At 69.5% G+C, this 40,721-nt stretch carries 50 protein-coding genes and 1 pseudogene (1 of these 51 only partly in view); 18 read left to right on the top strand and 33 right to left on the bottom strand.

The annotated features are described in order from the left end of the window. Positions 1 to 296 precede the first annotated feature (296 nt). Together ACFE7F_RS02460 and ACFE7F_RS02455 are read left to right on the top strand one after the other, a co-directional pair. A complete protein-coding gene (locus tag ACFE7F_RS02460; RefSeq protein ID WP_375402249.1) occupies positions 297 to 602 on the top strand; it encodes a hypothetical protein in 306 nt (101 codons plus the stop codon). Positions 603 to 726: 124 nt separating this feature from the next. Further along, entirely contained in the window at positions 727 to 1,086 is a 360-nt protein-coding gene (locus ACFE7F_RS02455) for a response regulator (protein ID WP_375402248.1), read from the top strand. 182 nt (positions 1,087 to 1,268) lie between these two features. On the opposite strand, the pseudogene ACFE7F_RS02450 reads toward ACFE7F_RS02455, so the two are convergent. Then, positions 1,269 to 1,460, bottom strand: a pseudogene (locus ACFE7F_RS02450) (type II toxin-antitoxin system RelE/ParE family toxin); the annotation flags it as partial. A gap of 91 nt (positions 1,461 to 1,551) precedes the next feature. Next, the gene (locus ACFE7F_RS02445; protein WP_375402247.1) at positions 1,552 to 1,797 is read right to left on the bottom strand and encodes a type II toxin-antitoxin system ParD family antitoxin; all 246 of its coding nucleotides are present in this window, start codon (positions 1,795 to 1,797) and stop codon (positions 1,552 to 1,554) included. Positions 1,798 to 2,281: 484 nt separating this feature from the next. On the opposite strand from ACFE7F_RS02445, the gene ACFE7F_RS02440 reads away from it, so the two are divergent. Continuing rightward, positions 2,282 to 2,971, top strand: coding sequence for a type 1 glutamine amidotransferase domain-containing protein (locus tag ACFE7F_RS02440; RefSeq protein ID WP_375402246.1), 690 nt, complete (start codon positions 2,282 to 2,284; stop codon positions 2,969 to 2,971). A 75-nt stretch (positions 2,972 to 3,046) separates the two neighbouring features. On the opposite strand, the gene ACFE7F_RS02435 is transcribed toward ACFE7F_RS02440, so the two are convergent. Beyond that, complete coding sequence (locus ACFE7F_RS02435; RefSeq protein WP_375402245.1) at positions 3,047 to 3,664, bottom strand: TlpA family protein disulfide reductase; 618 nt, start codon at positions 3,662 to 3,664, stop codon at positions 3,047 to 3,049. 16 nt (positions 3,665 to 3,680) lie between these two features. On the opposite strand from ACFE7F_RS02435, the gene argH reads away from it, so the two are divergent. The 5 genes from argH to ACFE7F_RS02410 are packed head-to-tail and all read left to right on the top strand — an operon-like array spanning position 3,681 to position 8,238. Then, positions 3,681 to 5,048, top strand: coding sequence for an argininosuccinate lyase (gene argH, locus ACFE7F_RS02430; RefSeq protein ID WP_375402254.1), 1,368 nt, complete (start codon positions 3,681 to 3,683; stop codon positions 5,046 to 5,048). After that, the gene (locus ACFE7F_RS02425) at positions 5,045 to 5,278 is read left to right on the top strand and encodes a hypothetical protein (RefSeq protein ID WP_375402244.1); all 234 of its coding nucleotides are present in this window, start codon (positions 5,045 to 5,047) and stop codon (positions 5,276 to 5,278) included. The genes argH and ACFE7F_RS02425 overlap by 4 nt, the downstream gene beginning before the upstream one ends. Position 5,279: 1 nt before the next feature. After that, positions 5,280 to 6,539: a diaminopimelate decarboxylase gene (gene lysA, locus ACFE7F_RS02420; RefSeq protein WP_375402243.1), complete on the top strand. Its 1,260-nt coding sequence runs from the start codon at positions 5,280 to 5,282 to the stop codon at positions 6,537 to 6,539. Further along, complete coding sequence (locus ACFE7F_RS02415) at positions 6,527 to 7,285, top strand: NAD(P)-dependent oxidoreductase (RefSeq protein WP_375402242.1); 759 nt, start codon at positions 6,527 to 6,529, stop codon at positions 7,283 to 7,285. The genes lysA and ACFE7F_RS02415 overlap by 13 nt, the downstream gene beginning before the upstream one ends. After that, positions 7,282 to 8,238, top strand: coding sequence for a CorA family divalent cation transporter (locus ACFE7F_RS02410; RefSeq protein ID WP_375402241.1), 957 nt, complete (start codon positions 7,282 to 7,284; stop codon positions 8,236 to 8,238). The genes ACFE7F_RS02415 and ACFE7F_RS02410 overlap by 4 nt, the downstream gene beginning before the upstream one ends. Positions 8,239 to 8,379: 141 nt before the next feature. Here the strand turns inward: ACFE7F_RS02410 and ACFE7F_RS02405 are convergent, their stop codons facing one another. The 22 genes from ACFE7F_RS02405 to ACFE7F_RS02300 form a co-directional block, all read right to left on the bottom strand. After that, a complete protein-coding gene (locus tag ACFE7F_RS02405) occupies positions 8,380 to 9,051 on the bottom strand; it encodes a spermidine synthase (RefSeq protein WP_375402240.1) in 672 nt (223 codons plus the stop codon). A 16-nt stretch (positions 9,052 to 9,067) separates the two neighbouring features. After that, positions 9,068 to 9,196, bottom strand: a complete 129-nt coding sequence (locus ACFE7F_RS02400; protein WP_375402239.1) for a hypothetical protein — start codon at positions 9,194 to 9,196, stop codon at positions 9,068 to 9,070. A 12-nt stretch (positions 9,197 to 9,208) separates the two neighbouring features. Further along, a complete protein-coding gene (locus ACFE7F_RS02395; protein ID WP_375402238.1) occupies positions 9,209 to 9,574 on the bottom strand; it encodes a DUF6481 family protein in 366 nt (121 codons plus the stop codon). A 26-nt stretch (positions 9,575 to 9,600) separates the two neighbouring features. Beyond that, positions 9,601 to 9,819 carry a hypothetical protein gene (locus ACFE7F_RS02390; protein ID WP_375402237.1) on the bottom strand — a complete coding sequence of 73 codons (219 nt, stop codon included), beginning with the start codon at positions 9,817 to 9,819 and terminating at the stop codon, positions 9,601 to 9,603. Positions 9,820 to 10,022: 203 nt separating this feature from the next. After that, positions 10,023 to 10,421 carry a flagellar export chaperone FliS gene (gene fliS / locus ACFE7F_RS02385; RefSeq protein WP_375402236.1) on the bottom strand — a complete coding sequence of 133 codons (399 nt, stop codon included), beginning with the start codon at positions 10,419 to 10,421 and terminating at the stop codon, positions 10,023 to 10,025. Further along, positions 10,421 to 11,860: a flagellar filament capping protein FliD gene (gene fliD / locus ACFE7F_RS02380; protein WP_375402235.1), complete on the bottom strand. Its 1,440-nt coding sequence runs from the start codon at positions 11,858 to 11,860 to the stop codon at positions 10,421 to 10,423. The genes fliS and fliD overlap by 1 nt, the downstream gene beginning before the upstream one ends. Before the next feature lie 53 nt (positions 11,861 to 11,913). After that, complete coding sequence (gene flhB, locus ACFE7F_RS02375) at positions 11,914 to 13,047, bottom strand: flagellar type III secretion system protein FlhB (RefSeq protein WP_375402234.1); 1,134 nt, start codon at positions 13,045 to 13,047, stop codon at positions 11,914 to 11,916. Continuing rightward, complete coding sequence (gene fliR, locus ACFE7F_RS02370) at positions 13,047 to 13,820, bottom strand: flagellar biosynthetic protein FliR (protein ID WP_375402253.1); 774 nt, start codon at positions 13,818 to 13,820, stop codon at positions 13,047 to 13,049. Before fliR ends, flhB begins: the two co-directional genes overlap by 1 nt. A gap of 164 nt (positions 13,821 to 13,984) precedes the next feature. After that, positions 13,985 to 14,257 carry a flagellar biosynthesis protein FliQ gene (gene fliQ, locus ACFE7F_RS02365; protein WP_375402233.1) on the bottom strand — a complete coding sequence of 91 codons (273 nt, stop codon included), beginning with the start codon at positions 14,255 to 14,257 and terminating at the stop codon, positions 13,985 to 13,987. Between the two features lie 8 nt (positions 14,258 to 14,265). Beyond that, entirely contained in the window at positions 14,266 to 15,090 is an 825-nt protein-coding gene (gene fliP / locus ACFE7F_RS02360; RefSeq protein WP_375402252.1) for a flagellar type III secretion system pore protein FliP, read from the bottom strand. Between the two features lie 56 nt (positions 15,091 to 15,146). Continuing rightward, a complete protein-coding gene (locus ACFE7F_RS02355; RefSeq protein ID WP_375402232.1) occupies positions 15,147 to 15,398 on the bottom strand; it encodes a flagellar biosynthetic protein FliO in 252 nt (83 codons plus the stop codon). A 9-nt stretch (positions 15,399 to 15,407) separates the two neighbouring features. Beyond that, a complete protein-coding gene (gene fliN / locus ACFE7F_RS02350) occupies positions 15,408 to 15,698 on the bottom strand; it encodes a flagellar motor switch protein FliN (RefSeq protein WP_375402231.1) in 291 nt (96 codons plus the stop codon). After that, positions 15,695 to 16,693, bottom strand: coding sequence for a flagellar motor switch protein FliM (locus tag ACFE7F_RS02345; RefSeq protein ID WP_375402230.1), 999 nt, complete (start codon positions 16,691 to 16,693; stop codon positions 15,695 to 15,697). The genes fliN and ACFE7F_RS02345 overlap by 4 nt, the downstream gene beginning before the upstream one ends. Positions 16,694 to 16,696: 3 nt before the next feature. After that, positions 16,697 to 17,302, bottom strand: a complete 606-nt coding sequence (fliL, locus tag ACFE7F_RS02340; RefSeq protein ID WP_375402229.1) for a flagellar basal body-associated protein FliL — start codon at positions 17,300 to 17,302, stop codon at positions 16,697 to 16,699. An 18-nt stretch (positions 17,303 to 17,320) separates the two neighbouring features. Beyond that, positions 17,321 to 19,153, bottom strand: coding sequence for a flagellar hook-length control protein FliK (locus tag ACFE7F_RS02335; RefSeq protein ID WP_375402228.1), 1,833 nt, complete (start codon positions 19,151 to 19,153; stop codon positions 17,321 to 17,323). Positions 19,154 to 19,190: 37 nt separating this feature from the next. After that, positions 19,191 to 19,604 carry a hypothetical protein gene (locus ACFE7F_RS02330; protein ID WP_375402227.1) on the bottom strand — a complete coding sequence of 138 codons (414 nt, stop codon included), beginning with the start codon at positions 19,602 to 19,604 and terminating at the stop codon, positions 19,191 to 19,193. A 1-nt stretch (position 19,605) separates the two neighbouring features. Further along, positions 19,606 to 20,940, bottom strand: a complete 1,335-nt coding sequence (locus tag ACFE7F_RS02325) for a FliI/YscN family ATPase (RefSeq protein ID WP_375402226.1) — start codon at positions 20,938 to 20,940, stop codon at positions 19,606 to 19,608. Then, positions 20,934 to 21,653 (bottom strand): FliH/SctL family protein, encoded by a 720-nt coding sequence (locus ACFE7F_RS02320; protein ID WP_375402225.1) that lies wholly within the window; start codon positions 21,651 to 21,653, stop codon positions 20,934 to 20,936. Before ACFE7F_RS02320 ends, ACFE7F_RS02325 begins: the two co-directional genes overlap by 7 nt. Continuing rightward, positions 21,646 to 22,662 carry a flagellar motor switch protein FliG gene (fliG, locus tag ACFE7F_RS02315; RefSeq protein ID WP_375402224.1) on the bottom strand — a complete coding sequence of 339 codons (1,017 nt, stop codon included), beginning with the start codon at positions 22,660 to 22,662 and terminating at the stop codon, positions 21,646 to 21,648. Before fliG ends, ACFE7F_RS02320 begins: the two co-directional genes overlap by 8 nt. After that, complete coding sequence (gene fliF / locus ACFE7F_RS02310) at positions 22,659 to 24,326, bottom strand: flagellar basal-body MS-ring/collar protein FliF (protein WP_375402223.1); 1,668 nt, start codon at positions 24,324 to 24,326, stop codon at positions 22,659 to 22,661. Before fliF ends, fliG begins: the two co-directional genes overlap by 4 nt. Position 24,327: 1 nt before the next feature. After that, positions 24,328 to 24,675 (bottom strand): flagellar hook-basal body complex protein FliE, encoded by a 348-nt coding sequence (gene fliE, locus ACFE7F_RS02305; protein ID WP_375402222.1) that lies wholly within the window; start codon positions 24,673 to 24,675, stop codon positions 24,328 to 24,330. Beyond that, positions 24,672 to 25,937, bottom strand: a complete 1,266-nt coding sequence (locus ACFE7F_RS02300) for a sigma-54 interaction domain-containing protein (RefSeq protein WP_375402221.1) — start codon at positions 25,935 to 25,937, stop codon at positions 24,672 to 24,674. The genes fliE and ACFE7F_RS02300 overlap by 4 nt, the downstream gene beginning before the upstream one ends. Positions 25,938 to 26,182: 245 nt before the next feature. On the opposite strand from ACFE7F_RS02300, the gene ACFE7F_RS02295 reads away from it, so the two are divergent. Together ACFE7F_RS02295 and ACFE7F_RS02290 are read left to right on the top strand one after the other, a co-directional pair. Then, a complete protein-coding gene (locus ACFE7F_RS02295) occupies positions 26,183 to 27,025 on the top strand; it encodes a flagellin (protein WP_375402220.1) in 843 nt (280 codons plus the stop codon). A 281-nt stretch (positions 27,026 to 27,306) separates the two neighbouring features. Next, positions 27,307 to 27,798: a ferritin-like domain-containing protein gene (locus ACFE7F_RS02290; RefSeq protein ID WP_375402219.1), complete on the top strand. Its 492-nt coding sequence runs from the start codon at positions 27,307 to 27,309 to the stop codon at positions 27,796 to 27,798. Between the two features lie 176 nt (positions 27,799 to 27,974). On the opposite strand, the gene ACFE7F_RS02285 is transcribed toward ACFE7F_RS02290, so the two are convergent. The 8 genes from ACFE7F_RS02285 to ACFE7F_RS02250 all read right to left on the bottom strand — a co-directional run bounded on the left by ACFE7F_RS02285 (position 27,975) and on the right by ACFE7F_RS02250 (position 34,170). Beyond that, positions 27,975 to 28,706 (bottom strand): sigma-70 family RNA polymerase sigma factor, encoded by a 732-nt coding sequence (locus tag ACFE7F_RS02285; RefSeq protein ID WP_375402218.1) that lies wholly within the window; start codon positions 28,704 to 28,706, stop codon positions 27,975 to 27,977. Continuing rightward, on the bottom strand, positions 28,703 to 30,802 hold the full coding sequence (flhA, locus tag ACFE7F_RS02280) for a flagellar biosynthesis protein FlhA (protein WP_375402217.1): 2,100 nt from the start codon (positions 30,800 to 30,802) through the stop codon (positions 28,703 to 28,705). The genes ACFE7F_RS02285 and flhA overlap by 4 nt, the downstream gene beginning before the upstream one ends. 3 nt (positions 30,803 to 30,805) lie before the next feature. Then, positions 30,806 to 31,657, bottom strand: coding sequence for a lytic transglycosylase domain-containing protein (locus ACFE7F_RS02275; RefSeq protein WP_375402216.1), 852 nt, complete (start codon positions 31,655 to 31,657; stop codon positions 30,806 to 30,808). A 180-nt stretch (positions 31,658 to 31,837) separates the two neighbouring features. Next, positions 31,838 to 32,149: a flagellar protein FlgN gene (locus ACFE7F_RS02270; RefSeq protein ID WP_375402215.1), complete on the bottom strand. Its 312-nt coding sequence runs from the start codon at positions 32,147 to 32,149 to the stop codon at positions 31,838 to 31,840. Next, positions 32,136 to 32,429, bottom strand: a complete 294-nt coding sequence (locus tag ACFE7F_RS02265; protein ID WP_375402214.1) for a flagellar biosynthesis anti-sigma factor FlgM — start codon at positions 32,427 to 32,429, stop codon at positions 32,136 to 32,138. Before ACFE7F_RS02265 ends, ACFE7F_RS02270 begins: the two co-directional genes overlap by 14 nt. Positions 32,430 to 32,495: 66 nt before the next feature. After that, positions 32,496 to 33,023 carry a flagella basal body P-ring formation protein FlgA gene (locus ACFE7F_RS02260; protein ID WP_375402213.1) on the bottom strand — a complete coding sequence of 176 codons (528 nt, stop codon included), beginning with the start codon at positions 33,021 to 33,023 and terminating at the stop codon, positions 32,496 to 32,498. Between the two features lie 11 nt (positions 33,024 to 33,034). Beyond that, the gene (locus ACFE7F_RS02255) at positions 33,035 to 33,529 is read right to left on the bottom strand and encodes a hypothetical protein (protein WP_375402212.1); all 495 of its coding nucleotides are present in this window, start codon (positions 33,527 to 33,529) and stop codon (positions 33,035 to 33,037) included. Further along, the gene (locus tag ACFE7F_RS02250; protein WP_375402211.1) at positions 33,526 to 34,170 is read right to left on the bottom strand and encodes a motility protein A; all 645 of its coding nucleotides are present in this window, start codon (positions 34,168 to 34,170) and stop codon (positions 33,526 to 33,528) included. Before ACFE7F_RS02250 ends, ACFE7F_RS02255 begins: the two co-directional genes overlap by 4 nt. 393 nt (positions 34,171 to 34,563) lie before the next feature. Here ACFE7F_RS02250 and flgB point away from each other — a divergent pair, with 393 nt between their 5' ends. From flgB to ACFE7F_RS02210, 8 genes are all read left to right on the top strand, one after another. Next, complete coding sequence (gene flgB / locus ACFE7F_RS02245) at positions 34,564 to 34,902, top strand: flagellar basal body rod protein FlgB (protein ID WP_375402210.1); 339 nt, start codon at positions 34,564 to 34,566, stop codon at positions 34,900 to 34,902. Positions 34,903 to 34,904: 2 nt separating this feature from the next. After that, on the top strand, positions 34,905 to 35,324 hold the full coding sequence (gene flgC, locus ACFE7F_RS02240) for a flagellar basal body rod protein FlgC (RefSeq protein ID WP_375402209.1): 420 nt from the start codon (positions 34,905 to 34,907) through the stop codon (positions 35,322 to 35,324). A gap of 2 nt (positions 35,325 to 35,326) precedes the next feature. Beyond that, positions 35,327 to 36,004, top strand: a complete 678-nt coding sequence (locus ACFE7F_RS02235; RefSeq protein ID WP_375402208.1) for a flagellar hook assembly protein FlgD — start codon at positions 35,327 to 35,329, stop codon at positions 36,002 to 36,004. Between the two features lie 26 nt (positions 36,005 to 36,030). Next, positions 36,031 to 37,296 (top strand): flagellar hook protein FlgE, encoded by a 1,266-nt coding sequence (locus ACFE7F_RS02230; RefSeq protein WP_375402207.1) that lies wholly within the window; start codon positions 36,031 to 36,033, stop codon positions 37,294 to 37,296. Positions 37,297 to 37,319: 23 nt separating this feature from the next. Further along, entirely contained in the window at positions 37,320 to 38,069 is a 750-nt protein-coding gene (gene flgF, locus ACFE7F_RS02225) for a flagellar basal-body rod protein FlgF (protein ID WP_375402206.1), read from the top strand. Between the two features lie 124 nt (positions 38,070 to 38,193). Then, the gene (gene flgG / locus ACFE7F_RS02220) at positions 38,194 to 38,982 is read left to right on the top strand and encodes a flagellar basal-body rod protein FlgG (RefSeq protein ID WP_375402205.1); all 789 of its coding nucleotides are present in this window, start codon (positions 38,194 to 38,196) and stop codon (positions 38,980 to 38,982) included. Positions 38,983 to 39,044: 62 nt separating this feature from the next. After that, a complete protein-coding gene (locus tag ACFE7F_RS02215; RefSeq protein ID WP_375402251.1) occupies positions 39,045 to 39,704 on the top strand; it encodes a flagellar basal body L-ring protein FlgH in 660 nt (219 codons plus the stop codon). Positions 39,705 to 39,712: 8 nt separating this feature from the next. After that, positions 39,713 to 40,721: the 5' portion of a flagellar basal body P-ring protein FlgI gene (locus ACFE7F_RS02210; RefSeq protein WP_375402204.1), read on the top strand. It continues 86 nt past the right edge of the window; 1,009 of the gene's 1,095 nt are visible here — the first part of the coding sequence; the start codon lies at positions 39,713 to 39,715; its stop codon lies beyond the right edge, outside the window.

Genomic DNA, 40,721 nt, shown 5'->3' with positions numbered 1-40,721 from the left:
AATCAGGTCCTGGCGGGCCGAATAACTGCGACCCCAGCCTGTCGCGGTCTCGAGCGCCGCGACATCGCCGGTCGTGAAATCGACCAAGCCGCTCAATTTTTGGATGAATCTGTTGGTCATGGCATTACGCTACACGGGGACACCCATAAATAATATTGCGCATTCTTGTTATACGAAGTTTAGTTGATGGGTGGTTCGCGTCGATGAAGAAGCTACTTAGTCTTCATCGGCAGCGCCAAGCGGTCCTGGCCGACAGCGACGGGCGACCCGTCCTCGCGAGCACAAGGCTTATACCCATGACGATCGATCTCTATGAGGGCGGCCTCGCCGTGCACCCGGCCCTGTCGCATGTTCCCGGCGTGGTGGAGCCATGCGGTCAAGCCGCGCTGCTGCTGATCGAAAGCCTGATCCACGGGCTTAAGGAGCGCGGCATCCTGACGATCGGCGAGGCGGTCGACGTCATCGAGACCGCCGCCGACGTGCAATACGAACTGGCGGACGCCGCCGACGGCGCGGGATCGGGGCTGCGCCACGTCGCGTCGCTGCTGACGGCGATGGCGTCGAGCTTGCAGGGCGATCTGAAGCCTGGCGAGGATCGCTGAGATTACCGATTGGCAATCGGCACTTGGAAAGAACCTATTGATCTGCCGCAATATGTTAGCGGTTAACAATAAATTAAGTTAAGCTGACGCGGTGAGCGTCGACCTGCTCAGGTGGAGATGACCTTTGTGTCACGTTCTGATTATCGAAGATGAAGCGATGATCGCCGTCGATCTGGAAAGCCTGCTCGAATGCGAGGGCGCATCGTCCTTCTCGTTCGCGGCGACCCAGGCCGAGGCGGTGATCGCCGCCCAGGCTCATCGGCCCGACATCATCACTTCGGACGTCACTCTTCTCGAGGGAACCGGCCCCGCCGCGGTGGCGCTGATCCGGGCGGTGCTGGGCAATATCCCGGTCGTCTATATCAGCGCGACGGCCAAGGGCTGCTGCGTGGAGGACCGCGTGACGCGGACCCTGACCAAGCCCCTGGATCGGCCCGCCGTCGCCACCGTATTCCGGGAACTCTGCGATATCAGCCGCGCTTAGCGGCACTTCGGGTCGAGCTTGCAGCTTTTTGGCATGCATCGCTTCGTGGCAATGCCACGACCGATCGTTTTCGACACCGGACAAGCGCGGAGAGGATCAAGCCGCTTCGAGTGTCGGGATAGGAGCTGGTTCATCAGCTATCTCCTGTACGCACTTCCGTACCGGTTCCATGTCGTGACCGATTATAGATAGCGGGCAGCATTCATGCGCTGATGCAGGATCCTGATAACGGCAATGCCGTAACTGGTCGGCCGGAAATAGATGACGTGATGCTCGGTCCCGCGCCGCCGATAGCCTGGCCGGATGTTGGCGCAACCCTGCCCCTGCTGTGGAGCATCCGCCAGTTTGGCACACATGGTTTTCAAGCCGAGCGTGTACCGGTTCGCTTACTCCTTCCCCGATTGTTTATTGGTGTAACGCCAGATGTCAGCCAGATCGCGCTCGGACGCAGGACTGAGACGGTATTCAGGCATTCTCTGCGTTCATGCGTCGAAGGAAGACATCGAAATCGAAGGCCTGTGGCTCGCCGCTCTGCTCGCCCTCGATCAGGGCCTGACGGATCGTCTCGATTTCAAAAGTCCTGTCCTGCTCGCGCCGGATGAGATTGCGGATCGCCTCGCTGTCATTGGTGTAGCTGCCAGCGTCGATCTGGGCGGCGATCCATGCGTCCTTCTGCTCGGTAAGGGTAATGGTTTTGCGCACGGTCGCCATGTCCAGCCTCCATCCTACTGCATCGTACTATCGGTGCGATTTAGCGCACTTGGCATAGCCAGCAAGGTGGGCTGACTACCGCCCGCGCCTACCGCAATCGCGGCCGTTTCGCTCCCGGTCACTTCTGTCTGACCTCTGCGCTCATCACCCCGCGCCTTAACGACGCCTCGGTGATAGCCCGCATCGCCTCGGGCGTGTTCCATTCGAACCCGCCGAGCCGACGCCACACCTCGCGTCCGCGCGCGTCGTACAGGATCGTCGCGGGTAGGTCGGCACCATAGGCGGTGCCGCTCTACCTTGAACTTTATAATGGCATTCGCGTTGGTTCAGGAATTCCTTCCCGAATATTGGTTGCGTTGCATGCGGGCGACTCCTCGCCATCGTGCGATGACGAAATTAGTTCCGGCGGCCGGCCGACAGTCTGATAATCATAATCAAGCAATAAAGTTTCTTACAAATCCCTTGTCTTTAAAGGACGCCGACCATGAAGATCCTGATGGTTCTTACATCTCACGACCAGCTGGGAGACACCGGAAAGAAGACCGGCTTCTGGCTCGAAGAACTCGCCGCGCCGTATTACGTGTTCAAGGAGGCCGGTGCCGAAATCACGCTCGCGTCGCCTGCTGGCGGGCGACCGCCGCTCGATCCGGCGAGCAACCAGCCCGACTTCCAGACGGACGACACCCATCGCTTCGAAGCCGACGCCGCGGCCGGGGAGCAGCTCGCCAATACGGTGCGGCTCGACTCCGTTCGGCAAGAGGATTTCGACACGGTCTTCTATCCCGGCGGTCATGGTCCGCTGTGGGATCTCACCAACGACCCGAACTCTATCGACCTGATCGAGTCCTTCCTGGCCGCGGGCAAGCCGGTGGCTCTGGTCTGTCATGCTCCAGGCGTGCTACGGAACGTCAGGACGCCCGAAGGCCGCCCGCTGGTCGAAGGCAAGCGCGTCACCGGGTTCACCAATACCGAAGAGGCGGCGGTCGGTCTGACCGAAATCGTACCGTATCTGGTCGAGGACGTGCTCAGCGCGCAGGGCGGCAGGTTCGAGAAGACGGAGGACTGGGGTGTCCTCGTCGTCACCGACGGCTTGCTGACGACCGGGCAGAATCCGCAATCCTCCTCGGCCGCCGCCAAGAAGCTCCTGGAGGGACTCGCCATTCCGGCACGGTAGGACGGGTGGCTGTACCGGAAGCGCTGACACCGAACGGCTTCGACCCTAATCAAGGATGCCTGCCGTTTCGGTCTATCAGCCCGCGACCTGCGATGCCTCGGCGATAGCCCGCATCGCCTCGGGCGTGTTCCATTCGAATCCGCCGAGCCGCCGCCACACCTCGCGTCCGCGCGCGTCGTACAGGATCGTCGCGGGCAGGTTGGCGGCGTAGGCGGTGCTGAGCGCGACGGCGGGGTCGCGGTAGGGCGCCAGCCGTTTGAAGCCGCGCGCCGCCAGGAACTTCGTCACCTTGTCCGGCTTCTCGTCCAGATCCTGCGCAATCGTCAGCACCCGCACCCGGTCGCCGAGCCTGCCGGCCGCGTCGTCGAGCGTCGGCAGCTCCGCGATGCACGGCGCGCACCAGGTCGCCCACAGATTGACGAGCAGCGGCTTGCCGCGGAAATCGGCGAACGTAACCTGCTTGCCGTCCGGCGCAACGAAGGCGGCGGTCGGCGCGGCCTCGCCGACATGGCTGCGATCGAACCCGGTCGCGGCGGCTTTGGCTGCACCGGCGGGCGGGGCGGAGCCGGCGACCACCTCGTCGGACGCGGGAGCCGATGCGGTCGCTTGCTCCGGGGCCGTCGCTTGCCTATCGCACGCCGCGGCGAACAGCGCCGATCCCAGGAGAAGAACGACGCCCGGGCGTGACGACATGGACGGCTCCAACACGATGTGGGGCGGGCGCTTTTCCGAAGGCCCGGCGGCGGTGATGCGCGAGATAAACGCGTCGCTGCCCTTCGACAAGCGGCTGTGGCGCCACGACGTCGCGGGCAGCCGCGCGCACGCCGCGATGCTCGGCGCGCGCGGGATCATTGCGCCCGCCGACGCCGCGGAGATCGACCGCGGGCTGGCCGACGTCGCCGCCGACTACGACGCGAACGGCGTGCCGGACGACCTCGCGCTCGAGGACATCCACATGCTGACCGAGGCGCGGCTCGCCGACCGCATCGGCGCGGTCGCGGGCCGTCTTCACACCGCCCGCTCGCGCAACGACCAGGTCGCGACCGACTTCCGGCTGTGGGTCCGGGATGCGGTCGACGAGGTACTGGGGGCGCTCGGGCAATTCCAGGCGGCGCTGCTCGCCCGCGCGGAGGAGCATGCCGACAGCGTCATGCCCGGCTTCACCCACCTGCAATCCGCGCAGCCCGTCACGCTCGGCCACCATCTGATGGCCTATCACGAGATGGCCGCGCGCGACGCGAGCCGCTTTTCCGATGCTCGCGCCCGCATGAACCGCTGCCCGCTTGGGAGCGCCGCGCTGGCGGGGACGGGCTTTCCGATCGACCGCGACGCCACCGCCGCCGCGCTCGGTTTTGACGGGCCGACGCTCAACTCGCTCGACTCGGTCAGCGACCGCGACTTCGCGCTCGACTACCTGGGCGCGGCCACGCAATGCGCGCTCCATCTGTCGCGGCTGGCGGAGGAGTTCGTGCTGTGGGCGTCGCAGCCTTTCGGCTTCATCTCGCTGTCGGACCGGTGGTCGACCGGCAGCTCGATCATGCCGCAGAAGCGCAATCCCGACGCGGCCGAACTGGTGCGCGGGCATAGCGGGCGGATCGCCGGCTGCCTCGTCGCGCTCACGGTGACGATGAAGGGCCTGCCGCTCGCCTATTCCAAGGACATGCAAGACGACAAGCCCCCCGTCTTCGAGGCGCACGACCTGCTCGGCCTGTCGCTCGCCGCTATGACCGGCATGGTGGAAAGCGCGACTTTCCGCACCGACCGGATGCGCGCGGTGGCGGAAAGCGGCTACGCGACCGCCACCGACCTCGCCGACTGGCTGGTACGCGAAGCGGGCGTGCCCTTCCGCGAGGCGCACCACACGACCGGCCGCGCCGTCGCGCGCGCCGAGGCGCTCGGCGTCATGCTCCACGAGCTGCCGCTCCTCGAGCTCCAGGCGATCGACGCGCGGATCACCGCCCGAGTGTACGACGTGCTATCCGTCGACGCGTCGGTCGCCAGCCGCACCAGCTTCGGCGGCACCGCGCCCGCCCGCGTCCGTGCCGCCATCGCCGCCGCCCGAGGGACTTGCCGATGAAACGCCTCCTGCCGCTCGCCGCGCTGCTGCTCACCGCCTGCGGATCGGCCGCGAACCTCGTACCCGCGCCCGGCAAGTCGCTCCCCGTCGCCCCCCGCGGCGCGCGCGCGACCCCGACGCCCGCCGAGCTCCTGACCGCGACGTCCCAGCAGCGCCCGGAACGCTCCACCGAACTGCTGCGCCGATCGGAGGAGCGGCGGTCGGACGAGTTCGACCTTCCCCCGCAATAGCATGGATCATTTCCACCACCGGGACGGCGTCCTTCACTGCGAGGACGTGCCCCTCACCCGCATCGCGGACGAGGTCGGGACCCCCGTCTACGTCTATTCCGCTGCGACCTTCCGCCGGCACGCGCGCGTATTCGCCCAAGCCTTCGCCGCGCTGCCCGACGTCCACCTCGCCTATGCGATCAAGGCCAACCCCAACCTCGCCGTTCTCCGCCTGCTCGCCGCCGAGGGCTACGGCGCGGACGTCGTGTCGGGCGGCGAGATGGCGCGCGCGCTCGCGGCCGGGGTGCCGCGCGCCGGCATCGTCTTCTCGGGCGTCGGCAAGACCCGCGCCGAACTCGCCCGCGGCCTCGATGAGGGCATCGGTCAGTTCAACCTTGAGGGGGAGGAGGAAGGCGAGGTCCTCGCCGACCTCGCCCATGCGCGCGGAACCGTCGCCCCCGCCGTGCTCCGCGTCAATCCCGACGTCGATGCGGGCACCCACGCCAAGATCTCCACCGGCCGCGCCGGAAACAAGTTCGGCATACCCATTGACCAGGCTCCCGGGATGTTCGCGCGCCTTAGCTGCCGCCCCGGCCTCGCGCTCCACGGCGTCGCGGTCCATATCGGCAGCCAGCTCGCCGACCTCGCCCCGCTCGAGGCCGCGTACGCCCGCGTCGGCGAGCTGGTCGCCGAACTCCGCCGCGCCGGCCACCCGGTCACCCGCGTCGATCTCGGCGGCGGGCTGGGCGTCCCCTACCGCCCCGGCGACACCCTGCCCGAGCCCGCCGATCTCGGCGCAATGGTCGCGTGCGTCACGGAGGGCTGGGGGGTACAGCTGCAGTTCGAACCCGGCCGCGTCATCGCCGGCAATGCGGGCGTGCTCCTCACCCGCGTCATCTGGGTGAAGCCGGGCGCGCAAAACCCCTACGTCATCGTCGACGCTGCGATGAACGACCTCGCCCGCCCCGCGCTCTATGACGCGTATCACGAGTTCGTCGCGGTGGAGCCGACCGGCGACCGCATGACCGCCAACATCGCCGGCCCCGTCTGCGAGACGGGCGACACCTTCGCCGTCGACCGCGAGATCGACCGCGTCGCATCGGGCGACCTCGCCGTGTTCCGCACCGCGGGCGCGTACGGCGCGACGATGGCGTCGACCTACAACAGCCGCGCGCTCGTCCCCGAAGTGCTCGTCGACGGCGACCGGTACGCCGTCGTCGCCGACCGCATCTCCCCCGAGACGATCCTGGCCGCCGAGCGCGTGCCGGAATGGCTCGCTTGACCTGGCACTCGCTCCCGCTGCTGATGCGCGTGAACGGCCGCCCGGTCATCCTGCTCGGCGAGGGCGAGGCCGCCGACGCCAAGCGCCGTCTGCTCCTCCGCGCGGGCGCGACGATCGTGAGCGAGGACGCGGACGCGCCCCTCGCGGTGGTCGCGATCGAGGACGAGGCGGACGCCCACGCGGCCGTGGCGCGGCTCAAGGGCAGGGGGGTCCTCGTCAACGCCGTCGACCGCCCCGCTCTGTGCGACTGGACACTCCCCGCGATCGTCGACCGCGATCCGCTGCTGGTCGCGATCGGCACCGGCGGCGTCTCCGCCGGCCTTGCCGCCGCGCTCCGCCAGCGGCTGGAGGGGCTGATCCCCGCCGATCTGGGGACCCGCGCGCGCGCGCTGTTCGCGGCCCGCGACCAGCTCCGTGCCCGCTTCCCCGACGGAGCCGACCGCCGCCGCGCGTTGGCGGACGCGATGGCCCCCGGCGGCCCGCTCGATCCGCTGGGGGAGGGCGATGCCGAGGCCTGGCTCGCCGACCCGCGCGCCGCGCCCGCGCCCAGCCTCCACATCCGCCTGACCGGCCCCGATCCCGACGACCTGACGCTACGTCAGGCGCGCGCGCTCGCGAGCGCCGACACGGTCCACCACGCGCCGGACGTGCCCCCGGCAATCCTCGCCCGCGCGCGCGCCGACGCCGACCGCGTCGCATGCGACCGCCCGCCCGCATCCGGGCTCTATCTGGAGATGGCCGAGTGAAGGGCTTCGCCTACCGCATCAACCCGGAGCGGTCCGAGCGTGTCGACATCGCCGCCGCGCTCGATCCGATACCCGAACTCGTCTGGGTCCATCTGTTCACCATCGACGACGACGCGCGCTCCTGGCTCGCCGATCACGCCAAGCTCAGCCCGCAGACGGTCGAGGCGCTCACCGCGCCCGAAACACGTCCGCGCTGCGACCAGTGGGAGGGCGGCGCGCTCGTCAACCTGCGCGGCCGCACCGATCAGGAGGAGGTGGTGGGCACCGACCTGCTCGCCTCGCTCCGCATCTGGGCGACGCACGGCCGCATCTTCTCCGTCACCCGGACGCAGCTTCACGCGCTGGACGCGATCGAGGCGTGCGTCGCCGCCGACAAGATCCATGATCCCGGCGATCTGATCGCCGAGTTCGCCGCCGCGATCACCAGCGACCTCGACCCACACGTCGCCGAACTCGGCGATCGGCTGGATATGTGCGAGGAAAGCCTGGAAGGCACCAGGATCTTCGAACTCCGCCGCCAGGTGACGCGCGTCCGCTCGACCGCGATCGGCTATCGCCGCTTCCTGGGACCGCAACGCGACGCGCTGGAGAAGCTGGCGGGCCTGCCCGGCGACTGGCTGGCCGCCGACGACCGCGTCCATCTCAGCGCCGCCGCCGACCGCGCCGCGCGCATGGCCGAGGAGCTGGAGGCGATCCGCGAACGATCGGCGGTGGTCCATGACGCGCTCACCGACATGCGCGCCGAACAGCTCGACCAGCGCGGGCTGATCCTCTCGGTCGCGGCGCTCATCTTCCTGCCGCTGACCTTCCTCACCGGACTGTACGGCATGAACGTCGAGGGGCTGCGCGGGGCCAAGAACCCCCACGCCTTCGACATCATCACGGGCGTCTGCCTGCTGATCGCGGTGGCGATCACCGTCTTCTTTGTAGTTCGACGGTGGACGTCGCGTTAGATTGCATCGACGGCAACCGCCCCTATTCCGTCATGCTGAACTTGTTTCAGCATCCATCGTCGTGCGCGAGACGACCCGTCCTCGTGTGGACCACGCTGGACCCTGAAACGAGTTCAGGGTGACGGAGCAGGAGAAGGTGATCTACCGCTTCTCCCCGAACCAGATCACGTGCCGCGGCCCCTTGCCGTTCGACCGCGCCCGGACCACGACCTCCTCCACCGCGAACCCCGCCTCGCCCATCCGCCGGGCGAAGCGAGGGTCGGGCCCCGCCGACCAGACCGCCAGCACCCCGCCGGGCGTCAACGCTCCCCACGCCGCCGCCAGCCCCGCCGCCGAGTACAGCCGGTCGTTCCCCGCCCGCGTCAGCCCGTCCGGGCCGTTATCCACATCGAGCAGAATCGCGTCGTAGCCGCCGCGCGCCGCCCGGATCGACGCCGCCACATCCTCCTCGACCAACACGACGCGGGGATCGTCCAGGCACCCGGCGGTCAGCGCCGCCATCGGCCCGCGCGCCCATTCGACGATCCCGGGCACCAGCTCGGCCACCACCACCTGCGCGCCCCGACCCAGCACCGCCAGCCCCGCGCGCAGCGTGAAGCCCATCCCGTATCCGCCGATCAGCAGCCGCGGAGCCGCGCGCCCGGCCAGCCGCTCGCACGTCATCACCGCGAGCGCCTCCTCCGACCCGCTCATCCGGCTGTTCATCAATTCGTTGCGGTCGAGCACGATGGTATGGTCGGCCCCGCGCCGGAACAGCCGAAGCTCGCCGCCGCCGGGCACCGCCGCCGTCCCGATCAGCTCGCGGGGCGTCACGCCCGCGCTTCCCGCCTCAAGACTTGATGGTGGTCATCTCGACCGGCTTGCCCTTGCTCGACGGGTTGGACTGGTCGAGCTTGGGCGGCTTGGTCGCCTTGGGCTTGCGCACTTCCTTGTTCGACTTCTTCTGACTCTTGGCCACGATGTCGCTCCTTTATTTCTTGCGGTTCTTGCGCGCGGCATAGCGCGCGTCGCGCGCCGCCTTGCGCTCCTCGTCGGTCATCTTCGGCGTCGCGGCGGCCACCTTGGCGAGTTCCGCGGCTTCCGCCGCCGCCGCGGCTTCGGCGGCCGCCTGCGCGGCGCGCTCGCGCTTGGCGGTCGCCTCCTCCTCGCGCGCCAGGCGCGTCGCCTCGCGCTTCTGCGCGGCGGCCGCGTCGCGAGCGGCGGCGGCGGCGACGCGCTGCGCGACGACGGCCTCGTCCACGGGCGGCTTGGCGCGCAGCTTGGCCAGCGCCGCCTCCTTGGCGCGCGCGGCGGCGGCCTGCCGGTCGGTGAAGCTCGGGTCCTTGAATGCAGCCATAAAGTCCGTCTGGGTCCTATCGGTGGTTAGAAGCGGGAAAGCCGGGTCGGCGTACGCGTCACCGGCCCCGCGATGACCTTGGTCTTGTACAGCTTGACGATCTCGGCGGCGTCGACCGCGTTGTTCATCACCACGCGCGTGCCGCCCGAATGCAGCGTCTCGATCGCCGAGATGCCCAGCTTCTTCTTGGCGCAGGTCGCGACGACATGGTCCTGGGGGGCGTTGACGTTGATCGCACGGGACATGGCGGCTCCTGGTGGTTGCGCGGCGAACGCCGGCCGACCGCCACTATTCCACAAATCATGAGCCCGCGCCATCGGTGGCCGGGCTCGGTGCGGGAGCGATGGGGAACCAGGGCGACCCGACACGGTCGCACGCCGCTATGTCCAATCTATATAGAGCGGCGCGCGCGAAAAGCCAAATGGGCCGGGTATTGCGCCCCGCGCCTCTACCGCGCTCGAACGGTCGCCCAGGCCTGCGCGATGCCGTCCAGCTCCGCCGCGACCGTGCGGAACGGGGCGGGGTCGTCGCCCAGGCTGGCCTGCACCACTTCGCGGCGCGCCCCCGCATAAAGCGTCGCCAGCGTGCGCGAGACTTCGCCGCCCGCTTCGTGGTCCAGCCCAGCCTCCAGCGCGAACAGGACAGCGGTCGCGCGCGTCACCCGCTCGCTCTTCCTTGCGTAATTGCGCTGCTCGGCGGCGTGGGCGGCCGCGCGGAGCGCCGCCGTCACCTCGCCGTACAGCATCTGCACCAGACCCGCGCCGTCGCCCGCCGCGGCGGCGCGCCCGGCCACGTCGATCCGGCGGTAGGTGTTCTCCGGACCGCGGAGCGCGCTCGCATAGGCCATCACGCGTCGCTCCGGTTCCACGCCTTGATCTGGTTGTCGAGGAAGGTCTGCGTCGATTTGTATGCCGCCGTGCGCGCGTCCATCGTCGTGAACTGCCGCGACAGTCGATCGCGCGCCTGCGCCGTCTGCTCGACGACCTTCAGCTTGGCGGTCGCGACCTCGCCGCGGGCCTTGGTGTAGGTGCTGGTCGACGCGTCCAGCCCGACCACCCGGTCGGTGCCACCCTTGACCACCGCCGCCAGCGCCGCCGACAACCCGTCGCCGGTCGCCGCTTTCCCGGCCGCGAACATGCGCTCGACCGCGGCGGGGAAGTCGGCGACCGCCTTGGTCAGCCGCGCCGCGTCGACCGACAGCGTGCCGTCGCGCGCGGTCGCCACGCCGAGATCGGCCAGCGTCCGGGGAGCGCCCGCGACGCCGGCCGGGGCCAGCACCGTGGTCGTCAGCCGGCTCAGGCCGCGCGCCAGCGACCTGACCGCGTTGTCGCTCGCCAGCACGCCCGATTTCGGATCGTTCTGTTCCTTGATGACGGCCAGCATCTCGTTGTACGCGCCCACGAAGTCGCTCACCGCCGTGGTGATCGCCGCGCCCGGCTTGGCCGTCGCGATCTGGACCGGGGTCGTTGACAGGCCGACCAGGTCGAGCGTCGCCCCCGGGATCAGGTCGGTGATCGTGTTGCTCGTCCGGTTGAAGGTGACGCCGTCCACCGCGACCACCGCGTCGCGCGCGCGGGTCGCGGTGGTCGCCGTGGTGGAGGTGCGACTGACCGCCAGCCCCGTCAGCGACTGGCCCGCCCCGCCGGCATCGCTGCCCGTGATCTCGAACGCCCGGTCCGCGCCGGACGCGCCGCTGATCGACAGTCGTTCGTTGCCGCCGTCCAGGACGATCTTGGCCGTGACGCCGGCGTTCGCCGCGTTGATCTTGGCGGCGATCTTGGTCAGCGTCGTGTCGGCATCGGTGATCTGGATGTCGATCGCGTCGCCCGCTGCTGCGAAGCCGGTCGTCCCCCCCGTCGCCGGGTCGACCATGTCGCGCCCGAACTGCAACCGGAGCGCGCCCTCGCGGAATTGGGTATCCACGGGTTGGCCGGTGTTGGTCGTCGACACCTGCCTGCCGGCGAGCGACGTCACCGCGATCTTGGCCGTTATGTCGGTGACGGGCGCGCCCGCCGTCCGCACGACCCTGATCGCGGCCTCGTTCGACGAAGTAAGCTTGCTGGCGAGCGTGCCGCCCGCCGTCAGCGACTTGAGCGCGCCGTCCAGGCCCGTGACCGTGCTCTTGAGCTTGGACACGCCGGAGATCTGCGCCTCGATCCTGGTCTCGCGCCGCGCGAACTCGGCGTTCTTGGCCGCGAACTGCGCCTCGAGCAGCGAGGTGACGAGCGCGCCGACATCAATGCCGGAACCCGACCCCAGCGTCTTCGCGATCGATTCGATGGCCATTCGTACTTACTCCCCGCGCGTCGGAGACCTAAACGGCTGCAGGCGCGCGTTCTTTAGGTCGGCTCGCCGTTCTCGTCGAACCGCGCACCGGGGGGCACGTCGACGGGCGGCAGGGGCGGGGCCGACCCGCCGGCGTCGGCATTCAGCTGGAACACGAAGGCGAGCACGGTCGCGACCGCGAGATACAGGTCGTCGCGCACCTCCTGCCCCTCGCGGCTGGTGTAATAGACCGCGCGCGCCAGCTGCGGATATTCGAGCACCGGCAGCGCCCGCTCGCCCGCGAACTCCCGGATCGCCAGCGCGGTCGCGCCGCGTCCCTTGGCGACCACCACCGGCACCTGGTCGCGCCCGCGCTCGTACCGCAGCGCCACCGCGAAATGCGTCGGGTTGGTCAGGATCACATGCGCCTCCGCCACCGCCTTGCGCGCGCCGCCTTGCAGCACCTCGCGCCGGCGCTGACGTTGCTGCGCCTTGGCCTCGGGCGACCCCTCGCTCTGCTTGTGCTCGTCCTTCACCTCCTGCTTGGTCATGCGCATCTTCATCATACGCCGGATCGCCTGTACGGGTATGTCGATACCCGCAATCACGACCAGCCCGCCCGCCATCGCGATCAGCGTATTCGCGAACAAGTCACCAAGGATCGCAATGGCTTGCCCCAGATCCGCCGCGGACATCGATGGCGCGATCCGCGCCACCTTCGCCAACATCCACCAGCCGATCGCGCCCAGCAGCACGACCTTGAGGAGCGACTTGCCCAGCTCGATCCACCCCTGCGCGCCGAGCATCCGCTTCAGCCCCGCCGCCGGATCGATCCGGCTTCCCTTGGGAGCCATCAGCTTGGCGTTCCATCCCAGCGATCCGAGCCCCGCCTGGCTGGCGATGGCCGCGACGACGCTGACCGCGAACAGGCTGCCGAGCGACGGCCCCAGCCGCCACCCCGCCTCCAGGATCGGCCGAAAGGGCGCGAAATCCTCCACGTCCGCCCGCCCAAACCGGAGCGACGCGGTCATCACGCCCTTGCACGCCGCGACCAGTTCCGGCCCGAACCATACGACCCACGCCACGCCCGCCAGCATGGCGAGCGCGGTTCCGAACTCCCGGGACTTGAGGACATCGCCCTTCTCGACCGCGTCGCGCACCCGTTTGGGGGTCGCCGCCTCCGTGCGTTCGCCGCCGGCCTCAGACATCAGCTAAGCACCAACCGATCGGCGGCCTGGAGGCTCTCGCGCACGATCACGAGCATGTAATCGCCCATCGCCGGGAACGACACGGCCAGCGCCACGATGCCGACCGCCAGGCTCATCGGCAGCCCGACCGCGAACAGGTTCAAGGACGGCGCGGACCGCGAGATCATGCCGACCACCAGATTCAGGCAGAGCAGCAGGAACCCGACCGGCAACGCCAGCAGCAGCCCCGCAGCGAAGGCGTACCCCCCAAAGATCGCGATCGCCTTGAGCCGTTCCGCGCCCATCCACGCCTGCCCCGGCGGCAGCGCGTCGTAGGAGCGCACGATCATCTCGACGAGCACGAGGTGGCCGTCGAGCGACAAGAACAACAGCGTCAGCATGATCGAGAAGAACTGCCCGAGCGCGGGCGAGGAGCGCCCGTTCTGCGGGTCGACCGACGACGAGAAGCCAAGCCCCATCGACCCGCCGATCAATTCGCTCGCGATAAGTGGGGCGGCGAACGCGATCTGGATCACGAAGCCGATGGCGAGCCCGACCAGCGCCTCGGCGGTGACGGCCATGACCGTCGCCACCCCGAACAGGCTTGCGGGCGGGGTCACGGGATGGGCGTGGAGCACCAGCACGCCGACCGCGCCCGACAGCGCGACCCGCACGGTGAGCGGCACGCCGACGGCCCCGAACACGGGCGCGGCCACGAACGCCGCGCCGACGCGGATCATCACGAATACCAGCGCCCAGAGCTGCGGCTCGATGGAGAGGCCGAAGCCAAGAATGAGGTCAGGCCCCGCGCGCGTCGCGCGACCGCAACCACACCCCTTCGTCACCCCGGACTTGTTCCGGGGTCCATGGTTCCGCGCGCACCACAGACGGTGTACGTACAACGATGGACCCCGGAACAAGTCCGGGGTGACGGGGAGGTAAGCAGGCGGCGCGGCTACTAGCGAACAAGATCGGGAATCCGTTCGAATATCCCCACCGTGAAATCCGACAGCAGCCCCAAAATCAGGCTACCGAAGATCATGATCGACACCGCCACGACCAGCAGCTTCGGCACGAAGGACAAGGTTTGCTCGTTGATCGACGTCGCGGCCTGGATCATGCCCAGGATCAGGCCCGCGAGCAGCGCCGGGATCAGGATCGGCGCGGCGGCCAGCGCCAGCACCCACATGGTCTGGTTGGCGACCGTCAGGAAATAGTCGGCGTCGGCCATCTAGGTCCTCACGCGAAGCTGTTGGCGAGGCTGCCCATCGTCAGCGCCCACCCGTCGACGAGCACGAACAGCAGGAGCTTGAACGGCAGCGAGATGATCTGCGGGGACAGCATCATCATACCCAGCGACATGAGCACGGTCGCGACCACCAGGTCGATGACGATGAAGGGCAGGAAGATCAGGAACCCGATCTGGAACGCGGTCTTCAGCTCGCTGGTGACGAAGGCGGGAAGTAGCACCGCATAAGGGATGTCGTTCGCCGATCGGTACGGCCCCGACTTGGCCATCTCGGCGAACATGGTCAGGTCCTTGATCCGCGTCTGCTTGGACATGAACGCGTGGAGCGGAGCGCCGGCGGCCTGGATCATCTGCGTGCCCGCGAGCTGTCCGGCCGCATAGGGCTGGATGGCGGCCGTGTTGATCTGGTTGATGGTGGGGGCCATGATGAACAGGCTCAGGAACATCGATAGCCCGATCAGCACCTGGTTGGGCGGCGTCTGTTGAAGCCCCAGCGCCTGGCGCAGCACGGCGAGCACGATGATGATCCGCGTGAAGCTGGTCATCATCAGCAGGATGCCCGGCAGGATCGTCAGCAGGCCCATGATGATGAGAACCTGGAGCGACAGGCTCAGCGATCCCGACTGTCCGGGTGCGCCGCCGCCAAGCTGCCCGAGCGCGCGGTCGACCGCGTCGCCGACGCCCGGCGGGGCGGGGACAGCGGGCACCCCTTGCGCAAAGGCGGGGATCGCGACGCACATGGCTAGGACGATCGCGACGATCGCGACGATCGCGAACACCGCGCCGAAGCCGCCTCGACTCTTGCGCCGGGTCATTCGCGCACAAACGCTGCGGATCAGCGCAGGGCCGGAGCCGAGGCGCTTGACGGTGATCACGCGTCCACCTTGTCGACCAGCGTCACGCCGCCGCGCCCGACCGAGACCAGCAGCCGCTTGCCCTCGAAATCGAGCACCGCAAGCTTCAGGCCCGGCGAGATCATCATCGTTTCGCGGATGGCGATCGTGCGCGTCGTCGGCTTGCCCGGCATGCGTTGCTCGAGGCGGCGCCACAGGTACAGCGAGCCGATCATCAGCCCGCATACCAGCGGCAGCAGCACGACGAGCTTCAGGATGTAGGACCACATCACGGCGCGTCAGTTCCGCTTGTCGGGAGAAACGAGCTCGGTCATTCGTACGCCGAACCGCTCGCCCACCGTCACCACCTCGCCGCGGCCAATCAGCGTGCCGTTGACGAAGACGTCGAGCAGCTCGTTCGCCTGCCGGTCGAGCTCGATCACGCTCGACTCTCCCAGCGCCAGCAGCTCGCGCAGGGTCAGGTTGGTGGAGCCTATCTCCACGGTCAGCTTGACGTCGACGTCCTGAAGCAGCCGGAAATTGGCCGCCAGGCTGGCGTCGACCGGGAAACCGCCGGTCATGTCGTTCATTGCGCGGGTCCTTGAAACGGATGGGCATCGGAGCAGGCTTGATGGGAGAGCGAGGTGAGGCGCACGGCGGCCTGGCCGTTCGACACCCCGACGGTGCCTGCGCCCAGGCAGCCGCCGCCGACCATCACGGGCACGTTGGCGCCGAACGAGACCGGGATCACGTCGCCCGCCTTCAAATTCATGAGCAGCGACAAGGGCACGACCGGCTCGGCCAGGACGGAGCGGACGGGGAAGGTCACGTTCATCGCCGCGCGGGTCAGGGCGGTGCGCCAGGCCGGATCGGGCTCGACCTTGTCGAGGACGCGGCCGGTCAGGGTCGCGCCGTGGGGCTTCATCGCCGCGACCGGATAGAGCAGGTCGAGGTGGACCGGCGCGCCGTCCTCGGCGGCAAGGCCGAATCGCGTCACGATCAGCGCGTCCTCGGCGGCGACGCCCAGCATCGCCGCGTTCGCCTCCGCGCGCCCGACCGCGAAGTCGATCCGCGCCAGCGGCTCCCACGCGGCGGTCAGCGGCGCGGCGATCATGTCGCCCAGCCGCGCGATCATCGCCTCGGCCGCGGGCGAGAACTCGGTCGGCAACACGGGCGGAGTTGAGCCCGACCCGCCGAAGAACAGGTCCAGCAGCTCCAGCACGAACCGGCCGTCGACCACGCACAGCGCCTGACCCCCGAAGCCCTGACCGACCGGCGACGTCATCGGCAGCGGCAGCCAAGCCGTCAGCTCGGGGCCGCGCTCGGCTCGGTAGTCGCTGAAATGCTGCACGGCGAGCGGTTCGGCCCAGCAGCGCAGCTCACGTTGCAACAGCGGCTCGAACACGCCGCGCAACGACCGCGCGAGCCGGGCCGACAGGTGCTGAACCGTATGGAGGTCGCCGAACGGGTTGAGCTTGGTCTGGCCGAACAGCGCGGCCGCGCCGCCGAGCGCGCCGTGGCCGTCGCCGGCGCGCGCGCTCTCCCGGCGGTTCGTCGGGTCGGGGTCGGATCGGCCGTTAACCATGCCTCACTGAACAACGAAATTGGTGAAGTAAACGTTACTGACCCCGCCGAATCCCTCCTTCTGCTCCAACGTTTCGTTGATCGCCCGCGCCAGCCTGCGCTGGAGCTGCTTCTTGCCCTCCGTGTTGAACACCTGCTCCTCGCTGGTGTCGCTCAGCGTCATCAGGATCGCCGATCGGACCGCGATGTCGTTGGTCTTCAACCGCTCGACGACCGTGTCGTCGTACGGCGTCGACACGGCCACGCCGACCTGGATGAAATGCACCGAGTTCTGGAGGTTGGAGGTGAACTCCTTCTCCATCGCATAATAGTTGGACGCGTACTTCTCGCCGCCCGCGACCTCGGGAGTTGGCTTGCCCTCATGCGTCGGCTCGGGCGCGTCGCCGCCCTTGGCCTCGTCCCCGCCGCGCTTCTGCTCGCTTTTCATCACCAGCTTGGGCTTGGGCTTCCCTTCGGCCTCGCCGTGACCGTCGCCGACCAGCCCGGCGCTGGCGGCGTACAACCCCGCGCCGACGCCGCCGCCGATCAGCACGACCAGCCCCACGCCCAGCACCAGCAGCTTCCCCAACTTGCCCTTCTTCTTGGGCGCGTCCTCGGTCTTGTCGCTCATTCAGGCAGTCCTTCTCATTCAGGCGATGCGGGTGTCGGTGGAATCGTCGTCGACCGTCGCCGCATGGCGCGGTCGGGCGGGGACAGGAGTGCCGTCGGATCGGGGCTGGCGACCGTTCGGCTGCGAGCCGTCGCCGCCGACCGCCGTCTGCCCCAGTTTGAGCCCGCGCGCCTCGGCCGCCTCCGCCAGGCGCGTCGAGGCATCCTGGAGCAGTGCGCGCGTCGCGGCCTGTTCGGCGTTGAAATGGACATGGACGGTGTCGCCCTCGCGCTTCACCGCGACGTCGATGACGCCGAGCGCATCGGGGAGCAGGCGTATCCGTGTATCCACGGCGTCGACCGCGTCGCGCAGTCGCTCGATCCGGTCGATCATCGCGGTCGGCCAGCGATCCTGGCGCAGGTCGAGCGGCGCGCCGGCGGCCATCGCCGTGACGACAGGCGCATCGGGTCGGGCGACCTCCAGCGGCGCGGCCAGCGCTTCACCCGCGACCATCCGCGGATCACGCGCGGGACGGCGGAGATCGGCGGCGAACACCTGACGCGCCGAACCACTCATCACCGCGCGCGCGACCAGCGGGGCGGGGACGTCGGTCGTAGACAGCGCACGATCGATGATAGCGGGCTTGGACGCATTCGGCCGCAGGTCGGCTGGGGAGGGCGAAGGAGAAGCGGTCGGGGGGATGATCGTCTGAGCGATCGGCTCGGCCGAGGCGGACGGCAACGGCTGTCGGCCGGTGGGAACGGGCGGCTGAACGACGATAGCCGGTACGCCCTGGGCCGCCGGAGCAGGCGAAGGATCGATCATGTCGGTCGGCGCTGCCGAGGCCGCTGGGGCGGTCGGCCCGCTCGCCGCTACGACCGGCTGAACCGCCGGCCCGCGTGAGGGCGTCGCCTCGGCTCGCGTCCACCGAGGGGTGAGGCCGATCGTCCGCTCGAGTGTCGGCGCGACCGTGACGGCCTCGCTTGTCGGCGACGCCGGGCGGTCCGGAGCGGGCGACGGCGCGACAGCGGCCTGGCCGATGACGACGATGTCATAGGGATATGGCGTTATCGGTGGCCCAGTCAGCACGGGCGCTGGATCCTGCCGTGTCGGAAGAGCGATCGTCGCAGGCGGTTCGGGAGAAAGTTCCGGCTCAGGACGGCGTTCATCCGCTGCAACAACAAGGTCGGCCGCCTCGTCGCTCTCCGGCGAAACGAAACGGTGCCAGGCCGCCGGTGCGGGTGCCGTCACGGGGGGCTTGAGCGGCGGCGCGGCGACCGGAAAAGGCGCGCCGTCCGGCTGGAGCGACCGCTTCTGCATGATCGTCGATCCGGGCGTCGGCGCATCGACCTCTTCGCCGGTCTCCAGCGGGACGAAACGGCACCAAGCGGCATGCGTCGGCGTCGTCTCGGAAGGCTCGAGCGGCGGCGCGGCGGCCCGTACGGGCGCGCCGCCCGGCTGGACCGAGCGCGTCTCCGTGATCATCGACTCGGGCGTCGACGTATCGGCCTCTGCGACGGTTTCCAGCGGAACGTGACGGCGCCACGCGGTAAGAGCGGGTGCTCTGGTCAGAGGGTCGGGCGACGACGTGGTCGCCAGGACGGGCTGCCCATCCTGCGAAGGAGACTGGGCCTTCACGATCGGCAATTCGGGCACCGACGGGGTCGGGGTCGGGGTCGGGGTCGGAGTCGGGGGCGCGGGCGCTTCGAGCGACGGCATCGCCTTGCCGGTCGGGGCGGCGATCTGCCGGACGACCACCGGTGCTTCGCCGATTCCGGCCAGCACCATCCCGAAGATGGCGGGATCGCCCGCCACCGGGGCGGGCGGCTTGGGCGCGAGGAGATCGAGCAGAGGCGAAAGGGCGGGGATCATGCAGGCTGATGTCCGGTCGGTCGGGTTCACCGAATACCTAGCAAGGGTCGTGCCGTTTACGGCCGGGCCCGGCCTCCTCCTGCGCGCGGCGCTCGCGGGCGACCGCGTCCCTGCCTCCGCGCTCGATCAGTTTCTCGACCGCCGACTGGTCCTGCTTGGCCGCGCGCGCATGAGCGGCCGCGCGGTACACGTCCGCCTCGGCGGCGCCGACCCGCGCGATGGCGGCGAGCGCCGAAACGCCCAGCCGTTCGCGGTAATGCGCGGCCGCGACGAGCGTCACCGCATCTCCCGACACCGGCGCGACCGCCTCAGCGAGCTGGGCGACGCGCGCCGACAGCGCGGTCTCGGTGGCGACGGTGTTCCTGGCGCGCGCTTCCTCGGCGCGGGCGAGCGTGAGCTGGAGCGTACGGACGCGGTGGATGCGCGCCAGCGTCCGCGCGTCGGTCGCCACGTCAGCCGTCCTGCCCGAACACGCCCGTCAGCTCGGTCACGGCGTCGACCAGCGTTACGATCTCGTCCTCGTCCTGGCGAATGAACTCGGTGATCGCGGGATGGCAGGCGATTGCGGCGTCGATCGCGGGATCGGTCCCCGCCCGGTACGCGCCCATCAGCACTAGGTCACGATTCTCTTCGTAGGTCGACAGATGCCGCCGGAGCGTCCGCGCCGCCATCGCATGCGGCTTGTCCACGATGTCGGTCATGACACGGCTGACCGACGGGCCGATGTCGATCGCGGGATAGACGCCGCGCTCCGCCATCGCGCGGCTGAGCACGATATGCCCGTCCAGGATCGACCGCGCGGCGTCGACCACCGGATCGTTGCCGTCGTCGCCGTCCGCCAGCACGGTATAGATCGCGGTGATCGATCCCCCGCTCCGGACGCACCCGCCCGCGCGCTCGATCAGGTTGGGGAGCATCGCGATCGCCGACGGCGGATAGCCGCGCGCCGACGCGGGCTCGCCGAGCGCCAGCCCGATCTCGCGGCCCGCATGCGCTACTCGGGTAAGCGAATCCATGATGAGCAGCACGCGCTTGCCCTCGGCGCGGAAGCCTTCCGCGATCGCGGTGGCGCGCAGCGCGCCGCGGATGCGGAGCACGGGCGAATGGTTGGCGGGCACCGCGACCACGACCGACCGCGCGCGCGCCGCGCCCGCCACCTTGGTCTCCAGGAAATCGGCGACCTCGCGGGAGCGCTCGCCGATCAAGCCGACCACGACCACGTCGGCCTGCGCCGCGCGCACCATCATGCCCAGCAGCACCGACTTGCCGACCCCGGAGCCGGCCATGATGCCGACGCGCTGCCCTTGCCCCAGCGTCAGCAGCCCGTTGATCGCGCGGACGCCCACATCCATCGGCTCGAGCACGCGGCCCCGGTCGAGGGGCGACTGTAGCTTGCCGGCCAGCGGCCAGCGGCCCGCGCCGCGGATGGGGCCGAGCCCGTCGATTGGCTGGCCCGCGCCGTCGACCACGCGGCCGAGCAGGGCCGCGCCGATCTCCGCCTCGCCCGGCGGGCCGATCGGCTTGACGGGCGCACGGGGCAGGAGGGCGGCGGGACCGCCCAGGTTCATCATCAGGGTGCGGCCGTTCCGAAAGCCGATGACCTCGGCATCGACGCCGGTCGCGCCGGGGGCCCCGACGCGGCAGACGGTGCCGACCGGTAGCGTCAGGCCGACCGCCTCCATCAGCAGGCCGTCGAACGAGGACAGCCGCCCGGAGACGGTGGCGGCGGGCGTGAAGTCGTGAGCGCCGAGCGCCCCGAGATAATCGTCGGCGAAGCGGGTCAGCATGCAGGTGGGACGGGCACGCGGTCGATCGCCCGGGCAAGCTGCTCCAGCCAAATTTCCGGTCCGTCCTCGATCACGGTCGAGGCCGATTCGAGGATGAAACCGCCTCGCGCGAGGCTCGCGTCGCCCGCCGCGAAGATCGTTCCCGGCAGTCGTCCGTTCAAAAGCGCGACATCGTCGGGGTGGACGCGCAGCAGCGCCGACTCGCCCGACTCCGCGAGCATCTCGGCGGCCGCGCCGATGCGCGCCGCGAGCAGTTCTGGCGATACGCCGACCTCGCCGACCAGCCGCGACAGCAGCAGCATCACCGTCTGGCGCAGGCGGTTCGCCATCGCCGCGCGGTCGACCCGGCCCGCGCCGCCCAGCGTCGCGGCGATGTCGGCGAGCAGCGCGTGATCGCGCGCGAACACGTCGGACGCGGTCGCGGCGGCGGCGGCCAGCCCTTCGGCGTACCCTTCGGCGCGCGCCGCCTCGATCGGATCGAACGCTGGCGGCTCCTCGATCGTGGGACTCAGCGGGTCCCAACCCTCGGTCGGATTGACGGCCCGGTCGGCCGGGGAGAAGTGCTTGGGACCGGGCGACGGCCGGAAATGGATCGGCTCGGACGCGCTTCCGACCGCCCTGGGCGCGAAGCCAGGCAGGGGCGACATGGCGCGCGCCAACAGTTCCGCCGGGGCGGCGTGACGTGCGGCGAACCCCGCGACGAAGTCAGACATAGTCGTCTTCGCCCGCGCCCATCTGGATGGTGCCGTCCTTGGCCAACGCGCGCGCGATCTGGATCATCGCCTTTTGCGCGTCGAGCACCTCGGCCAGCTTCATGGGCCCGCGCGCCTCCATCTCGTCGCGGATGCCGTCGGCGGCGCGCGCCGACATGCATCCCAGGAACCGCGCCCGCGCCGCCTCGTCCACGCCCTTGAGCGCGCGGGTGAGGATCTCGCCGTCAACGCCCCGGATCAGCGTTCCCAGATTCTTGTCGTCGAGCTCCAGAAGGTTCTCGAAGACGAACATCGCTTCCTCGATCTGGCGGGCGACCTCCTTGTCGAGCTTGAACAGCTTGGGCATCACCCGTTGTTCGGTCGCCTTGCGCGCGCCCGACAGGATCTTGGCCGCTTCGCGCGCGCCGCCCAGCACGACCCCCGACCGGCCCGCCGAGCTGGTGCGGTTGGCGAGCATCGTCCGGAGCGTGTCGACCGCCTCGGGCGTGATCGGGCCCAGCCGCGCGATGCGGTGGAGGATGTCGGGCTGCATCGCGTCGGGCAGGCGCTCGAGCACCTGACCGCCGACCGCGGGGTCGAGATTGGCGATCAGCACCGCGGCGATCTGCGGATGCTCCTTCTCGACCATCGCGGCGATCTCGGGTGCGTCGAGCCAGTCGAGCAGTTCGAGTTCGCAGGCGGCTTCGGGCGGGGTGATCCGGGCGAGCACGCTGCTGGCCTTTTCGGGGCCGAGCGCGATGTTCATCACCGCCTCGATCCGGGGACGCGGGTCGAAGCTGATCGAATTGCGGTCGCGCGCGCGACCGACGAAATCGTCGAGCACGTCCTCGACCTCCTGCTCCGACACGTCGGCGACCGCGAACATCGCGCTGCCGAGCAGGCGGACCTCGTCGGGGTCGAGCTTCTGCAGCATGGCGGCAGCCTCCTGCTCGCCGACGAGCATCATCAGGACGGCGGCGCGCTCGACGCCGGTATAGCTGCGCGCGCCGGGCAGGGTGGGGACGCTCACGGCTTGGCGTCCGCCTTGATCATGTCGCGCACCGCCAGCGCCGCGCGCGCGGGGTTGTCGCGGGTGAAGCCGCGCACCGCGCCGATGCGGTCGTCGAAATTGCGGCTGGCGTCGATCTCGTCGAGCCCGACCGCCGGCTGGACGACCAGGCCGGGGGTGCCGTCCTCGTCCGCGACATCGGACGAGATCGCGCCGGCCGCCAGGGCCGGCGTCGCGTCGGCGCGCGTCTTCATCAGCGCCTTGGCGAGCGGCCGGATTCCGAGCAGCAGTACCAGCAGCGCGATGACGATCGCGGTCAGGTTGCGCGCGACCATCGGCAGCCAGGCTGCGTCGTACCAGGGCGCGGCCTCGCCGGCGGTGTTCGCGCCGGCGAACTTGCGGCTGATCACGGTGACGTTGTCGCTGCGCGCGGCGTCGAAGCCGACCGCGCTCTTCACCAGGTCGCTGATCTGCGCGATCTCCGCGCCGCTGCGGCGGCCCTTCTCCGGCTCGCGGAGCAGAACGGCAACCGACAGCCGCTTGACCCCGCCGGGCGCGGCGCGCGTGACGGAGACCTGGCGGTCGAGGTCGTAGGCGCGCTGATACGCGTCCGACTGCTTCATCGGGTCCGGGGCGGGGCCGCCCGCGACCGGCTGGGGCGTGCCGGTCGCGGCTTGCGGGGCCTGGAGCGTACTGGCGGGGGGCGGGGTGTTAGACAGCGCGCCGGGAATGCCGCCGGGGGCGGTCGGGGTCTGCTGGTTGCCGGTCCAGTTGCCCGTCTCGGCGCGCAACGCGCCCTGTTTCTCGTACGACTCGCGCGTGGCCTGCGTCTCGTCGAGATCGACGACCGCCTGCACCTCGGCGGTGAAGTTGCCCGCGCCGACCAGCGGCGTCAGCAGCTGCTGGAGCTGCTGGCGATATTTGTCCTCGACGCGGCGCTGGAACTCGATCCGCTGATCGCCGCCGGCGTTCGCGTTCGGGCCGCCCGACTTGGACAACAATCCGCCGAGCTGATCCACGACCGTCACGTCGTCGGGCTTCATGCCCGGCACCGACGAGGCGACGAGATTGATGATCGAATTGATCTGCGCGTCCGACAACGCCCGCCCGGCCTGGAGCTTGACGATCACCGACGCCGACGGCTTGGCCGTGTCGCGTACGAACACGCTCGCCTCGGGCATCGCCAAGTGGACCCGCGCCTCGGCGACGGCGTCGATCTCCTGGATCGAACGGGCGAGCTCGGTCTCGCGCGCCTGGCGCAACCGTTCGCCCTCGACCGCGCGCGACACGCCCATCGGCAGCTGGTCGAGAATCGCGTAGCCGCCGGGCGCGGTCTTGGGCAGCCCCTGCCCCGCGAGCAGGATGCGCGCGCGGCCGTAATCGTCCTCGGGCACGGTCAGCGCGCCCGTCGCGTCGTCGATCACGGCCGGGATGTTCGCCTGGTCGAGCGCGGCGGTGACCGCAGCCTTGTCGGCGTCGGGGAGCGAAGGGAACAGCGTCTTCTGCGTGGGGGCCGACAGGGTCGCCCAGGCGAGCGCGGCGGCACCGACCAGGCCGACGATCAGCGCGGCGGGCCCCGCGCGGCGGACGGCGGGTTGCGCCATCAGTCCGCGAACCTGCTGCAGGGGATTGGCGAACCGTTCGGGCAGTGCGCCGACGGTCGTGGGGGCTAGGGCGTTCGCCATGTCAGACCGGCATGCTCATGATGTCCTTGTAGGCGGTCAGCAGCTTGTTCCTGACTTGCAGCGTCGCCTCGAACCCGACCGAGGCCTCCTGCCGGGCAAGCATGACCTTGGCGATGTCGACCGTCTCGCCGCGTTCGTAGGACTCGGACAGCGCGGTGGCCCGGTTCTGGCCCTCGTTGACGCCCTTAATGGCCTGATCGAACGTCGCCGCGAAGCTCGTCGGGGTGGCCGCGACCGGGGTGGGCGACGCCGACGCGCCCGCGCGCGACAGGGCGCTATTGCGCTCGAGGATCTGCGCGCGGAGCGCCATCACCCGGTCGACGCTCATGGCGCCTCCGACCGCGCTCATGCCGCACCCGCCCGCGCCCAGCCCGCGCCGACGTCCTCACCCTGCTCGCGCGCCTTGGCGAGCCGGTAGCGGAGCGTGCGCTCCGAGATGCCGAGCCGCCGCGCGGTCTCGATCCGGCTGCCGCCGCAAGCGGCCAGCGTGTCGCGGATCGCCGCGAACTCGCTCATCTGGACGACCTGGCCCAAGGTGGACGCCTCGTCGAACCGCGCCGGGGTCGATGCGCTCGGCCGATCGAACAGGATATGCGAAACCTCGATCCGGTCGCCGCCCGCAAACAACAGCGCGCGCTGGATCACATTCTCCAGCTCGCGGACATTCCCCGGCCAATCGTGGTCGCGCAGCAGGTCGATCGCCTCCGTCGTCGGCCAGGGCACCACCGCGCGGGCACCCGCATGGCGCAGGATCATCGTCGCGGCGAGCGCGGGAATGTCGGCCGGGCGCTCGCACAGCGGCTTGGTCGATAGCGGAAAAACGGACAGCCGGTAGTATAGGTCGGCGCGGAAACGGCCGGCAGCGACCTCCGCCTGCAGGTCGCGGTTGGCGCAGGCGACGATGCGCACGTCGATCGGCACGGGCGTCACCGCGCCGAGCGGCACCACCTCGCGCTCCTGGAGTGCGCGCAGCAGCTTGGCCTGCAACCCGACCGGCATTTCGGCGATCTCGTCCAGCAGCAGCGTGCCCCCGTTCGCTGCGCGGAAGAAGCCTTCGCCCCCCGACGACGCGCCGGTGAAGGCTCCTTTTTGGTGCCCGAAAAGCATGGCCTCCAGCATGGCCTCGGGCAGCGCGGCGCAGTTGATCGCGATGAACGGGCCGTTCCGGCGCGGCGATCCGTTGTGGATCGCGCGCGCCAGAACCTCCTTGCCGGTGCCGGTCGGGCCGTTGATCAGGACGGTGATGTCGGCCGCGGCCACCCGCTCGGCCAGCGCGAACAGCGCCAGGCTCTCCGGGTCGGCGGCGGTCGGGGTGTCGGGTCCGGCGACGAGCGCGCGGACGAAGGCGTTGCCGACCTCCGCGTCGGCGCCGGAATAAGTCACGCGCGACGGCGATCCGTCGCGGCCGGGTCGAATGGCGGGGGAGCCTTCGCCGACGATCACGGTGCGGGCGGGAACGGGCGGCACCTCGCCCTCGGCGACGAGGAACAGGTCGCCGGGGCCCGGCTGCGCTTGTTCGAACGTGCCGAGCGCGAAGCCCGCCGTCCGGAGCGCCGACAGGAGCGGGTAGCGGCGGGCGGTGATGGCGGCGGACGGAAACAGCGAACGCATGAACAAGAACCCTCGTGTGTGGGCCCCGATTGCACCGCCGCTGGTAAACGGGCGGTAAAGCCCGGCCGTCCCCGACAGATATTTTCCGGGCGCGCGGCCCCCGTGCGTGCAGCCGCGCGCGCGCGAGGACATTGGCTTATTTTTCGGCCTAAAGTTCCGCGCGGTCCGGCCGTTTTCCCACTTGGCGGCTCGGTCCTCGGATGATTCGGGGGCGACCGGAGCGGCGTTCAAATCGGAGAAGATCGATGACTGTTATCGGCACCAACACCGCCGCGACCCGCGCCGCCAATGCGTCGCGTTCGTCCAACATGCAGCTCCAGACCGCGATGGAGCGCCTGTCGACCGGCAAGCGCATCAATTCCGCCAAGGACGATGCCGCCGGCCTCGCTATCGCGTCCTCGATGACCGCGCAGATCCGCGGCATGGGTCAGGCGATGCGCAACGCCAATGACGGCATCAGCCTGGCGCAGACCGCCGAAGGCGCGCTGGGCGAGGTGTCCAACATGCTGCAGCGCGTCCGCGAGCTGGCGATCCAGTCCAAGAGCGAGACCTATGACGCCAGCGACCGCACCAACATGCAGCTTGAAGTGGCGGAACTGTCGACTCAGATCGACTCGATCCTGACCGATACCAAATTCAACGGCGTCGCGTTGTTCAACAAGACGGCGACGGCGTCGACGCCCGCCGACGGGTTCGACATCCAGGTCGGCGCCAGCGCCGCCAACACGGTGACGATCGAGAAGGTTCAGGTGGATGCCACCAACCTCAACACCACCGTCGGCTCCGGTCTGAACGTCAGCACGGTTGCGGGATCCACCGCGACGCTCGACGCGGCCGATGCCGGCCTGGTCGCGGTGAACAAGGCGCGCGCCACGCTGGGTGCGTCGCAGAACCGACTCAATTCGGTGGTCAACAACCTGACCTCGAATTCGACCAATCTGACCGACGCGCGCAGCCGGATCGAGGACACCGACTATTCGGCCGAAACCGCGCAGCTCGCAAAGGCGCAGATCCTGAGCCAGGCTTCGACCGCGATGCTCGCCCAGGCGAACCAGAGCCAGCAGAGCGTGCTGCGGCTGCTCCAGTAATCCGACCACCCCGACGCGCCGTCGCCGATCCGGCGGCGGCGTCCAACGTCGGGTCCGGAACGGAATGTTCCGACGAGCCCCGGCGACCCGGAAACGGGTCGCCGGGATTTGTTGCGTTAGGGGACGCCCGCGCCCGTTTGAGTTACCAGCTTTGATCCATGTTCGGCACCGCCGTCGAAGGGTGCGGCATGCGCGCCGAGCGGCGGGAACGACGCGGTGCGCCGACTGTAGAATAAGGGCCGGCCCGGTGCCGGTTTCCCCCTCACAGCGGAGCGATGAAGATGACGGACGACAATCTGAAGCAGTTGGTGCGGCAAGGCCTGACGGCATTGAAGGCGGGTACGCGAGTGGCTGCCGACGCAACCCAGGAAATCCAGGGCTCGGCGACCAGCTCCGAGCTGAAACAGGCGTTGCAGCAAGGTACCGATCAATCCACGGAATGGGCGGCGCGGATCGACCGCGCGTTGGAAGAAGCGGGCGGCCCCGTCGGCGAGGACAGCAATCCCATTCTCGAGGCGCATCATCAGGTCAGCCAGCGCATCCGACAGGCCGCTCCCGACGAGATGAGCCGCGACCTCGGCATCATCGCGGCGGGCCAGCTGGCCATCCATTACTGGATCGCGTCGTTCGGCACGTTGCGCAACTATGCCGAGAAGCTGGGACTGGAGCGCACCGACCGCGAGTTCCGGCAGTGTGCCGAGGAGGCCAAGCAGGCCGACGAGCAGCACAGCCAACTCGCCGAGCAGATGCTGCGACAGGAAGAGATGGCCTGAAGCACCGCACAACCCTCTCCCGCTTTCGCGGGAGAGGGAAAGACGTGGCGTAGCCGCGGCGAGGGTGAGGGGCGGACCTTTCCGGGCGAGGTCCGGCCCTCACCCTGGCGCTTTGCGCCTGTTCCTTTCCCGCGGAGATGAAGGTAGGCGTAGCCCTACGCGGGAGAGGGTTCGGGTTAGCTGGCCAGCGCTCGACGCAGGCGGTCGTGGGCGGACTTCTTGATTTGGCAGACGCGGGCGGAGCCTACGCCTAGCACTTCGCCAATCTCCTCTAGGTTGAGTTCCTCGACATGGTAAAGCTGGACTACCAGCGCCTCGCGTTCGGGGAGAGCGGCGATCGCGGCGATCAGGCGGTCGCGCTCGCGGCCATCGGCGAGTGCCTCGAAGGCGTCGGGGTCCGGGCTGGCGAACCAGGGTAGGTCGTCGGCATACACCTCGTCGATCGACTCGATCTTGACCGCGTCGGCGGTGAGATAGTCCGTGCGGAGCTTGTCGAGCGTGACGCCCAGGTGCGCGGCGACCTCCGCCTCGGCGGGCGGACGGCCGAACTGGAGGGTGAGCTCGCCCACGGCGCGGGCGTGGTCGCGCCGCCTGCGCATCGCGCCGCGGCTGTTGGTGGCGTGGCGGCGGAGTTCGTCGATCATCGCGCCGCGCAGGCGGGTGGTGAGGTACGCCTTGAACTCGGGCCCGGTGCGGACCTCGGCGCCGCGTAGCGCCTCGACGAGCGCGAGCAGGCCGACCTGGACGAGGTCCTCTATATCGACCGAGGTGCTCATCGCACCGTGGACGTGCCAGGCGAGGCGACGGACGAGCGGCAGGTGCTCGCGGATCGCGGCGTCGCCGTCGCGGCTGGGCCGGTACGTAACCGGCTGAGCGTTCGTGAACGATCCGGGATTTTGGAAGCTCATGCGGGCAGGGCCTGCGGCTGGAAGTGGCCGGCTTGCGCTGGCTGGGCCGCGCCGATTACCGCGACCACCTCGACCGCCTTGTCCTCGGGCACCTCGAAGAAGGACAGGACGGGCGTATCGGGGAGGCAGTTCCTGACGAGCTTGCGGATGGCGATGCGGATCGCGGGCTGGACCACGAGCGCGAAGGGCTTGGCCTCGGCCAGCAGCGGCTGTGCCGCCTGGCTGACGGCGTCGACGATGCGGCGACCGAGATCGGGCTCGATCACGTGGCGGCCCGCGGTGTCGGCGCGCGCCGCTTGACCGAGCAGCCCCTCGAGCTGACCTTCCAGCGTCATGACGCGCAAGGGTTCGCGGACGCCGCACAGCTTCTGGACGATGAGGGGGCCGAGATCGGGGCGGATGAGCTCGACGATGTCCTCGGCGTGCGGGCTCTTTTGCGCGGCGATGCTGATCGCCGACGCGATGCGGCGGAACTCCTTCAAGGAGATGCCCTCGGCGAGGAGGCCGCGCAGGATCTGGGTGAGGGTGGTCAGCGCCAGCGGCTGTGGCGTGAGCGAGGCGACGACCTGCGGGTTGCGTTCCTTGAGGCCGTCGAGCAGCGCCTGCACCTCGTCGGGGCCGAGCAGGTCGGCGGCGTTCTGGCCCAATGCGTGGTTCAGATGCGTGGCGACCACCGTGCCGGGGTCGACGACGAGGAACCCCGCGCCGGTCGCGGCGTCGACGTCGCCGGGCTGGATCCAGGTGGCGTCGAGGCCGAAGGTCGGGTCCTTGGCGGACTTGCCCTGGAGCGATCCGACCGCCTGGCCGGTGTCGAGCGCGAGCATCTCGTCCGGCGAGACCTGGTCCTCGCCCACCACGACGCCGCCGACCACGAGGCGGTAGGTATAGGGGGCGAGGTTGATATCGTCGACGACACGCACCTGCGGCACCACGAAGCCGAGCTCCTTGGAGAGCTGGCGGCGGACGCCGGTGATGCGGCCCATGAGCGGCGCGCCCTTACGCTCATCCACCAAAGGCACGAGGCCGTAGCCGATATCGAGGCGGACCAGCATGCCGTCGGACACGTCGTCATAGCCGATCCGCGAGTGGTCGACCGGCTCGGCCGCTGCGGCGGGGGCGGCGGACGCGGGGCGGCGCTCGATCTGGCGGAGCTTCCAAGCGGCGAAGCCGGCGATTGCGGCTCCGCTCAGGAGCAGGATGTGTGGCATGCCGGGCATGACGCCGAGCAGGGTCAGGATACCGGCGACGGGGGTCCAGGTGCGGGGCGAGCCGAACTGGCTGCCGATCTGGCCCGCCAGGTCCTTGTCCGACGAGACGCGGGTGACGATCGCGGCGGCGGCGATGGAGAGCATGAGCGCGGGGAGCTGTGCGACGAGCGCGTCGCCGATCGCGAGCAGGATATAGGCGCGCGCCGCTTCGCCGATCGTCAGGCCGTGGCTGACGGGGCCGAGGATCAGCCCGCCGATGACGTTGGCGGCGAGGATCAGCATCGCGGCGACCGCGTCGCCTTTGACGAACTTGGACGAGCCGTCCATCGAGCCGTAGAAGTCGGCCTCGGTCGTGACCTCTACGCGGCGCGCCTTGGCCTCGTCGGGAGTCATGAGACCCGCGTTCAGGTCGGCATCGATCGCCATCTGCTTGCCTGGCAACGCGTCGAGGGTGAAGCGCGCGGACACTTCCGACACGCGGCCCGCGCCCTTGGTGACGACGATCAGGTTGATGATCATCAGGATCGCGAAGACGAAGATGCCGACGACGTAATCGCCCCCGATCAGGAAGTTTCCGAACGCCTCGATCACATGCCCCGCCGCGGCCTCGCCTTCGTGCCCGTGGACGAGCACGATGCGGGTGGAGGCGACGTTCAGGCCCAGGCGGAACAGCGTGGTGAACAGCAGCACGGTCGGGAAGGCCGAAAAATCGAGCGGCTTGCGCGCGTTCAAGGCGACCATCAGCACCGCGAGGCTGATCGCGATGTTAGTGACGAAGAAGATGTCGAGGAGCGCGGCCGGGATCGGCACGACCATGATGACGACGAGCAGCAGGATCGCGAGCGGCAGGACCGCGCCGCGCACGCCGGGGAGGAACTTGGCTAGCACCGGCTAGACCCCCATGCTCGCGAGCATCATGTAGGCGAGGCGCGCGGTGTCGGGGTTGGGACGCATCAGGCTGGCGGTGGCGGTGGCGGGGAAGGCTTGCGGCTTGTCGAAGCGACCGAGCGTTGAATTGGCCCAGGCGAGCGCGTCGGTCGCGCTCTCCGCGCCGGTGACGACGGTGCCGCCCTCGATGTCGAGCGCTTGCGACGCGAAGCCGACGGGGGAGGTCGTTCCGCTCGCTCCGACCGCGCCGCCCTCGAGCTTGGCGGCGAAGCGTTCGTAGATCTGGGTGAGCGAGCGGGGTGCGCCGCTTCGGTCGTAGAAGACGTTCCGGTTCGCGCGCGCGGCCGAGGGAAACATCGCGACACCGGTAGCGCCCGGATCGGACTGCATCTTGGAAAGGAACTTGGACGCGCCGCCCAGCCCCAGGAAGTGCGCCATATATAGGTCGGTGCCGGTGGCGGCGCGGCCGAGCTTGCCCTCGAGCGCGGCCTTGTTGTCGCCGGCGTGCTCGGCCGCCATCAGCGAGGCGGCGGCGGGGTCGTTGCGAAGGTTGAGGATTGCCTGGCGAGTGCCCGGGTCGCTCACGCTTAGGCGACCATTTCCATTACGCCCGATGCTGTCGGCGGCCCAGCTCATGCCGTGCTCCGCGCCGTGCTTCTTGACGACGGCCAGCCAGGACTGTTCGATGAACTGGTAGAGCCCGGTCGCCGACGAGGTGCCCGCACGCGCGGTGGCGTTGAGGCCAGATTCGAGCTTGGCCTGGCCGAGCAAATAGTCGAAATCGATCCCCGTCCGGCTGCTCGCGAGCGCGATGGCGGACTGGATGCGGCCTGCGGTGATGGCGTTAACGGTCATGCTGGTGGAAGATCAGCAAGGACCGTGCCAACTCTGGAGCCCTCTCCCGTCTTCGCGGGAGAGGGAAAGACGCGCATAGCGCGGCGAGGGTGAGGGGCGGGCCTATCCGGGCCAGGTCCGGCCCTCACCCTGGCGCTGACGCGCCTGTCCCTCTCCCGCGAAAGCGGGAGAGGGTTCTGATTAGGCGTAGGCGTTGAGTACGGGGCGATACCCCCCGCCGCTCTCGCCGGTCAGCGTCTGCAGGCGGCGGCGGACATTTGCCGCCATCAGGTTGACGTAGATGCGGCAGGTCTCGTTCAGGCGGTCGGCCTCCTCGGCGAGCTCGCGCAGGTCGGAGCCGGCGGGGCCGGTGCCGGCCGCGGCGACCGCCTCGATCCCGGCCAGCTTGGTGGCGGTCGCGCGCTCGAGGCCGCGTACGTCGTTGTCCTTGAGCGCCGCGATCTCGCTATGGAGCGCGTCGATTACGGTGATGAGGGCGTCACGCCTGTTCATTGCCGTTCCAATTCATCTTGTACGCGAGCAGCCGGTCGGCGATCGTCGCCGGCAGGATCGGAAAGGTGTCGTTGGCGATCGCCTGACGGATGCGCGAGACGCGATCGGCATCGACCGGCGGGCCGCTCGCCAGCTCGCGGGCGATCCCGCGCAGGCCTGCCACGGGGGCAGGAGCGACGGCCGGCTTGGCCGTTTCGATCGCGCGAGGCGCGGGCGCGCGGTCGATCCGCAGGACACCTCCACCGACAATGAAGGGCTTGGCGCCCACCGAGTCCACCATGTCCGCCTCCTCTGGTCCGACGCTGACAGGAGAACAAACGGCAGGGCGGCGGCAAAGTTTAGCCTGTTAATTCGACCAGCCCGGCAGGGTGGCGCGGCCGGGCTCGACCGCGACCGCCTGGACGGGCGCGCGGGCGTCGGCGACGCGGACGAGGAAGCGCGTGCCTGGAGCGGCGTCGGCCATCGCCACACCCTCGCGCGCGATGGAGAAGCCGGGCGAGCCGGCCTGGATGATGACGGGGTCGCCGCGGCGGATCACGGGCTCGGCGCGGATGGCGGGCGTCGCTCGGGCGACCGCCGAGCTCGGGGCGGCTCCCGCGGATGGCGCGGACCGCTTGACGGGCACGAAGATGCGCCAGTCTGGGCCCGAGCAGGCGACCACCACTGCGTCCTGCGCAGGCGTTCGCCAGGATAGTGCGACCGTGGGGCACAGGGCGAGCTTCAGGCGTGGATCGACAGGCATGCGCGCGCCGCCCTCCTCGCCTACCGCGTGCATCGTGAAGCCCGCGACCGCGCGGTCAAGCGCGACGGTGCTCTGGAAGCCGGTCGCCGAAGCCGGCGCGGCAAAAAGGAGGAGCGAGGCGGCTCGGAACATCGGGAACTCCGTCAAGGTCGCTCGCCGACGAAGGCGAGCGTCGCGGTCGCGGTGCGGCCGCGGGACAGGGGATCGGTGGCGACCGCCAGGCGGGTAGGGCCGACCACGGGCACGAGTAGGGCGGCGACGGCGCGAGCGCGGTCGGCCGCGAGCAGCGCGGCGCTGCCCGACACACCGTCCACGTCGGCGGGAACGCCGTCGGTCGCCCCGGTGACGGTAAAGGCGACGCGCGGGTCGCGCGCCGCGTCGACCGCCCACGCGATCATGGCGCGGGCGTCGCCGGGAACGGCGGAGCCGGGCGCGAAACGGACGGCGCTCGCGGCGAGCGGGATCGGTGGAGCGGGCTCGGCCCCGAATGCCTCGCGCAAGCCTTTAGCGAGCGCGCGCTCGTCGGGTGCGGCGGTCGCCTGAATCAGGATCAGGAAGCCGAGCAAGAGCAGCGCGAGGTCGGCCAGCGTGACGAGCCAGAGCGGGCGCGGCGCGGCCGGGTCGGGGAAGTCGGTCACGCAGCGCTCGCCAGGACCCGCACGGGCGCTTCACGCGCGGCAAGCGCGGCTAGGGGCGCATCGAGGCGGGCGCGCTCGAACGCCTCGGTGCGCGCGGCGGCGCGCAGGCGGGCGGCGACCGGGCCGGCGACGAGGTTGGCGATGAGCGCGCCGTAGAGCGTGGCCAATAGCGCCACGGCCATCGCGCCGCCGATCGCGGCGGGATCGTCCATGGCCCCGAAAGTACGCGCCAAGCCGATCAGCGTACCGATCATCCCCATGGCGGGCGCGGCCTCGGCGGCCCCGGCCCAGCAATCGGCGGCGGCGAGATGACGTTCGATGCGCGCGCGGCGACGGTCGGCGACGATCCGGGCGACGGCGTCCGCGTCCGCGCCGTCGACGATCGCGGCGAGCGCGGCGGCGATGTCGGGATCGTCGATCACCGACCGGTCGAGCGCGAGCACGCCATTGCGCCGCGCGATCCGGGCCTGAGCGGTTATGCGTTCGAGAAGCGGCTCGGCGGTAAAAGGCTTGCGGGCAAGGGTGCGAAGCGCAGCAAGGGCGCGGCGGAGCGTCCCGGCGGGGCTGCGGAGCGCGGTCGCGAGCGCGGTGCCGCCGATGACGAGGGCGAGCGCGGTGGGATCGAGGAACGGAGCGAGCATCGGTGAGGTGTATGCAAGGGGTGAGCCAACTTCTCAGCCGCCTTCCACCTTTGCCCTCTCCCGCTTTCGCGGGAGTGTCGGGTCGGTCATGCCCCCGGCATGACCTAAACAGCGCGGGGCGCTGTTTACCCGACACTGGTGGCCGAGCGTAGCGAGGTCGGGTGAGGGCAGTTATTCTTAGAGAGGTCCGGCCCTCACCCTGGCGCTCACGCGCCTATCCCTCTCCCGCGAAAGCGGGAGAGGGTTGGAAATGCGCCTGCCCGGCAAGCTGCCGTTTTTCCGGCAAGCGCTTGCCGCTTCCGCATCGCCGCATCGCCTGGCCCACCCGCAATCCCACTTGGCACGTCCTTTGCGAGAAGCCCGTCGCGTAATGAAGCGCATGGGAGGCCGGCGATGGCGGGCGACGGATTGTTCGGGGTGCACGGCGCGGCGCTGAGGGTGCGCTCGCAGCGCATGGGCGTGCTGGCGTCGAACATCGCCAACGCGTCGACGCCGAACTTCAAGGCGCGCGACATCGACTTTCAGGCGGCGCTCGCCGGGATGGAGGGCGGCGCGAACACCGCCGACGCGGTGCGCTACCGCGTGCCGAGCCAGCCCTCGATGGATGGCAACACCGTCGAGCTGTCGTCCGAACAGACCGCCTTCGCCGAGAACGCGGTCCAGTATCAGACGACGCTCGCGTTCCTGAACGGGCGCATCTCGACGCTCACGCGCGCGCTGCGAGGAGAGTGAAATTGGACCGGCCGATCTCGATATTCCAAGTCGCGGGGCGCGCCATGTCGGCGCAGCTCGTGCGTATGAACACCACCGCGTCCAACCTGGCCAACGCCGGCGGCGTGTCGGGCAGCGAGGCGACCGCCTACCGGACGATGAAGCCCGTGTTCCGCACCAGTTTCGACCGAGCGGCAGGCGGCGCGTCCGGCCTCGCCACCGTCGATGTCGAACGCATCGCGACCGCGGGCGAGGCGCCGACCGCGCGGTACGACCCGTCCAACCCGCTGGCGGACAAGGACGGCAACGTCTTCGACGCCGCGGTCGACGAGACGCGCGAGCTGGTCGACATGATGGAGACCGCGCGCTCGTACCAGAACAACGTCGAGGTGATGCAGACCGCCAAGTCGCTCATCATCGATACCCTCAAGCTGGGACGCTGAAGATGGCCACTTCCTTCGATGCGACTGTCCGCGCGCTCGGCATCGGTACGCCGACGACGGGCCCCGTCGTGAAGCCGGCGGGTAGCCAGACACTCGGGCAGAACGATTTCCTGAAGCTCCTGACCGCGCAGCTCAAGAATCAGGACCCGTTCGAGCCCGTCGACAATACGCAGATGGTCGCGCAGATGGCGCAGTTCTCATCGCTGGCGGGCATCAGCGAAATGGGCACCACGCTGAAGTCGATCGCGGACAAGCTGGGCGGGACCTCGGGCGCGGAGGCGCTGGGCTATGTCGGGCGCAGCGTGCTGACCGAAGGATCGACCGCTTATGCGCGGTCGACCGGCGGCCTCGATGGTGCGGTCGAATTGGGCGGACCGGCGACGAGCGCCAGCGTCACCGTCTCGAACGCCGACGGCCAGCTTCTCAAGACGGTGCAGCTCGGCAAGCAGGTCGGCGGCACCGCCACCTTCAACTGGGACGGCCTGACCGACGCCGGCGTCGACGCGGGCGCGGGGCCGTTCACCGTCTCGGCGCAGGCTGCGGACGCGAAAGGCAAAGTGTCCGCGCGCACGCTCGTCTGGGCACCCGTCCGCACCGTTTCGATGAATGCGGGGTCGCCCATCCTCGACGTCGCCGGCCTCGGCTCAATCCCCGTCACCGCCGTCCGCAAGGTCGGCTGATCTTTCTTAGTACCAGGAGTAACCCCATGTCCTTCTACACGTCGCTCTCCGGCCTACAGGCCTCGCAGACCGAGATGTCGACCATCTCGCACAACCTCGCCAACGTGGCGACCAGCGGGTTCAAGAAGTCGCGCACCGACTTCGCCGACGTGATCGCGTCCAACCTGTCGACCGACCCGCGCAAGATGATCGGGTCGGGCGTGGTGGTGAAGGCCAACCGCCAGCAATTCAGCCAGGGCAACCTGACCTCCACCTCCAAGGCGCTCGATCTCGCGGTCTCGGGCGACGGCTTCTTCGCGGTCAAGACGGGATCCGTGACCGGCGCGCTGGCCTATACGCGCAACGGCGCGTTCTCCGTCGATACCAGCCGGTACATCGTCGACGCGCAAGGATCGTATCTGCAGGCGTATCCCGTCGACACCAACGGCGTCGTCACCGCGACGGGCGCGGACGGGCTGACCGCGGTGCGCATCCCCGACGTGAACGGCGTGCCGATCGCGACGAGCGCCGTGACGCTGGCGATCAACCTGTCGGACTCGGCAGCGGTGCCGACGACCGCGTTCAACCGCGCCAACGCTGCCACCTACAACAACTCCACCAACTCGACGATCTACGATGCGGGCGGCGAGGCCATGACGCTGACCAACTATTACGTCCGCAATCCGGCTCCGACGCCTGCGGACGGCACAAGCAGCTGGTCGGTGCACAGCTTTGTCGGCGATACCCAGCTGACGACGGGCGGCTCGGCCACGCCGCTGCAGATGCGCTTCAACGCCGGTGGCGCATTAACCGCCCCGACCGGCCCGACCGCGTTCGATCCGTTCACGCCGAGGGGCTCGGCGACGCCGCAGCCGCTGTCGTTGAACTACGCCGGCTCGACGCAGAGCCCGGCGGCGTTCTCGGTGGCCGCGCGCAGCCAGAACGGCGCGACGGTGGGCGAGTTCACGAGCGTCGTGGTGGACAAGGCGGGATTGATCCTGGCCACCTATGACGACGGGTCGACCGTGCCGCTCGGCAAGGTGGCGATCGCAGGCTTCACCACGCCCGAGGGGCTGCGTCAGAACGGCAGCAGCTATTGGACGTCGTCGGGCGTGTCGGGCCAGGCGCTGCTGTCGAGCGCGGGCAATGACGGCCTGGGCTCGCTGATGTCGGGGACGATCGAGGGATCAAATGTCGATATCACGGAGGAGCTGGTCGGGCTGATCGCGGCGCAGCGCAACTTCCAGGCGAACGCCAAGGCGCTCGATACCGCGACGCAGATCTCGCAGACCATCTTCAACATCCGTTCGTGACGACGAGGGAGCGGAGCCGATAGATGGACAAGCTGGTCTACACCGCGGCGACGGGGCTGCGCGCGCACATGGCGGCGCAGGCGTCGATCGCCAACAACATGGCCAACGTGTCGACCACGGGGTTCCGCGCCGACCGCGTCGTATTCGACCGGATCGAGCTGAAGGGCGGCGGCTCCGCGTTCGAGGCTCGGATGCCGACATCGGGGGAGGTGACGGACGCCGACCGCTCGCCCGGCGCGATCCAGCAGACGAACCGGCCGCTCGACGTCGCGATGACGGGCGACGCGTGGCTTGCGGTGCAGGCGGGCGACGGATCGGAGGCCTACACGCGCCGAGGTGACCTGAGCGTCGCGGCGTCGGGCGTGCTCCAGACCGGCGACGGCTTTCCCGTGATGGGCGGGGGCGGGCCGATCACGCTGCCGCCCGCCGACAAGATATCGATCGCCGCCGACGGGACGATCTCGATCGTGCCGCAAGGCGGCGATCCGAACGTGCCGCAGGTGATCGACCGGCTGAAGCTGGCGAGCACGAAGGGGTCCGATACGGTCAAGGGCCTCGATAACCTGCTCCGCGTGCGGGGCGGGGGGGCGCTGCCCGACGACATGGACGCGACCGTGCAGACGGGGGCGCTCGAGGGATCGAACGTCAACATGACGCAGGCGCTGGTCGACATGATCGAGAACCAGCGCAGTTACGAGGTGCAGGCCAACCTCCTGAAGGAAGCCCGCACCATGGACGAGAGCGGCGCAAGTCTGATGCGCCTGCCGAGCTGATGAACACGCTTTTCCCCGCTCGCCCTGAGCTTGTCGAAGGGTCGTTCTTTCTCGCGCCAGCCGCAAGGAGGACGCTGCTTCGACAAGCTCAGCATGAACGGACTTGGGTAGAAGGACGAAATCAATGACCTCCGCCGCCATGCATATCGCCCGCACCGGGCTCGACGCGCAGGACACCCGGATGCGGGTGATCTCGAACAACCTCGCCAACGTGAACACCACGGGCTTCAAGCGCGACCGCGCGGCGTTCGAGACGCTCGCCTATCAGGTCGTGACCTCGCCCGGTGCGGCGTCGACCAGCGAGACGCGTTACGCCATGGGCCTGAACCTGGGAACGGGCGTCCGGGTGCAGGGGACGGCGCGGATCGACACGCAAGGGGCGATGCAGACGACGGGCAACTCGCTCGACCTCGCGCTCGACGGCGACGGGTATTTTCAGGTCCAGCTGCCCGGCGGCCAACTGGGCTACACGCGGGCGGGCAACTTCTCGCGCTCCCCCGAAGGATTGCTGGTGACGAGCGAGGGCTATCAGCTGCAGCCCGGCATCACCGTGCCCGAGGGCGCGACCGCGATCACGATCGGCACCGACGGCACCGTTTCGGCGACGGTCGCGGGGCAGACCGAGCCGTCGGAGCTGGGACAGATCCAGGTGGCGAGCTTCGCCAACGGCGCGGGATTGCAGCCCACAGGCGACAACTTCCTGACGGAGACGGCGGCGAGCGGTGCCGCGAACCTGGGCGTGGCCGGGCTGGAAGGGCGCGGGCGCGTCCGTCAGGGAATGCTGGAGTCGTCGAACGTCAACGTCGTCGAGGAGCTCGTCGACATGATCGAGACCCAGCGCGCCTACGAGGTCAATTCCAAGATGATCTCGGCGACCGACGACATGCTCAAATACGTGAACCAGAACCTGTGACGGCGACGGAGGCACCTACGCCGACCCGGATCGGCCGGTCGATCGAGCTCGCGCTCGCGGGCGTGGCGGGCGCGCTGATCATATTCGCTTTCGCGCCGGACGGAGCGGAGGCGCAGGTGTTCGGTCGTCGGCAGGCGCCCGAGGATTGGAGCGCGGCGCGTCCGACTCAGCCGGCACCGGTCGCGGCCAGCGGATCGATCTTCCACGCAGGCGACGGCTACGGCGCGCTGCATGAGGGCTGGCGCGCGCGGCGGGTGGGCGATCCGCTGACGATCGTGCTGGTCGAGCGGACGGCGGCGACCAAGTCGGCGGGGTCGCAGCTCGATTCGGACGGCGGCTTCGGCATTTCGCCGCCAACGACCGGGCCGCTGTCGCTGTTCGACCCGACCGACATCCGCGCTGGCGGCAACCGCAACTTCACCGGGAGCGGCCAGACGAACCAGGCGAACTCGCTGTCGGGTGAGGTGTCGGTGATGGTGGCCGAGGTATACCCCAACGGCACGATGCTCGTGCGCGGCGAGAAGCGCCTGACGCTCAACCGTGGCGACGAGTTCGTGCGGATCAGGGGCGTGGTGCGGATGGCCGATGTCGATGCGAACAACCGCGTGGCCTCCACGCGCGTGGCCGATGCGCGGATCGGCTATACCGGCCGCGGCGACGTCGCGCGCGCTGGTCGCCAGGGCTGGCTCGGCCGATTCTTCCAAGTCGTCAGCCCGTTTTGAGGACCGCCATGCTCCGCTATCTCCTCACGCTGCTCACGACCCTCGCGATCGCCTCCCCAGCGCATGCCGACCGGATCAAGGATCTGGGCGCGTTCCAGGGCATCCGGTCGAATCAGCTCACCGGCTACGGCGTCGTGGTCGGCCTGCCGGGGACCGGCGATGACAATCTCGAATATACGGTGCAGTCGCTCAAGGCCGTGGCGTCGCGGTTCGGGTTGCAGCTGCCGGCGGGGGTGAACCCGGGTATGAAGAACGCGGCGGTCGTGCTGATCACCGCCGAGCTGCCGCCCTTCGCCAAGCCGGGGCAGCGGCTGGACATCACGGTGGCCTCGATGGGCAAAGCCAAGTCGCTGCGCGGCGGCAGCCTGATCCTGACGCCGCTGCTCGGCGCGGACAACCAGATCTATGCGATGGCGCAGGGCAACCTGGCGGTCGGCGGCTTGGGCGCGGAGGGAGCGGACGGGTCCAAGATCGTCGTCAACATCCCCTCGAGCGGCCGCATCCCCGAGGGCGCGACCGTGGAGCGCGCGGTGGCGACCGGATTCGACCAGTCGGCTGGGCTGACGTTCAACCTGCAACGCGCCGACTTCACCACCGCGCAGAATGTCGCGGGGGCGATCAACCGGGTGCTGGGCGGAGGGACGGCCCAGGCGATCGACGCGGTGTCGGTGCGGGTGCGCGCGGTCGGCGGGGCGGAAAGCCGGTCCACGCTGATGGCGCGGATCGAAAATCTGGACGTGGTCGCGGCCGAACCCTCGGCCAAGGTCATCGTCAACGCGCGTACGGGGACGGTGGTGATCAACTCGGCGGTGCGCGTCGGGCCGGCGGCGGTCAGCCACGGCAAGCTGACGGTCCGCATCGACGAGGCGCAGCGGGTCGTCCAGCCCGAGGCGCTGTCGAACGGCGAGACCGCGGTCGAGGAACGATCGAACGTCCAGGTCGTCGAGGAAAACAAGCCGATGTTCCTGCTGAACCCCGGTCCCAAGCTGGCCGATGTGGTGAAGGCGGTGAACGCGA

Source organism: uncultured Sphingomonas sp. (assembly GCF_964235535.1).
Classification (GTDB): domain Bacteria; phylum Pseudomonadota; class Alphaproteobacteria; order Sphingomonadales; family Sphingomonadaceae; genus Sphingomonas.
This window is presented reverse-complemented; position numbering and strand designations above follow the sequence as displayed.

Coding starts and splice junctions, on each gene's coding strand:
- ACFE7F_RS02390 (WP_375402237.1), bottom strand. CDS start 9,819: ATGTCCCGTGCGATCAACGTCAACGCCCCCCAGGACCATGTCGTCGCG.
- ACFE7F_RS02260 (WP_375402213.1), bottom strand. CDS start 33,023: ATGTTCCGAGCCGCCTCGCTCCTCCTTTTTGCCGCGCCGGCTTCGGCG.
- flgF (WP_375402206.1), top strand. CDS start 37,320: ATGGACAAGCTGGTCTACACCGCGGCGACGGGGCTGCGCGCGCACATG.
- ACFE7F_RS02325 (WP_375402226.1), bottom strand. CDS start 20,940: ATGCTGACCCGCTTCGCCGACGATTATCTCGGGGCGCTCGGCGCTCAC.
- ACFE7F_RS02300 (WP_375402221.1), bottom strand. CDS start 25,937: ATGCGTTCGCTGTTTCCGTCCGCCGCCATCACCGCCCGCCGCTACCCG.
- fliL (WP_375402229.1), bottom strand. CDS start 17,302: ATGAGCGACAAGACCGAGGACGCGCCCAAGAAGAAGGGCAAGTTGGGG.
- ACFE7F_RS02290 (WP_375402219.1), top strand. CDS start 27,307: ATGACGGACGACAATCTGAAGCAGTTGGTGCGGCAAGGCCTGACGGCA.
- fliD (WP_375402235.1), bottom strand. CDS start 11,860: ATGGCCATCGAATCGATCGCGAAGACGCTGGGGTCGGGTTCCGGCATT.
- ACFE7F_RS02415 (WP_375402242.1), top strand. CDS start 6,527: ATGGCTCGCTTGACCTGGCACTCGCTCCCGCTGCTGATGCGCGTGAAC.
- ACFE7F_RS02335 (WP_375402228.1), bottom strand. CDS start 19,153: ATGATCCCCGCCCTTTCGCCTCTGCTCGATCTCCTCGCGCCCAAGCCG.
- ACFE7F_RS02435 (WP_375402245.1), bottom strand. CDS start 3,664: ATGTCGTCACGCCCGGGCGTCGTTCTTCTCCTGGGATCGGCGCTGTTC.
- ACFE7F_RS02270 (WP_375402215.1), bottom strand. CDS start 32,149: ATGAACAGGCGTGACGCCCTCATCACCGTAATCGACGCGCTCCATAGC.
- ACFE7F_RS02425 (WP_375402244.1), top strand. CDS start 5,045: ATGAAACGCCTCCTGCCGCTCGCCGCGCTGCTGCTCACCGCCTGCGGA.
- ACFE7F_RS02295 (WP_375402220.1), top strand. CDS start 26,183: ATGACTGTTATCGGCACCAACACCGCCGCGACCCGCGCCGCCAATGCG.
- ACFE7F_RS02235 (WP_375402208.1), top strand. CDS start 35,327: ATGGCCACTTCCTTCGATGCGACTGTCCGCGCGCTCGGCATCGGTACG.
- fliS (WP_375402236.1), bottom strand. CDS start 10,421: ATGGCCTATGCGAGCGCGCTCCGCGGTCCGGAGAACACCTACCGCCGG.
- fliE (WP_375402222.1), bottom strand. CDS start 24,675: ATGAGCGCGGTCGGAGGCGCCATGAGCGTCGACCGGGTGATGGCGCTC.
- lysA (WP_375402243.1), top strand. CDS start 5,280: ATGGATCATTTCCACCACCGGGACGGCGTCCTTCACTGCGAGGACGTG.
- flhB (WP_375402234.1), bottom strand. CDS start 13,047: ATGTCTGAGGCCGGCGGCGAACGCACGGAGGCGGCGACCCCCAAACGG.
- ACFE7F_RS02395 (WP_375402238.1), bottom strand. CDS start 9,574: ATGGCTGCATTCAAGGACCCGAGCTTCACCGACCGGCAGGCCGCCGCC.
- argH (WP_375402254.1), top strand. CDS start 3,681: ATGTGGGGCGGGCGCTTTTCCGAAGGCCCGGCGGCGGTGATGCGCGAG.
- ACFE7F_RS02230 (WP_375402207.1), top strand. CDS start 36,031: ATGTCCTTCTACACGTCGCTCTCCGGCCTACAGGCCTCGCAGACCGAG.
- fliQ (WP_375402233.1), bottom strand. CDS start 14,257: ATGGCCGACGCCGACTATTTCCTGACGGTCGCCAACCAGACCATGTGG.
- ACFE7F_RS02265 (WP_375402214.1), bottom strand. CDS start 32,429: ATGGTGGACTCGGTGGGCGCCAAGCCCTTCATTGTCGGTGGAGGTGTC.
- ACFE7F_RS02285 (WP_375402218.1), bottom strand. CDS start 28,706: ATGAGCTTCCAAAATCCCGGATCGTTCACGAACGCTCAGCCGGTTACG.
- fliN (WP_375402231.1), bottom strand. CDS start 15,698: ATGAACGACATGACCGGCGGTTTCCCGGTCGACGCCAGCCTGGCGGCC.
- ACFE7F_RS02440 (WP_375402246.1), top strand. CDS start 2,282: ATGAAGATCCTGATGGTTCTTACATCTCACGACCAGCTGGGAGACACC.
- ACFE7F_RS02460 (WP_375402249.1), top strand. CDS start 297: ATGACGATCGATCTCTATGAGGGCGGCCTCGCCGTGCACCCGGCCCTG.
- ACFE7F_RS02275 (WP_375402216.1), bottom strand. CDS start 31,657: ATGACCGTTAACGCCATCACCGCAGGCCGCATCCAGTCCGCCATCGCG.
- fliP (WP_375402252.1), bottom strand. CDS start 15,090: ATGACCCGGCGCAAGAGTCGAGGCGGCTTCGGCGCGGTGTTCGCGATC.
- ACFE7F_RS02250 (WP_375402211.1), bottom strand. CDS start 34,170: ATGCTCGCTCCGTTCCTCGATCCCACCGCGCTCGCCCTCGTCATCGGC.
- fliF (WP_375402223.1), bottom strand. CDS start 24,326: ATGGCGAACGCCCTAGCCCCCACGACCGTCGGCGCACTGCCCGAACGG.
- ACFE7F_RS02320 (WP_375402225.1), bottom strand. CDS start 21,653: ATGTCTGACTTCGTCGCGGGGTTCGCCGCACGTCACGCCGCCCCGGCG.
- ACFE7F_RS02445 (WP_375402247.1), bottom strand. CDS start 1,797: ATGGCGACCGTGCGCAAAACCATTACCCTTACCGAGCAGAAGGACGCA.
- ACFE7F_RS02345 (WP_375402230.1), bottom strand. CDS start 16,693: ATGGTTAACGGCCGATCCGACCCCGACCCGACGAACCGCCGGGAGAGC.
- flgG (WP_375402205.1), top strand. CDS start 38,194: ATGACCTCCGCCGCCATGCATATCGCCCGCACCGGGCTCGACGCGCAG.
- ACFE7F_RS02355 (WP_375402232.1), bottom strand. CDS start 15,398: ATGTGGTCCTACATCCTGAAGCTCGTCGTGCTGCTGCCGCTGGTATGC.
- flgB (WP_375402210.1), top strand. CDS start 34,564: ATGGCGGGCGACGGATTGTTCGGGGTGCACGGCGCGGCGCTGAGGGTG.